Raw genomic sequence first — 57,671 nt, forward strand, 5'->3', positions numbered from 1 at the left:
CCTCAATGGAAGATGCGGCACCGGATTGGCTGCTGGGCCAGTCCACACTGGATAATTGCACCCCTAACGACCATGAGCAAGATGGCTCGATTTTGCAGCCCAGTGCCCGCACATTGGCTGCGCCCGGAGATGTGTGGAGCGATGGAGAAAAGTTAGCCATCACCGACACGGAAAATAACCGGGTGCTTCTGTGGAACTCAATGCCTACTAGTAGCTTTGCTCCGGCGGATATAGTTCTGGGGCAAGCAGATTTTGTCAGCAATGAAAGTCTGCCCCCAAGTCGACAAACCCTGAGTTTATTCAGACGTGGTATCTGGTCGAACGGTATTCAGCTATTTGTGGCGGACAGTGATAATAACCGAGTGTTGATCTGGAACCAGTGGCCACAGGAAAATTTCGCTCCGGCAGATGTTGTCTTGGGGCAGGGAGATTTTGATCGCAGTGCCTTCAACGACAGTAACCAAAATGGGGTTGCTGACGAGGGGGAGTTGCCAAGTGCTGCTACGCTGAAATGGCCCGACGGAATTACCGCTTATGAAGATAAGTTGATTATCAACGACTCGGGTAATAACCGCTTTCTTATTTTCCAATCTCGCTAGTTTTCTCTGCTAAATGTACCGGGCTGGTAACCCGGTACAGGCAAACTTAAGTTGATTTGTTTTCTATTGTTGCGGTCTGGCCTCAACGCAATATCTCTAAGTTTTTCATCAGTTCTTGTTAGATGTCTGCTTTCTCCCCCCGCTACATTAGCCGTGGATTTAAAATCGCTGTGCGCTCTGTCGCGTTGCGGCGATGTGAAGCATTACCGTTGTCAGAGGTGATTGTTTCTGGAAGGTGATGCTATAAAGGGGAACATCCTGATTCTGGAATGCTTCGCTGCTGCTGTAGCGATAAGCGCCATATTAATAATAAAGGAGAAGATGATGTCTGAAGTGCATACCCGCCCAGTCTCCCCCGGTTTTGCTGCCAATGCGCTTATTAGCGCCGAAGACTACGAGACAATGTACCGCCAGTCGGTAGAGAGCCCAGAGGCGTTTTGGGCACAACAGGCCAAGGACTTTTTGCAGTGGGACAAGCCGTTCACTCAGGTTCTTGAGGAGGATCTGCACAAAGGTCATACCGCCTGGTTCTCCGATGGCCAGTTGAACGTAACCGTAAACTGCATCGATCGGCACCTGGCAAACCGTGGCGAGCAGACTGCGATTCTGTGGGAGGGAGATGATCCCGCTGATAGTAAGGCAATCAGCTATCAGAGCCTTTATGAAAGTGTGTGCCGCTTGGCCAACCTGCTGAAATCCCGGGGAGTTAAAAAGGGAGATCGGGTGTGTATTTATATGCCGATGATCCCGGAGGCGGCCTACGCCATGCTCGCCTGTGCCCGTATCGGCGCTGTGCACTCGGTAGTATTTGGTGGTTTCTCCCCGGTGTCCCTGAAAGACCGTATTCTCGATTCCGATTGTCGTCTGGTGATCACTGCTGATGAAGCGGTTCGCGGCGGTAAGCGAGTACCGCTTAAAGCCAATGTGGATAAAGCGCTGGTGGACTGCCCTAATGTGCATACGGCCATTGTGGTTAAACAAACGGGCACACCGGTAGACTGGGATAGTAAGCGTGATATCTGGTATGGCGAATCCATAGGTGAGATGGAGCCGGACTGCGCGCCTGAAGTAATGGGAGCGGAGGACCCGCTGTTTATCCTTTATACCTCGGGCTCTACCGGTAAACCCAAAGGGGTCCTGCATACTACTGCCGGCTATCTGCTGATGGCCACCATGACCTTCAAATATACCTTTGATTATCGCGAGGGAGAGATTTTCTGGTGTACTGCCGATGTGGGCTGGATCACTGGGCACAGCTATATCGTCTATGGACCATTGTGTGCCGGGGCCACCAGTCTGATGTTTGAGGGCGTGCCCACTTTCCCGGATGCCTCACGCTTCTGGCAGGTTGTGGATAAGCATCAGGTCAATATTTTCTACACCGCGCCGACAGCGATTCGGGCGTTGATGGGAGCGGGTGACGAGTTTGTAAAAGCCACCGAGCGCAGCTCCCTGCGACTTTTAGGCACCGTGGGTGAGCCCATAAACCCGGAAGCCTGGGAGTGGTATTACAGCGTGGTGGGCGATGAGCGCTGCCCGATTGTGGACACCTGGTGGCAGACTGAAACCGGTGCGCAGATGATCACGCCACTGCCCGGTGCCATGGCTCTGAAACCCGGGTCGGCAACCCGGCCCTTCTTTGGCGTCCAGCCCGCGCTGCTGGATAGCGAAGGCCGGGAGATTGAAGGGGAGGGCGAGGGCTCTCTGGTGATTAAAAAGAGTTGGCCCTCCATGATTCGGGATGTGTACGGCAATCGCCAGCGAATGCTGGATACTTATTTTTCCGCATTCCCCGGCTATTACTTTACCGGCGATGGTGCCCGCCGCGATAGTGACGGTTATTACTGGATTACAGGGCGCATTGATGATGTGTTAAATGTCTCTGGACACCGCCTGGGAACAGCTGAGATTGAGAGCGCCCTGGTACTGCACAATGATACGGCGGAGGCAGCGGTGGTAGGTTATCCCCACGATATCAAAGGGCAGGGGATTTATGCCTTTGTAATGCTCAAATCTGGCCATAAGCCCAGTGATGAGCTGAAGGCTGAATTAATTGAGCTCTGCCGCAAGGAGATAGGGCCAATTGCCAAGCCTGACTTTATCCAATGGGCGCCTGCACTGCCAAAAACCCGTTCCGGCAAAATCATGCGGCGTATCCTGAGGAAGATTGCCTGCAATGAGCTGGATAATCTGGGAGATGTTTCCACTCTTGCCGATCCCACTGTGGTTGACGCATTGATTGATCACCGCGAAAATCGCTGACCATAGGTGTGGCGCGTGAAGGTTTTATTGGCCGGGCATAGCCCGGCCTTTTCATTGGGGCAAGAGGTTAAATTCCTCCCCGATTTTTGCGCCATTTTCAGCTAAATAGACAAGTAAATGCCTGCTGCTTTGCACAGTTAGTAACCCTCTAACTCCGGATATTGTTTTAAGGGTATTTACAGTTAAGGAGATTCCGTTTGGAACAGGGACAGTACCTCTGCGATCACTACCGCTTCGCCGCCGATCAGCGCCTCAAGGTTTTTAATTTTTTTGTTGTGTTAACCATGTTTGTTGAGGGCGGGATTTTCACTGCCATGGAGAAAGACTTCCACCCTCTAATCCTGGCGTTGCTGGGAGGGTTTGTGGTCATACTGGTCACTGTATTTTGGCTGATGGACATTCGCAGCCGCCAGCTTCTCAAGCTTGCAGTTCCGGCACTGAAAACCCTGGAAATGGGATTCCCGGAGGAAGCGAGAATTTTTTCCAACGATGCCATTCGCCGAGGTGACTTGGCCCGTTACACTTTCGCTTTCAGGGTTTTGTTGGTGGGGCAGCTGTTCTTTGGTCTGGGCGTCGCTTCTTACGGTATTTATCACTGGTATATCTCCCCCTAATCCCAACCTTGCAGTGGCGGGTATGATTGCATGAAGTGAACCACCTGCCACAACCTCCTCTTTGTCTCGTACGTTTTAAAGTCGGCGCTGCCGGCCTCTCTAGGCTATCTTGCAGAAGTATCCGCTTCTCTCCCGAGGTTTATACGATGCTTGATCATATTCGCCTTTATGTGCACAGCTATGAACGCAGTAAGGACTTCTATCAGCAGGCGCTGATGCCACTGGGATACCAGTTGGTGATGGAGTTTGACGATTGGGCGGGCTTTGGCTGGGCAGATAAAGCGGAATTCTGGATTCGTGGCGGGACCAGCACCACTCCACAATTGCATATTGCCTTTCGCGCTGAAGAGCGGCAAGTGGTCAGGGAATTCTATCGCTTGGCTTTGGAGGCTGGGGGCAGGGACAATGGCGCACCGGCTGTCTACGAACAATATCACCCGGATTATTACGCCGCCTACGTACTTGATCCCGATGGACATAACCTGGAAGTGGTGTGTCATTTACCGGGGGACTTACAGGAATAAGTCGATCGAGATTTGGGAGTAATTTATGAACGAGGTAACTCGAGCAAAATACCTGTCAATAGCGCTGGTCGTTGTAGGAGTGCTTTTTATTCTGGCGATTTATCCGATGATGATGTGGATTTGGCCGGAAGGATGGGGCTGGACTCCGCGGCAGCCAGAATACGAGCAAATGATTATCGGTATTTATGTTACCTTGGGGGTGTTTTTAATACGTGCTGCAAAAAATCCCGCCGCAAATGCCAGTTTAATTTGGTTCACTATATGGTCTAGCCTTGTACACGCCGTCATTATGTTGGTGCAGGCATTGGTGGATAAAACAGAGCGAATCAATTTGATGGGAGATATTCCCGCACTTTTTTTGATTGCCGCTGTGCTTTGGTACCTTATGCCCAGGCGAAAAAAATCTGATTGAGCATTTACTTTATTTTGACTTGCTAAAAAATCTGAATTGCTCTTTCTGACTCACCGTTATTGATCCCTGCTATAAGAGCGATAACAAGGTCTAATTTCCCGCTTATTGTTCTCCCCTATAAGCTCTACTCCTGTAATAGAGATGGCAGTAGAGATAAATAATCCCATGAAATACTTACCCTTATTTGCATTAACTATCGGTCTGATAGGCGGTGCCAATGCAGAGACATTGACTCGCGATAATGGCGCCCCTGTCGGAGACAACCAGAACGCACAAACCGCCGGAGAAAATGGCGGTAATTTGCTGCAAGATGTTCAACTGATTCAAAAATTGCAGCGTTTTGCCCGTGAACGTATTCCCGAGCGTGTAGTTCATGCTCGTGGAACTGGTGTTCACGGTGAATTTGTTGCGACGGCTGACCTCAGTGATTTAACCCGCGCAGCGGTGTTTGAGCGCGGCAGTAAAACGCCAGTGTTTGTGCGTTTTTCAACAGTAATCCACTCAAAAGGTTCCCCGGAAACCCTGCGCGATCCCCGTGGATTTGCCACCAAGTTTTATACGGAAGAAGGCAATTGGGATTTAGTGGGTAACAACCTGCCGGTATTTTTTATCCGCGACGCGATTAAATTCCCGGATATGGTTCACTCCCTAAAGCCCTCCCCGGTGACTAATCAACAGGACCCCAACCGTTTCTTTGATTTCTTTAGCCATGTGCCGGAATCCACCCATATGCTGAGCTGGGTCTATTCCGATTACGGTACACCGGCTAACTTGCGCCAGATGGATGGCTGGGGTGTTCACGCCTATAAATTTATCAATGACAAGGGTGAAGTGAACTATGTGAAATTCCACTGGAAAACCCGCCAGGGCATTAAGAACCTGACTACGGAAGAGGCAGCAGAAATTCAGAGCAAGGACTTCAGCCACGCAACTCGCGATATGTATGCCGCGATTGAAAAAGGCGAGTACCCCCAGTGGGATCTGTTTATTAAAATACTGAAGCCCTCCCAGCTTAACAGCTTTAATTACAACCCCCTGGACGCCACCAAAATGTGGTTGGACGTGAAGGAAACCAAAGTCGGCACCATGACACTCAACCGTGTGCCCACTAATTTCTTCCAGGAAACTGAGCAATCCGCATTTGCGCCAGCCAATATTGTTCCGGGTATTGAGCCTTCGGAAGACCGCCTGCTGCAGGGTCGCGTGTTCTCATACTCCGATACGCAAATGTATCGTCTGGGGGCCAACCACCAGCAATTGCCTATCAACCGTCCCCGTGTTGCCGTAAATAACTGGAACCAGGATGGGGCGGGTAATTACGGCCAACAGACTTCAGATGTGAACTATCAGCCGAGCCGTATCGATACGCGCACCGAGGACCCCAAAGGTCTTTATAGCAACAAGGCGTTGAATGGCAGCACCCAGCAAAAGGCCATTGAAAAGAAACTGCCTTTTGCCCAGGCGGGTGCTTTCTACCGCAGCCTGAGTCCTGAAGAGCGCCAGAATCTGATTGAAAACCTCGCTGGTGATCTGGGTAAAGTGAGTGATGAAAACACTAAGCACATTATGCTGAGCCACTTCTATCAAGCGGACAAGGACTACGGACAGCGCTTAACCAAAGCAGTTGGTGGAGATCTGGATCGCGTGAAAAAACTGGCCCGGTAATTTTTACCCAGGTGCGGGCGACCTCTGTCGCCCGCTAAATTTATACAGGTGAAATTATGAGATCATTTTTATTCGCACTACTCTTTCTCACCTTGGGGGTTCAGGCAGGGGAGCCGGAAAAAACGGAATCTGATTTTACCGAACTCTCCCAGTATTATTTTGCCGCAGCCAGAATTGGTGATACCGAGGTGCTGCGTGAATTTTCGCAAGCGGGTTTCCCCCTGGATGTACGCAACCCGAAAGGTTACACCGCACTGATGATTGCCACTTACAACGGCAACGGGGAAGCTGTGGATTACCTGTTGCAGAGAGGTGCAGATGCCTGTGCCCAGGATCGCCGTGGTAATACTGCCCTGATGGCAGCGATTTTTCGCGGTGAGTTTGCCCTTGCACGAACCCTGCTAAAGCAGGATTGCGATTCGCAGCAGGTGAATAAGGCCGGCCACTCCGCAGAGGATTTTGCCGAAGTTTTTGGTCGTGACCAAATGGTTCAACTATTGCAGCAACAGCGGGCAAATGGCGACTAAGACAGTTTTTTGTGCGGTTGGCATTGGATGGTGTCACCGCTCCTGTCCTGCGTGAAATCCTCTTGAGTTGGCCGCTTTAGCTTGCGGCACATTTCTCAGTTTGTCCCGGCCCCCGCGACCGCGTTAGCATAGCCAGCTGCAATCCAGTTGGTACCCACTATGACCTCGAATCATCATCCCTATGAAGCCCTCACGCCGGACGTGGTGATCGACTGTGTCGAGACTACCGGACTGATTTCCGATGCGCGTATTTTCCCTCTAAACAGTTATGAAAACCGCGTCTATCAGGTGGGTATTGAGGATGCCGAGCCGTTGATTGCCAAGTTCTATCGCCCGGGGCGCTGGAGTGATGAGCAGATAATGGAGGAGCACCAGTTCACTCTGGAGCTGGCAGAGGCCGAAATTCCTGTGGTGGCACCGATACAGTTTGATGGGCGCACCCTGATGGAGTCCGCTGGATTCCGTTTTGCGCTTTTCCCCCGACGGGGCGGTCGCCAGTTGGAGCTGGATAACTTTGATCACCTGGAACAGGTGGGGACCATGTTGGGTCGTATTCATGCGGCCGGCAGCGCCAAACCTTTCAGCTATCGCCCATCCCTCACTTTGCAGCGATTCGCAATCGATAGCCGGGAATTTATCCTGAATGGAGATTTCCTGCCACGTGAGAATCGCGAGGCCTACGCTTCTGTCACGGGCCACATTATCGAACAGATAGCCCCGCTGTTTGAGCGGGACTGGGATATGCTGCGCTTGCATGGTGATTGTCACAGTGGCAACTTCCTGTGGCGGGATGAGACTCCCTGGTTTGTGGACTTGGACGACTGCCTGATGGGGCCGGCGATCCAGGATATCTGGATGTTGATTTCCGGCAATCGCGCAGAGCAAACCGCTTACCTGGATGCAGTGTTGGAAGGCTATGAAACCTTCTATAGTTTTGATCCCCAGCAGTTGCAGCTGATGGAGCCTTTGCGCTGCCTGCGGCAGATGCATCACGCCGCCTGGTTGGCGCGACGCTGGCAGGACCCGGCTTTTCCCCAGGCGTTTCCCTGGTTTAATACTGCCCGTTATTGGGCAGAGCATATACTGGCATTGCGCGAGCAGCAGTCGGCGCTGCTAGAGCCCCCGTTGACCCTGGGGGCTGTGTAACATGGAGAAAGCAATAATGGATGCGACATGCACCGAGGCTGAGGCGGATCTGATCTGGGAGAAGATTCGTATAGAGGTGGCGCAGCAGGTAGAGCGGGAGCCGATCCTGGCCAGCTTTCTACACGCGACCATCCTGAACCACAATTCCCTGGAGGCGGCGCTCAGCTTTCACCTGGCCAACAAGCTGGACAATGCGGTGGCACCGGCGCTGTTAATTCGCGAGGTTATCGATGAGGCGCTACAAGCTGACCCTTCCATAGGGCATGCGGCGCGAGCGGATTTGAACGCAATTTACCTGCGGGATTCCGCCTGCCACTCGCTGCACGAGCCCTTCCTGTACTTTAAGGGCTTTCACGCCTTGCAGGTTCACCGTGTGGCCCACTGGCTGTGGCAGCAGCAGCGCCGCTCCCTGGCTATGTTCTTACAGCACCGTGTCTCTGTCGTATTCAGTGTGGATATTCACCCGGCTGCGCGTATGGGTGACGGTATATTGCTGGATCACGCGACCGGTATCGTTATAGGTGAAACGGCTGTAGTGGAAAACAATGTTTCCATCATGCAGTCCGTTACACTGGGCGGCACTGGCAAAGAGAGCGGGGACCGCCACCCGAAAATCCGCCACGGGGTTTTAATCGGTGCGGGCAGCAAGGTGCTGGGCAATATTGAAATTGGCGAGTGCGCCCAAATTGCTTCCGGAAGTGTGGTTCTTAAAACGGTACCGGCAAAGGTGTTAGTGGCCGGAGTGCCGGCAAAAGTTGTCGGGGCAGCCACCTGTGCTGAACCGGCATTATCCATGGATCAGTGTGCCCTGTCGCAAGTACAGAAGTAAGGCTTGTCGCCCCGTAGCGAACACCGGCTGCGGGGCTGGGATCACTGGGGAAATGATGCAACGGCACTGTTCTTGGCACTATCCTTTGACCCATGAAATATAGTCTCAGCGCTAAAAATCTTACCTGCCGAAATTTGGAGGCTTATGCGGATTACCGCGCGAGCCTGGTAACTCCAGATTGCACCAAGGAAATTACAGGTATTGTCCGCAGTGATAGCGGCCTGCCTTCCATTGGGCTCAATCAGGTGATTTCCAATATGGTAATGCCGCCGCGCATTATTCAGCGTTTTGCGCTGGATTATTTTGCCGAGCGGCACAGCCCCTTCACCCTTTGGCACAGTGCCACCAAACCCCTGGACAATGACGCTTTGGATGAGCTTGGGCTAAAGCGGCGCCAGTCCCTGGTAGCTATGGCCGCCGAGATACCCCGACTCAGCGCTGCCGAGGTTCCGGTAGTGGAACAGCTGACTATTAGTGCGGTGAAAAAGGAGGCCTTGCCTGATTACGGCGCGGTGCAGGCAGCGGCGGCAGGGGAGCTGGAAGGGGCACAGTTGGCGCACTTCTATCAGGGCCTGCAGGAAATCCCCGAGCAGCGACGCGGGCGACTGAAATTATTTCTCGCTAAGCTGGATGGTGTGCCGGTGGCCGCCGGTTGCCTGTTTGCGGCAGCGGATGCACTGGGGCTCTATGACCTGGTGACACTTCCGGATTACCGGGGTCGCGGGATTGGTCGGGCCCTGTTCAAGCATCTGCTAACCGCTGCCCAAGGTAGCCACCATAAAAATCTTGTAGCTTTAGTGCCGGCGGATCGTCAGCAGCTACTGCTCGATAGTGGCTTTTTTGCAGTTGGCGAGGTTGCCCGCTATCAATACACTCCGGCGCCGGCGGCCGCTAAGCCCGACTGAAAGGGAAGGCGATAACTTCCTCAATCGATTGGTAACCGGCTTTTAACATCAGCAGTCGGTCGACTCCCAGCGCGACCCCGGCGCACTCGGGCATGCCTTGCTCCAGGGCCGCAACCAGACGCTCTTCAAAGGGGTGTACAGGGCGCTGGTTAGCACGGCGGTATTCCAGATCCTTTTCAAAGCGGCGCTGCTGTTCCGCGCTGTCGGTCAGCTCCCAATAGCCATTGGCCAGTTCCAATCCACCCACATAGGCTTCGAAGCGCCTGGCTACGGGCGTCCCCTGTTCGTCCGCCACCACTTTTGCCAGTGCTGCTTGCTCTGCAGGGAAGTCGTAGAGCAGGGTGATGCCCTCACCCATGGTGGGTTCCAGGCGGTGGCTCATCAGCAGGTCCAGGCACTCACTGCGTTCACGGGGTACAAAAGACAATTCCATTTCCCGCTTAACGCAGGAAATCAGCTCGGCTTCGCTGGCACTGTGGGGGTCCAGTTGCAGCTCCCTTAAAAACAATTCCCGGTAACTGAGGGACTGAACCTGGTCCGTCGCCAAAATACTGCAGAGCAGCTTGGCGACCTCCTCCATCAGTTGGTGATCGTCCCAACCGCAGCGGTACCACTCCAACATGGTGAACTCGGGGTTGTGTCGACCGCCGGATTCGCCCTGGCGAAAAGCCTTACCCAAGTAATAGCAATCTCCGAGTCCTGCGGCGAGTAAACGCTTTAAACCAAATTCCGGGCTGGTGGCCAGGTAGGCGTTTTCGCCCCGGCACTCTGTGGTGATGGACTCGATATGGGGGTCGCTGGTGGCGCGCTGGGATAGCACCGGAACTTCGGCTTCCACAACGTTTCGTTCAGCAAAAAATGTGCGTATTTCAGCGAGTAGAGCAGCGCGTTGGCGCAGGGCTGCAATAGTGGCGGTGGGGTGCCAGGTATCTGTGCTCATGGGAGGTAGCTCTGGAGATGAGCGGCCGTAGGCCGCTCGAGGGGAGGAGGTACTTAGTCTTCCTTGGCACGGCCCAGGTATTCGGCGGTGCGGGTGTCTACCTTGATGGTTTCACCGATTTCCAGGAACAGAGGAACCTTCACAACGGCGCCGGTAGCCAAAGTGGCCGGCTTGGTGCCGCCCTGGGCGGTGTCTCCGCGCAGGCCCGGATCGGTATCGGTAATTTCCAGGATTACGTGGTTGGGTGGAGTAACTGCCAGCGGAGAGCCGTTGTACAGGGTTACAGTGCAGATATCCTGCTCTTTGAGCCATTTTGAAGCATCGCCCACAGCATCGCTGCTGGCTTGGTGCTGTTCAAAAGTCTCGGGCTCCATGAAATGGTAAAACTCGCCATCGTTGTACAAGTATTCCATTTCGCGATCCATCACGTCCGCAGCTTCCAGGCTTTCACCGGAGCGGAAGGTGCGCTCCCATACGCGACCGGTTTTCAGGTTGCGAAGCTTCACGCGGTTGAACGCCTGGCCCTTACCAGGTTTGACGAATTCGTTTTCCACGATTGAGCAGGGGTCGCCGTCCAGCATCACCTTGAGGCCGCCCTTGAATTCGTTAGTGGAGTAACTAGCCATAGCAAATAGAGCCCTTTAAGTCATTTATCTATATGATTTTTAACGAGTTTTTTGTTTCTAGCCGATTCCGGCCAAGGCTGGGCTAACGCCCTCCGCTTCCGCCACAAATGGTAGCCGCAGGTAACTCGTCTGGCTGGGGAAAAGAGACTTCACCGCCAGCCCTGCATGATGGAGCGGGATTATACAGGAGGGTGGGAGCTTGAACGAATACCAGAGAGAAATGGAGGGGAGGCGTTCCGGTTGTTATCGCCAAACTGTAATTATTGGGACAGCCGGCAGTGCAATGGGCTTTAGCCCATTGCACAAAAGCACTTAACTTAATGGGTCGTCCCCGCCGCCATAACCTTTTCTCTGCATGCGGCGCACAAAGTAAGCAAAAGTCGCTTGCGTGCGTTTTTCCTGGAGAATCCAGTCGTGGGCTTCGCGGCCCAGTTCGGGATCAATATCCTGGATGGTGCCGGCTGATTCAGCCAATATTTGCAGTTTGGCAGCGCGCTCGCACTGAACCGCCATTACACAGGCTTCCTCTACAGAGCGACAGGCCATAATCAGGCCGTGGTGTCCCAGTAGGATTGCACGCTTGTCCCCAATAGCGGCGGAAATCAGCTCGCCCTCGCTGTTACCCACGGGTACACCCGGCCAGTCTTTGAGGAAGGCAATATCCTCATACAACATGCAGGCGTCCATATGGGAAATCTTTAGCGGGCGCTCCAGCATGGAAAGTGCACATACGTGCATGGGGTGGGTATGCACGATGCAGTTCACATCGGGGCGCGCCCGGTAGATCCAGGAGTGAAAGCGGTTGGCCGGATTGGCCATGCCCTCTCCGGACAGTACTTCGAGGTCTTCGTTGACTTCCAATAAGTTGGATGAGGTAATTTCATCGAAGCCGAGGCCCAGGCGTTGAGTGTAATAAGTACCGGGTTTTTCCGCGCGGGCGGTAATTTGCCCAGCCAGGCCGGAGTCGTGGCCATCGTTAAATAAAATTCGGCAAGTCAGCGCAAGCTTTTCTCTCAGAGACCACTCGGGGGTGCTGAGGTGCTGTTTCATTGCTTCACTGGCTCGTTCAACCAGTTCGTTTTTTGCCAGTGATAGTGTTTCAGCCATTGTTATCTCCAATTCTCACAGCAAGTCATATTAATTCTGCGATATTTAATAAATTTTCCTTTTTTATTTTCTTATCGCAGAATAATTTTTAAAAACCTAACTCAAAATGATTCGATCTCTGTCGAATTTATGTTGGTGGCATTTCCCTATGCCCGTGCTTTCTCCAACAACACCTGTGAGTGGGTTGATAAGTGCTTGCTCATTAAGCTGTAACAGCTTCAACTTTTTTATGTTTAGTGGAGTGGTAGGCGGTTTCAATAGAATCGAAAAATTGTAAGCGGGCCTCTACAAGGTGGCGCCCGGCTTCGAGCATTATGTCCAGTTGGCTGGGATCCTTGGAGCCGATATCTACCATAATATCGCGAATGGTTTCTGCATGGCCGTCATCACATTCAATATGCAGCAGGAAAAATTGCATTTCTGCATCGGTTACGCCGCAAGAGCGGAATCCGGCAACAATATCTGTATATAAATCGGGTACCAGGGCTTCGGCTCCCAGGCATAGGGCGCCCAATCCTGCACTGGCCCTGAGGTCCCGGCAGTTTTTGAACATGGTATCGATCAGGTGTTGAGTGCCTGGTAAAACTTCTGCGTTTTCCAGGGTCAAACCAAAATGCTCGAGGGTTTCGCGATAGATTTCTGCGTGGGGTTTGGGGCTGTCTGGTTCCAGGCCCAGCTCTTCCATTAGATTTTCGGCAAGCTCCAGGACTTCGTGGTTACTCGGGAGGTTTGCCATCATTGCACAGAGATATCTAACAAAAAATCCACTGTAGATCCCTTGTTGAACCAAAAATATTTTTAATTCGTCCAGCGTAATGGAGCCTTCACGGCAACGCTTCAAGAAAGGATGTGCGCGAGTTTGCTCAATCAGTAGGTCTTTATTGGCTTCAAGCAATTCAAGCTGCATTTCCATTAGGTAATTCCTTTTTGTAATTCTAAACTTACTGTTTGAACACCTTTTAGGTGTTTTATTTATTTCTTGATAGTGTCCGCCTTTGGCGGGGTCGACAAAATGGTTTTTCTTTGCCGGCGTTTAAATTAACACCGAATTATCCCTGTTGTGAATAAGGGAATTATGAATTTTTTGATATTTGTTGATGGTTTTTGGAAGATGTTTTTTCTAGTGATAAAAATTTTATTAATAAATAATTTTTGCTTTGCTTTATCCTTGTTGGATTTATCAAAGAAAATGTTTTTTTGCTCCCTGAATTCACTGTGGAAATGTCGACTGTGTAGGTTTTCTTTATTGCAGCGGAGTGTTTTGTGGGGTAGGGGTTTTTATTGGTAGGTAGAGTGAATACTTGCTTCGCCGATAATGAGTCTATTCCTAAATTCAGGTAAAGAAGAGTTAAGGAGCCTCTGAATAACTCCATGATACCTCTGGCATGCAGAGCGGTTCACAATCAAGGCGCGGCTTCGCAGGAATGTCTAGACCTTTCAAGTAGTCGCAACGCGGAGTGTGAATCGCTCTGCAAGCCCCGAAGGGCGAGCCTTGAAGGCCACAGCTGCTGCGTTGCAGCTCTTGCAAAGGGCTACGGCCATTCGCGGCGAGCTGCGCCTAACATCTGCAGCCTTCAAGACCCGCAGAGGCATTACGGAGTTATTTAGAGGCTCCTTAAGGCTCTGGCTGCTTAAAGATACAGTCCAACTATCCGATATTTTTCCATAGAAGATTGGTGAAGATTTTTTGATTATGTTTATAGGGTTTCTGCAAAAATAAATTCAGTTTATGTAATTACCCTAGGGAATCGATTTGAGGGTTCAACTAACTCACTAGATAGGGTCTGAAACAGATGCCATTTCTCTAATGGGTTTGTGCGAATTCCCATGTCTACCTGGTCACGGCACCCTTTGTGGGGCATCACTGTCAGTGGTGGCGGGAGATTGCAGTGGGGGATCTGATACAATCTCTTATTTTGTAGTGTATCTCCATGATGGCGTCATCATCGGCCCCCGGTATAGAGCTTATCGACACACAGGAATCCCGCTGCTGGCAGGATGAGTTGTCTGATCTGGTCACTGATCCGGCAGAGTTGATTCAATTACTACAGCTAGACCCGCGTAAGCTCCCCAAGGCCTTGCAAGCAGCTTCTGGCTTTTCCCTACGCGTGCCGCGCCCCTTTGTCCGGCGCATGCGTTGCGGCGATCCCGAAGACCCATTGTTGTTACAGGTTTTACCCGGTGCGGATGAGTTGAAGAAAGTGCCGGGATTTAGTGCAGACCCCCTTGAAGAGGCAGAGGCTAACCCTCTGCCTGGAGTTGTTCACAAATACCACGGGCGCCTACTACTGATCACTGCGGGCCAGTGTGCGGTCAATTGTCGTTACTGTTTCCGACGTGAATTCCCCTACGGCGACAACCACCTAACTCGCAGACAGAGCCTGGCAGCTCTTGACTACATTCGCGCGCGCACTGAGCTGCGCGAAGTGATTCTGAGCGGCGGTGATCCTTTGGTTATGAGTGACCGTCAACTGGCCTGGCTCACCGATGAGCTGGCCGAGATTCCCCATGTGGATAAGCTGCGAATTCACAGCCGCCTCCCGATAGTTGCTCCCAGCCGGGTAAACCAGAAAATGTTGGATTGGTTTACCGGTTCCCGCTTGAAGCCCGTGCTGGTGTTGCACTGCAACCACGCCAATGAAATTGATAGTGAGGTGCGAGAGTCTCTGCAAAAGTTGCGAAGCGCAGGGGTCACCCTGCTCAACCAAGCGGTGCTATTAAAAGGCGTCAATGATAGTCGCGAGGCGCTGGGTGCGTTGAGCGAATCCCTCTTTGCAGCAGGAGTACTTCCGTACTATTTGCATCAGCTGGACCGAGTAAATGGTGCCGCACATTTTGAAGTCTCTGATGCGAAAGCGCTGGAGCTAATCGAACATCTCCGCCAGCAGTTACCCGGTTATCTGGTACCAAAACTGGTGCGTGAAATCCCCGGCGTCCCATCAAAATCCCCGATAGTTGCTGAACATAGCTAAACCTCAGCTGATAGCTGTATGGGTTATCTTTGTGTATTCGACAGGGATTTTCATAAAGAGAGATAGGTTGGACGAATAAATACCGCCAAATTGATCTAGGCTAACCCCGTAACGCCAGTGCCAGATATAGTTGTCCGGTCGACCTATTCAGCAGCTGCTATTTCGCTTTATAGCGCTGTATCCAGGGGCTTCTTAGGTTGGGAAAGTTTGATTAGCGGCTGTGGTTTCGCAAATGGGAAAGGTGGAAGCTTTTGTAGGGGGTGTTGTGTGATTTAGATCACAGGTACCAGTTTGATCTACCCTTGTATGCCATCCTTGACGCCCCCTAAAATTACCGCCAGCGGTAGCTGTGTGCCGCCATTAAAAAAATAGAGCAAATAATGAGTAGCAACGACACAATACGACTTCTCCTGATTCACGATACCCCGTCGGAAGCCCAGCGCCTTGTGAGTATGCTGCACAACGCAGGCCGTCCCAACCGAGCACAGCATGTGGCCAGCGAGGCTGTGTTTAACCGCCTGCTCCAGGATAAAACCTGGGATTTAGTGATCGCGGCTGAAAGCAGTACTCAGGTGCCCCCCTCAGTGGCGTTGCGCACCATCAGCAAGCTGCAAAAAGATGTTCCGGTAATTATGCTGACCGAGCGCACCGGTGCCCAACCCGTGGTGGAAGGTTTGAAGCTCGGAGCCCGCGATGTTGTAGTGGTGGATGAAGACCAACACCTTCTCTTTGTGATACAGCGGGAGCTAGGGGCGCTCGCCAATCGCCGTCAGGCTCGCCTACACGACCGCCGCTATCACGCGACCCTTAACCGTGCCAAGGAGCTACTCGATAGCTCCAAAGATGCCATCGCTTATATATCTGATGGCTTGATCGTCTACGCCAATGACTCCCTTGCAGAGCGCTTTGGTTACGACTCTGGCGAGGACATCGAATACCAGCCACTGATTGATATGCTGGCTGAAAATGAGCAGGAAGCGGGGCGTGAATTCCTCAAAAGCTGCGCTATCGACAGCAATGAGCTGGAGGCGAAAGAGTGGAAATTTACCGCTAAGACCGCCTCTGGCGAATCTCTGCCCACTCGCGCAGAAGTACTCAGTACCACCTACGACGATGAGCGCTGTCTGCAGGTGCGTATTGCCTCGCGCCGGGGTGATACGGAGCAATTGGAAGCGCAGCTCAGCGATATCAAGAACCGCGATCCGCTGACCGGGCTTTTCAATCGTCAGCACTTCTTGCAGGTATTGGATTCCAGCATCAAATCTGCAGCGGACTCCCACAATACCGGCGGTCTGATGCTGATTGAAGTGGATCGCTTTGAAGATGAAGTGTTAAAAGTTGTTGGGGTGGCCGGTGCCGATGCTCTGCAAAAAGGCATGGCGGAATTACTCAAATCCTGCCAACGCAGTGGCGATACCCTGGCCCGGTACAGTGAAGATGCCTTCTGCCTGCTCAGCCCGAATACAACTCCGGACAGCATTGAGCAACGCGCGCAGGATATATTGAAGAAGATTTCCGATACCATCTTCGATGCAGATGGCAAAACCCTGCAAATTACTGCCTCTATCGGTATTTCCCTGATGAGTGAGGCCTCCAGCGGTGCGCAACAGGTGCTGGACCAAGCGCTATCTGCTCACAAGCAGGCCTTGGGTGAAGAGAAGAAAGGTGGGAATTTTGCGCTCTACGAGCCGGATACTGAAGGTGGTGCCGACGCCGATACCTACCACCGTGCACGGGTGGTACAAGCGCTGGAAGCTGGCAGTCTGAAGTTGCTCTACCAGCCAATCCTCAGTTTGCAGGGAACTGGCGAGCAGCTGTACGAAGTATTGGTGCGTATGCTCGATGATAAGGAAGAGCTGGCGCCGCTGGCCTTCCTGCAGGAACTCGGCGATGCGGGACTGTCGGCGAAAATGGATCGCTGGGTAATTATTACCGCGATCAAGGCCGCCGCAGCCGCCAGGGCTGAGGGTAAGAATATTTCTTTGATGCTGCATATCACCACTGCTTCACTGGTGGACAGCAGCTTACCCGGTTGGCTGGGGGTTGCCTTCAAAGCTGCCAAGGTTGCGCCGGGAACGGTGATCTTCCAGTTGCGTCAGGAGGATATCAACAGCAACCTGCACGCGGCCCGGGACTTTACCACTCAGGTCCAGCAATTGGGTTGTCGCGTTTCGGTCTGTCATTTCGGCACCGGGCTCAATCCGTTCAAGGCTCTTGAGCATGTGAAAGTGGATATCGCCAAGATCGATCCCTCCTTCGTGCGCGAGGTCCAGGATGAAGGCGAGAGCAGTGACTCCCTGGCAGGATTGGTACAGCGCTTGGGTGAGGCGGATACCAAGGTGATAGTGCCCCATATTGAGCAGGCCAGTATGCTGCCGACTTTGTGGCAGACCGGTACTGATTATATTCAGGGGTACTATGTGCAGGCGCCGGCGGAGGATATGAACTTCGATTTCAGTCTCGAATAATTTCTCTCTGTAAGCTTTTAAAAAAACCGCACCGCCTTAACAGGGGTGCGGTTTTTTATTGCCTGCAAATCAGACGTTGTAGCGGCTGCGTAGGGCGGCGATGGTATTGCGCGCCAGGGCGCCGTACTGCGGTGCCGGTGCCGGTACCAACTCATCAGCTGTGCTTTCACTCCAGGCACGCTGGATATGGTTCTGCCCCGCTTCCTGCTTATAAATCCTTGCCAGGCTGGCGTTGTAATTCTGACTGGTGACTGTATCCACGTGATACCAGTGGGCCTTGGCGCGGGAGTGGGAAACATCCATCAATAGGTAACCGCGCTGGGTGATCTCCACCCACTTGAGGTGTGGTATTAACCCGTCCATAGCAATCGCTGCAACATCCGTCAGGTGGGATTTGTCCAGGAAGCTGGAGGTTACTCCGGGGGTGACAAATTCTCCGCCGAGGGCGCCGCGCCCGGTCAGGCGCCCGTATTTCAAAATACTGAAAGGATTGCTGGCCAGGTCCCAGGCCCAGGAGCTGTGGATATCTCCAGTGAGGACGACAAAATTGTCGATATTATTGTCGGCAATGTGGTCGAACAGGCGCTCGCGGGATGCGGTGTAACCATCCCACTGGTCCATATTCACAGACAAATCCCGAGCCAGGGTGAGTTGCGCCATCATTACTTGTTGCCCTAATACCCGCCAGCGTACGCCATCCGACTGGGACTGGGTCAGGCTACTGTGCAGCCATTGTTCCTGCTGGGTACCGAGGATGCTGCGCTCCGGGTCGTCGGCGGTCTGCTGATCGAACCAGTTGGCCTGCTCGGAGCGCGCGGCGATGCGGGTATCCAGCATCATCAGGTCCATCAGATTGCCGAAGCGGAAGCTGCGGTAGATGGCCCTGTCACCAAATAGATCAAAGATGCCGTTATCGCGGATGGGCATCCACTCGAAGTAGGCCTGGTTGGCTACCGAGCGGCGTACAAACCAGTCGCCCTCGCCATCTTGGACATTGTGGTTCTCAGCACCGCCAGCCCATGCGTTGTTAGTGGTTTCATGGTCGTCCCAGACACAGATAAACGGGTGTTGGCGGTGTACTTCCTGTAAATCCGGGTCGGAGCGGTATTGGGCGTAGCGCAGGCGGTAATCCTGGATATCCACCATTTCCTTGGCGGGGATTGGCTCTCGCCCCAGGCCCGTGCCGGTACCGTAGCCACCGGGTCCGTACTCGTAAATGTAATCCCCCAGGTGCAGCACCACATCCAGGTCTGCACGCAGGGCAATTTCCCGGTAAACATTGAAATAACCCATGGGATAGTTGGAGCAGCTGGTCACCGCAAAGCGCAGCTTATCCACATGGCCGATGGGCAGTGTGCGGGTGCGGCCTATGGGCGAGTCGATACCGTTAGAGTAGAAGCGGTAATAGTAACTGGTGCCGGGTTGCAGACCACTGGCATCCACTTTGATGGTGTAGTCCACATCGGGCCCGGTAATACCGCTGCCGCTATTGACCACCATGGCCATTTCCGGGTCCAGGGCGATCTGCCAGGTGTAGGGCACCATGGACTGGAATTCCGGATCGGCGGATGGGGTGATACGGGTCCAGAGAATTACGCGATCTGCCAGGGGGTCACCGCTGGCCACGCCGTGCTGGAAGGGCTCCTGGCCGGAACCGTAGGCTTTCAGTAGGGGCAGGGCCGCCAGGCTTGCGCCGGAAAATTGTAAAAACCGCCTCCGGGACAGAGACATGGGGTTCTCCTTATAGTGCTTGTTATAAAAGAACCGCAGTCTGAATCTTGAAAGTGAACGATGTATTAATTCACGGTCAGTATTTTTCTTCCCTTGCTGCTATTAGTCATGAAATTCGTCCTAAGGCGAGGAAACTGAGACATTAATCTGGTTTATTGGCAAAATGCGGCATGACCGTCGGTACCCGTGGCTCGAGCGGGGGATCGGTGTGCCCGCTTACGGTGGGTGCAGAGTCCCCTATCGTTTCTCATCTGCGCTCTGTCAGGTATCCTGTGGCGCAAATTGAAAAGCTGAACTCAGGGAGTAGACCCATGTTGCCCCGTTTACTGTGTACCAGTCTGATCGTTGGCGGCCTTGCCGTTGCCGGTGGCTGTTCCAAGTCGGAGCCTTCCAAGGCCGAATTAGACAGTGCGAGCGCGCCGATGAAGGCGTCCGCTGTGATCGAGAAGAAGCCGGGTGTTGAAAAAGCGCCCCAGTCCGGAGTGGATTACCACTCTTTTGCCAACAGCAATGATTACCAGGTTCAGCACCTGGATCTGGACCTGACTGTCGACTTCTCCCGCAAGGTTCTTGAAGGTGAAGCCAAGTTGGACTTCAAGCGTCTCAACGATAAGAACCTGCCGATGGTACTGGATACCCGCGAACTGGAAGTGGTTTCTGTATCCGCTAATGGCGCGCCAGTAAAATTCTCCATGGGCGAGAAAGACAGTCACCTGGGCACTCCGCTGAATATTGAGCTGCCGAAAGATGCCGACAGCATTACTATCCGCTACCGTACAGCGCCGGGCGCCTCTGGCGTTCAGTGGCTGGAGCCTCAGCAGACTGCGGGTAAAAAGCATCCGTTCCTGTTTACCCAGGCCCAGGCGATTCACGCGCGCAGCTTTATTCCACTGCAGGACTCCCCGAAAGTTCGCATCACTTACAACGCCACTGTACGCACTCCGAAAGAACTGCGCGCAGTCATGAGTGCGAACAATGACCCGCAGTCGGCCAAAGATGGCGTCTACGAATTTGAAATGCCCCAGCGCATTCCCTCCTACCTGATTGCCCTGGCGGTTGGTGACCTGAAGTTCAAGCCCATGGGCGAGCGCACTGGTGTCTACGCTGAGCCCTCCATGCTGGAATCTGCAGCGGCGGAATTTGCCGATACCGAATCCATGCTGGAAGTGACTGAAAAGGCGTATGGTCCCTACCACTGGGATCGTTACGATCTGCTGATTCTGCCGCCTAGCTTCCCCTTCGGTGGTATGGAAAACCCGCGCCTTAGCTTTATCACTCCGACGGTGATCGCCGGCGATAAAAGCTTGGTAGCCCTGATTGCCCACGAGCTGGCCCACTCCTGGTCCGGCAATCTGGTAACCAATGCCAGTTGGCGAGACCTTTGGCTGAATGAAGGTTTCACCACCTACCTGACTAACCGCATTATGCAGTTCGTCTACGGTGATGAGCGCTACCAGATGGAAATGGCCCTGGGCTATGACGACCTGCAAGCGGATCTGGCTGATAAAGAACCCCGCGATGAGATTATGGCGATCGACCTGCGCGGACGTGACCCCGATGAAGTCTTCTCCAATATTCCCTACGAGAAAGGCTCCCTGTTCCTGTATGAGCTGGAGCAGAAAGTAGGTCGCGAAGAGTTTGACCGCTTTCTGATGGAGTACTTCAACCACTTCTCCTTCCAGAGCATCACCACCGAGGACTTCGTTAAGTATCTAGACAAGACCCTGTTGGTTGAGCACGCCGACAAGCTGGACCGCGATCGCATCCTTCAGTGGATCTTCGATCCGGGTATTCCCGAAGGTGCGCCGCATCCGCAATCCGATGCCTTCACTAAATTGGATCCAGTGCGTCAACAGTGGTTGGACGGCAAACTGGCGGCGAAGGATATCGATACCAAAGGTTGGACTTTCCACCAGTGGAAGTACTTCCTCGATGGTATGCCGGAGAAACTGACGGAAGCGCAGTTGAAGGAATTGGACGGCGCCTTTGGCCTGACCGAATCGCGCAATAACGAAGTGGCTTTCAGCTGGCTGATGATCGCAGTGCGCAACGACTACGAGCCGGCCTTCGAGCGCCTTGAGAATTTCCTCACCAGTATCGGCCGCAACAAGTTCCTGCGCCCGCTATATCGCAATATGGTTGAGACTGGTAAAAAAGACGTGGCTGCACGCATTTTTGAGCGCGCCAAGGTGGGTTATCACCCGCTGACGGTAAAAGTAAATAGCCTGGTTATTTACGGTAAAAAAGAGAGTTAATCGCTCTCTTTTCCCAGTTGTCGCAATTCCCATAGGTCAATATGCGAGTTGCGGCAACTCTCCCCTTTCTTTTTCCCTTCCACTTTGGCTAATGCTAAAGTTTGCTCCACAAAATATTTTTTATGGGCATTCTTTCAGTTTGTTTTTATAGCTAAGTCAACTGGTACGATAGCGTGATTAATACGCCAGATTTCTGGCATAAAAATCATTAAACGGCTGTTCAAATGGATTGCCTTTGCGTACTCTGCTGCCCAGAGATTTTACTCAGGAAGGGAGGCACCTATGTATAAACGGGCTTTACTAATAGTCGTCCTGGGGCTTTTTCTTGCCAGTTGTGGGCAGAAACCCGGGCCCAGTGCTTGCACGGATCACAACAAGCGGCCCAGTTTCCCTTTTCCTCACGCGATGCTTTAAGAGCTAAGCCGGGTTATACCCCGAGCTTGGCAATTTGTTGGTCATTGAGACCAAATAAGTAGAGGGCGGCGTCCAGGCCAAACAGATTGATGGCCTGGGGGGCCTGTAGCCTCACCTTGGGCTTGGGGTGAATGGCGATACCCAGTTCCCCTAAATTCAACATGGGAATATCGTTGGCGCCGTCACCCATAGCGACCACACTTTCCAGCGCCAAACCTAAGCTTCCGGCAATTTCCTGCAGTAACTTGCGTTTGCGATCGCCATCAATAATGGGCTCCACCACTTCGCCGGTGAGGGCCCCTTCGGAAAATGTCAGTTCATTGGCATGGATATAATCCAGGGGCAGGCGCTCTCGCTGCAGGAATTTCGCGAAGTAGGTAAAGCCGCCGGAAAGCAGTGCCGTTTTACAGCCCAGCGCGCGCAAGGCCGCCAGCAAATCATAGGCCCCTTCTTTTAACGGCAATTCCCGGGCAATTTCTGCCAAACGCTGCTCGGAAAAACCTTTTAGCAGGGCCATTCGCCGTTTAAAACTCTCGCAGAAGTCTATGTCCCCGGCCATGGCAGATTGGGTGATAGCGGCAACCTGATCACCGATACCAGTAATTTTTGCCAGCTCGTCAATGACTTCAGCATCAATCAGGGTTGAATCCATATCAAAGCCCGCCAGCTTTGGCACCCTCTGGGTAACAGAAGCCTGGATTGTTAGGTCTACTCCCAACTCATCGGCCACTCCAAGGCAGGCCAGGCGCGCGCTGTCAAAATCGAGGTCGCCATCAATTTGGAAGCGGATAACGGTGCGATCGTGTCTTTGTGCCAAAGTATCAGCGGTGAATAGGCTCCACTGTTGTTCATCAAAAAATCGCAGAAGGTATTGGAGTTGGGATAGGGAGGCAGAGGGGCTCAGCAGGGTGATACACCAAATGGCTTCAAGTGCACTCGGTTCTTCGGGGGGCGGGGTAAAGTCCGTAGCCTCACCGGGAAAAGGGGCTACACCGGAATACTCCAGGCCGAGCTTGGCGACTTGATCTCGATAGCTCAGGTAGCGCAGGGTGCCACTTCCTGAAGCCTGGGAAATCTGTTTCAGGGAGAGGTGGAATTCCTGTGAATTTATTTGATCACCCATAAGCTCTGTCCCGATTGAATTAAATGTCCGGCGCATTATAGCTCTTATGAGATTCTTCGCTAAAATTGCCGGGCTTTAATTTCATTGATTGCCGGTCAGCAGGGTTTTTAATGGGCTCAGTTCGAATGGGGAGTAAAATTCCTTTTCGAATTGTGCGAGTTGAATTGAACTATTTCGCCATCTGCTTTACCAATCGCTCAGGAATTAATTGGGTATGCACAATTTTGGTGCCTACCGTTAAAATGCTCGCTGCTCCAAAACAGCTGGGGCAATAGTAAAAAAACAATACGCAAGATGTCTGCCGCCGTTTATGTCAGTTTCCATTGTATCTATTCTTCGCAAAATACCGGCTCAATTAGCACAGTTGTCCAAACGCGCCCGCCAGCGTTTATTGGCACTGGTTATCTGGCTAACACTGGCAATATTCTGTGCGGCGGCACTGGGGCATTTTTATGGTCAGCAGCGCACCGGCCAGATAGAGCGAGACAGAGTTACCGCGAAGGCGGCAGCAACTATTCTCGCGGGGCAGAGCCTGGAGAGTATTGTGGCCGGGGATCGTATCAGCTTACAGCTGATCGCTCGCCAACTGCTGGAGCTTCCAATGGTTTCTGGCATTTTAATTGAGGATGTGGAATCGAATTCCCTGGCCGAAGTGGGGGACCTGAAAGAGGGGGAGACGATCACCGAGCCAGTGGTCCTGCACGATAGTATTGCCGGCAATATTACCGTAGCGTTTGAGCCCGGTAATTCCGTTACCTTCCCTTGGGCCAGCTTGTTGCTGACCCTCGTTTTTGCCCTGCCATTTAGTGCAGCTGCGGCCCTGCTTACCGGTAGCTTGTCCCGGGAGCGCAAATTGCCCGCACAAGTTACTGAGTCTGCTCAAGCTGTAGCTGAAGTTACCGAGCCCAGCGTTGGGCTTTATCTTCGCCCCCTCAACTGGGCGCAGTTGGGCAACCAGTTAAGTCGCAGCGCCCTGGAGGGTTTGCAGCGGGAGCTAGATGGACGTATGCGTTTGCTGCAGCGCATATACGGTGCCACCCCCCTGAGTTGCGCTGGGCCACAGATCGGCCTGGATTTCTCTGGAACTGATGCGGCCTTCCGCGCAGTCTGCTGTGGTTTATTGCTGCGGGAGATGCAGAGCGTTAGCCGTGCGACCGGTTTGAAGCTGGCTCTGGCGGTAGTCCCATCCCAGCCACAGAGTCCGGATTTCTGTGCCGATCAGCTACTCAACCAGTCCCGTGGCTTGTTTTTGCACCCGGAACTTCTTGAGGACAGTTCCCTGGTGGGGCGAATTGAGCACCACGGTGCCGGTTGGGCATTGGAGGTGACCGGCCTAACCCCTTCCTATCAAAAACTTCTCAACAATCAGTTGCAACAGCTGCTCGGCGCTGAGTCTACTCCCCACAGGACCCCCGTAGGCTAAGTGACTGGAAGTGCCTTAGGGTTCTTTTTTGGCGCGTGCTTTACGTTTACGTTAACGTAAACTCTTGCTAGGCTTGATGGCATCTTGAGGAAGTCGTTATGAAAGCAGAAGCAAGCCAAATGGAGCCCCATAGTTACAGCATTTCCGAGCTGGCGCGGGAGTTCGATATCACTACTCGCGCCATCCGCTTCTATGAGGACAAGGGCCTGCTCAATCCGGAGCGTCGCGGCCAGACTCGCGTCTATAGTCCCGAAGAGCGTGTGCGCCTAAAGCTGATTCTGCGCGGAAAGCGGCTGGGATTCTCCCTGGATGAGAGCCGCGAAATTATCGATATGTACGACCCGGCCCACGGCAATGTGGAGCAGTTGCACCGTCTATTGGAGCGCATCGCGCAAAAGCGTCTGCAGTTACAACAGCAACTGCGGGATATCGAAAGCCTGATGGAAGAGTTGGATGAAGCTGAATCCAGGGCCCGTGAGTCCCTGGCGCAAAGCGATGACAGCAGCGTTTCCTAAACAGATTTCGGCACTGTGCCAAGAGTGGCGCAGTTGCCTCATGTGGTATTGAACAGCCGCCAAGGCGGTTATTTGAATTAAAGACATTTTTAAATATCAGTGGAGCCGTTATGAACACCTCCTACCCAACCCTGAATTTCGGTCTCGGTGAAGACATCGATATGCTCCGTGACATGGTTTACAAGTTCTGCCAGGCGGAGCTGGCCCCGCGCGCGGCGCAGATTGATGAAGACAATCTGTTTCCTGCGGATATGTGGAAAAAGTTTGGCGAGCTGGGTCTGCTGGGCATGACCGTGGAAGAGGAGTTCGGCGGTTCCAATATGGGTTACCTGGCACACGCTGTGGCCATGGAAGAGATTTCCCGCGCCTCTGCTTCTGTAGGCTTGTCCTACGGTGCCCACTCCAACCTGTGCGTAAACCAGATCCGTAAAAATGGTACCCGCGAGCAGAAGCTCAAGTACCTGCCCAAGCTGTGTTCCGGTGAACATGTAGGCGCCTTGGCCATGAGTGAACCCAACTCCGGTTCCGACGTGGTAAGTCTGCAACTGCGCGCCGAGAAGCGCGGTGATCGCTTTGTTTTGAACGGCAATAAAATGTGGATCACCAACGGTCCCGATGCCGATACCTATGTGATCTACGCTCGCACTGAGCCGGGCATCAGCTCCGGTGGTATCACTGCATTTATCGTTGAGCGCGGTTTCGCCGGCTTCTCCCAGGCGCAAAAGCTCGACAAGCTGGGCATGCGCGGTTCCAACACCTGTGAGCTGGTGTTCGAAGACTGTGAAGTGCCGGAAGAAAATATCCTCGGTGAACTGAACGGCGGTGTACGCGTATTGATGAGCGGTCTCGACTACGAGCGCACGATTCTCTCTGGAGGCCCTGTAGGAATTATGCAGGCCTGCCTGGATGTGGTGGTTCCCTATATTCACGAGCGCAAGCAGTTCGGCAAGGCCATCGGTGAATTCCAGCTGATGCAGGGCAAGATCGCCGATATGTACGCTGACCTGAATGCCAGCCGCTCTTACCTGTACGCTGTGGCCCGGGCTTGTGATCGCGGTGAGGACTCGCGCAAGGACGCCGCCGCTGTAATCCTGTTTACTGCGGAGCGCGCAACACAGATGGCCCTGCAGGCTATCCAGACACTGGGCGGCAATGGCTACATCAACGAGTACGCCACTGGTCGTCTGCTGCGCGATGCCAAGCTCTACGAAATCGGCGCGGGCACTTCTGAAGTGCGCCGTATGCTGATTGGTCGCGAGCTGTTTAAAGAGACCCGCTAAGGCTGGGCATTTCTTCTCGCCGCCGGCGCCTGCCGGCGGCAGCTGTCTCCAGCCGGGCACTGCGGCAATAAGCTGCGCCCTGTGGAGGTCTTTTCTCCGGGAAAGTGAATCGGACTTTATGAATCAGTTGCAGAGCAAAATAAACACGCGCGATACCGCCTTTGGCGAAAACCGCGAGCAGATGCAGGCGCTGGTGGCAGACCTGCGCGAGAAAGTGGAAGCCATCGCCCAGGGCGGCGGCGAGCGCGCAAGGGAAAAACACCTGGCGCGAGGAAAATTATTGCCACGGGACCGTATCGATGCGCTGCTCGATCCGGGTAGCCCTTTTATGGAATTTTCCCAGCTGGCCGCTCACGAGGTGTACGGTGAGGATGTTCCGGCCGCGGGTATTATTACCGGTATTGGCACCGTTTCCGGTCAGCCCTGTGTGATAGTGGCTAACGATGCCACTGTAAAAGGTGGAACCTATTATCCCCTCACAGTAAAAAAACACCTGCGCGCGCAGACCATCGCCGAGCTGAACAATCTGCCGTGCATTTACCTGGTGGATTCCGGTGGTGCTAATTTGCCGCGCCAGGACGACGTTTTCCCAGACCGTGAGCACTTCGGTCGCATCTTCTTTAACCAAGCCAATCTCTCTGCACAGAATATTCCGCAGATCGCGGTGGTTATGGGTAGCTGCACCGCCGGTGGAGCCTATGTGCCGGCTATGGCAGACGAATCCATTATGGTGAAAGAGCAGGCCACCATCTTCCTGGCGGGCCCGCCCCTGGTGAAAGCGGCCACCGGTGAAGAAGTTTCTGCTGAGGAACTCGGCGGTGCCGAGGTGCACTGTCGCACTTCCGGGGTTTCCGATCACTACGCCAATAATGATGTACACGCCCTGCAGTTAGCGCGCCGCTCTGTAGCTCGCCTGAACCGTATCAAAAATCCTGGCCTGGATATCCAAAAGCCTGTGGAGCCGATTTATCCACCGGAAGACATTTACGGCGTGGTGCCCAAAGATTCGCGCCAGCCGTTTGACGTGCGCGAGATTATCGCGCGGGTTGTGGACGGATCTGAGTTCGATGAATTTAAAGCGTTGTACGGCACCACCCTGGTAACCGGTTTTGCCCGTATCCAGGGCTATCCGGTGGGAATTGTTGCCAATAACGGCATCCTGTTTGCGGAGAGTGCGCAGAAGGGCGCGCACTTTATTGAGTTGTGTGCGCAGCGCAAGATCCCGCTGGTGTTCCTGCAAAATATCACCGGCTTTATGGTGGGCAAGCAGTACGAGGCGGGCGGTATCGCCAAACACGGCGCCAAGATGGTGACCGCTGTCGCTACCGCCAAGGTGCCCAAAATTACCATCCTTATCGGCGGCTCTTTCGGCGCCGGTAACTACGGTATGTGTGGCCGCGCCTACGATCCCAACTTCCTGTTTATGTGGCCCAATGCGCGCATTTCGGTTATGGGGGGGGAACAAGCTGCTGGCGTATTGGCCCAGGTGAAGCGCGACCAGATGGCCGCCCGGGGTGAATCCTGGAGCGAAGAGGAAGAGCGCCAGTTTAAGCAGCCGATTGTGGATAACTACGAACACCAGGGGCACCCATACTACGCCTCCGCGCGCTTGTGGGATGACGGCGTTATCGATCCGGCGGATACCCGCCGCGTGCTCGGTCTGTGTCTGGCGGCGGCCAGCCACAAGGAACCGGAAGAGACCAAGTTCGGCGTGTTCCGCATGTAAGGAACCGTGGTTGCGGCGCCAGCGAAATGTTCCGGTGCCGCTTGTGATAGACGCCCCAATCGAGGAATTACAATGAGCGATAAATTGCTGTGCGAAGTGGATAGCGAGGGCGTGGCCACGGTCACCCTGAACCGGCCGGAAATCCACAACGCTTTTGATGATGAACTGATCCACGAGCTGGCCACCACCTTTGACACCCTGGCGCAAAACCCCGCTGTACGTGTGTTGGTACTGGCCTCCAATGGCAAGAGCTTTTCTGCCGGAGCCGACCTCAACTGGATGAAGCGCATGGCGACTTATTCAGAAGAGGAAAACCGCCGCGACGCAGCTGCGCTCGCCGCCATGCTGTACAAGCTCGACACTTTTCCTGCGCCCACCATTGCGCGAGTACAGGGCGCCGCTTTTGGCGGAGCCGTGGGCCTGGTGAGCTGTTGCGATATGGCCGTGGCCTCTGAGCGCGCCAGCTTCTGTTTGTCCGAAGTCAAAATCGGGTTGCTGCCCGCCACCATCAGTCCCTATGTCATCAATGCTATCGGCACTCGCCATGCGCGTCGTTACTTTGTCACAGCGGAACGTTTCCCCGCTGAACGCGCGGAACAGATCGGTTTGGTATCCGAAGTCTGTGCCGAGGCTGATCTGGACCTGCATGTGCAGAAATTAGTGAATGCCATTGCCGACAATGGCCCCAAGGCAGTCGCCATGGCCAAGCAACTGGCTATGTCCATGTCCAACCGGGTTATCAATGATGAATTGCAGGGCCAGACCAGCGCGCTGATCGCTGCCGTGCGTGTGTCGCCGGAAGGACAGGAAGGGTTGAGTGCGTTTTTGGAAAAGCGTGCACCCAGTTGGATGAATGGTAGCGAAGGGTAATTTTTATGATTCGCAAACTGTTAATAGCTAATCGCGGCGAAATTGCCTGTCGCATTATCAAGACCGCGCGCCGCCTGGGGGTGGCTACTGTCGCCGTTTATTCCGATGTGGATGCCGACGCTCTGCATGTGCAGATGGCGGACGAAGCGGTGCACCTGGGTCCCGCCCCGGCCAGGGATTCGTATCTGGATATCGACAAAGTATTGGGTGCTGCCAAGCAGACTGGTGCCGATGCCATCCATCCGGGTTATGGCTTCCTGTCGGAAAACGCGGAGTTTTGCCGCGCCTGCGATAGCAACGGCATTATTTTTGTCGGCCCACCCACCGGCGCGATTGAGGCGATGGGCTCCAAGTCCGCAGCCAAGCGTATTATGGAAGAGGCCAATGTGCCCCTGGTGCCCGGTTACCATGGCACCAATCAAAATGAAGAGCTGTTGGAAGGCCATGCCAATCGCATCGGTTACCCGGTATTGCTGAAAGCTGCTGCCGGCGGCGGTGGTAAGGGCATGCGCCGTGTCGACAGTGCCGATGAATTCCACGAAGCTCTGGCCGCTGCCAAGCGTGAGGCCATGAATGCCTTTGGCGACGACATTATGTTGCTAGAGCGCTATGTGGTGAGTCCCCGCCATGTGGAAATCCAGGTGTTCTGTGATCAGCAGGGCAATGGTGTCTACCTGTTTGAACGGGATTGCTCGGTGCAGCGCCGCCACCAAAAAGTAGTGGAAGAAGCTCCCGCACCGGGCATGACTCCGGAGCTGCGCGCCCGCATGGGTGAAGCAGCCCTGCGCGCGGCCCACGCGATTGGTTACGTGGGTGCCGGCACGGTGGAATTCCTGCTGGATGCCAGCGGTGCCTTCTACTTTATGGAAATGAATACCCGCCTGCAGGTGGAGCACCCGGTTACGGAAATGATCACCGACCAGGATCTGGTGGCCTGGCAGCTGTCAGTTGCCGCTGGCGATACCCTGCCCATGAGCCAGGATGAGCTGCAGATCAACGGCCACGCCATGGAAGTGCGCATCTACGCCGAAGACCCGGACAATGATTTCCTGCCGGCAACCGGCGTGTTGGTGCGCCACCAGCCCCCGGCGGAAGGCGAGGGTGTGCGGGTGGATACCGGTGTGCAGACTGGCGATGAAATCAGCGTGCATTACGACCCGATGATCGCCAAATTGATCTGCCACGGCCGCACCCGCAAAGAAGCCCTGGCCAAATTGGATCGCGCCCTGCGTGATTATCAGATTGCCGGTGTGCGCCACAATATCGAATTCCTGCGCCGAGTGATCAATCACCAGGCATTTGCCAGCGGTTGTATTTCGACGCACTTTATCGAGGACTACGAGGCGGAAGTACTGCATCAGGAGCAGGCACTGACGCCGCTGAAATGCGCTGCTATTGCCGGTTATTTACAGCAGCGTGAAGAACGCGATCTACGCAATAGCGCACCGCAGCGGGATCCTTTCTCTCCTTGGCATAATGGCGATAACTGGCGCAATGCTCTGGCTGGCAGTCGCACCCAGACGGTGGACTACCGTGGCCAGCACGCTCAAATTCGCTTTGTTGCGGAAGGCGATAGCCTGCGCTGGACTTGCGATGCTTTGCCTGAGGAACAAAACAGCGGTGAGATTCGCCTTCTGCCGGGACGCGACTTGATGCTGGTGGATGGCCGTCGCATGAGTTTCTCTGCCGTGGATACCCGCGATGGCGGTGCCGTATTTATCGATGGCACTCAGGTGGAATTCAAGCTGTTGCCACCGGATATGGGCGAGAGCAATGACCAGGCCCACGGCCTCGATGCCCCCATGAACGGCACCATAATTTCGCTGCTGGTTGAGGCCGGCTCTACGGTGGAAAAAGACCAGCCGCTACTGGTAATGGAAGCCATGAAAATGGAACACACCCTGCGGGCTCCAGCCGCTGGCACCGTGCAGCAGTTCTTCTGTGCCGAAGGTGAACTAGTGGATGGCGGTAGTCTGCTGGTGGATTTTGCCGGGGAGGAGCAATAATGACTTTGCCCAAACAGGTCAAAATCGTCGAAGTGGGCCCCCGCGATGGGCTGCAAAATGAAAAGCAGCCTATCTCTGTGGAGACCCGTATCGCTCTGGTGGACAAGCTCAGTGCCAGTGGGCTGTCGGTTATTGAAGCCGGCAGTTTTGTCAGCCCCAAGTGGGTACCGCAAATGGCCGCCAGCGAGGAAGTGCTGGCGGGTATCCAGCGCAAAGACGGTGTTATCTACAGCGCGCTCACGCCAAACTTAAAAGGTTATGAGCGCGCAGTGGAAGCCAAAGCAGATGAGGTCGCCGTATTCGGCGCGGCCTCGGAAGCCTTCACCCAGAAAAATATTAATTGCAGTATCGCTGAGAGTCTTGAGCGCTTCCGTCCACTGGTGGAAAAAGCCAAGCAAGACGGCATACCCGTTCGCGGATACGTATCCTGTGTACTTGGTTGCCCCTATGAAGGCGATATTGATCCGGCCAAAGTGGCAGAAGTTAGTGCCGCTCTACTGGAAATGGGTTGCTACGAAATTTCCCTCGGCGACACCATAGGTGTCGGCACCCCGGAATCCGCCAAGCGTATGCTGGAGCAGGTAATGACCCGCGTGCCTGTGGAAAAACTTGCGGTGCATTTCCACGATACCTACGGCCAGGCGTTGGCCAATATCTACGCGGCCTTACAAATGGGGGTCGCAGTAGTAGATTCCGCCGTAGCCGGCCTGGGCGGCTGCCCCTATGCCCGTGGCGCTTCCGGTAATGTTGCCAGTGAGGATGTACTTTATATGCTCAATGGCATGGGTATTGAAACCGGCGTGGATTTACAGTTGCTGGCAGAGGCTGGGAACTTTATTTCTGAACAGCTGGGAAGGGAGACCAACTCCCGTGTGGCTAAGGCTTTGATGCCCTGCTGAGGAATTTCTGGGGCGGTTAGAGCACCGCCCTGAAACTACAAACTTGAAGATCAGATATCTACCCGATAAATCAGAGGGTGGTTATTTCCGTTACCCTCTCTGCAACCCTCTACTCCAAAACCTACGGTATTAGATTTAGCAAAATATGCAGCCATAAGTGATGAAAATTGCTCTTTAGTGTCATTATTGTCTGTTCCATCATTGTGATCGAACTCTATGACTACATGGTTACTTGACCCAGATGAGCAGTCTTCCCCTAATTCGTCGCCGCTAGCATCTGGTGAGAATTTAATTACTGCATAATATTTATAGGTAGTAATGCCTTCGATAGTTTTATTAGGCTCAATGGTACTTGATGCAAAACTGGTGCTGGATAGTAGCGCGAGTAGTAGTCCGGAGAATAAATTTTTCATTTTCATAAAAACTAATATTTTTTGGTTCTCTGTAAATAGGATGGAAACTATTAAGTGGTTTTTCTATTCTGTGATGTTGCTTGTGCAAGTAACGTTATTTCTAATAATAGAATGGTCATCGGCAGCGGCTTATTTGTCAGAGTAAATCATTATATAATTTATGTTGGCTAGTCCAGCTTCATTACAATTTGTACCACTTTCCATAACTTGTACAATTTTCCCTGCCATCAACGCAGCAAGAGCAGTGCTATGCTGGGCTTCATTTACTATGGTAATTCTATCTTGTGCATTTGTGTTCTCACACATAGAGTTAGTTATATCGGTATCAAGATATAAAACATTATAGTTCTCTCCAATGCCTTCGGCCTGGATCTTTGTTATTTTTGCTGTCCAAGCAGCAGAGAAAACATTTGCGGAGAATGCAAGTAATATAGTTGCAGTCAAAAATTTTTTCATCTGGATCTCTTGATTAGTTTTAATCAGAATGATTATATTTTGATTTGATGGTTTATATTTTAGTATAAAATAATTTTATGTTTTTGCATATAGTTTTCTCCTTTTTGAGATTTTTCTTGGTGGAACGTATGTCCAGATTTTGAGGGAGGTTGTGTCTTTTATTGCCCTCAATGCTGAACTGCTCTAGATGTTTTAATATCTTAAGGTTTGGTTTTCGTGGCACTATTGGTGGAGATATCTTATTGTTTAGCAAATAATTGATATTTTTATTTTTTTCATTATTTTCTGTAAACATCTTTGTAGGGCTGATTTCTCAAGTGCGGCTGATGAATTATAATTTCCATTGATGGTGCGTTTCATCGATATTTTATTTTTAAAGTTCTGTTGTTTTAATTGGCTTTTAAGTGGTGGAAGATGTAGATGTCTTTGAGGAAGTTAAGATTATTGTTGGTGTTATATTTATAATTTAATAGTTAAAGCCGTATTCGGATCTAACTGGCGGTCAGACGCTTTTTGATTTATTTGCTTTTTTGCTGGTCTAAGGCATTGAATTAAGGTTGGTAGATTAGTTGCTATTTACTGGCTCTGATTCCATTACCCTAAATGGCCGCATCATATCGTAATCCTCATGGGAGAGCAGATGGCAATGCCATACATAGAGGCCTTCGCGGTCAAAGCGCGCAATTACACGGGTCACTTGGCCGGGAAGCGCGATGACAGTATCTTTGGGGCCGCTTTCTTCTGGCTGTGGCGGAAGAGGTTTTCCCTGTAGAGATTCTATCTCCAGTCGTGCTCCCTGAAATACTTCACCTGTGTGCATAAATCTCTGTGGTTTGGGGATAAGTTTTCCTTTAAAAGGCTGGCGGTCCAGTACCTGGAATTCCACCAGATGAATATGGATTGGATGAGCCGATACTGTAGGATTGTATATTTCCCAGATCTCAACGGCGTTGTGTTGGATTATTTCTGTAGTAGGGTCTTCAAAAAATAGGGAGCCCTCCTTTACTGGACCTAACATGAGCAGATTGCGGCCATAGGGATCATCCAACCGATAGGTGGCAAGTTGTCGTGTGCGACTGGCTTGGTTAAGCCTATTAAGTGGGGTGCGCAAGGGAGTATTTAGGCTGAGTTTTAAATCTCCAGTGGTATTTTTAATCTCTGATTTCTGTTTATTAGAAGGGGGGGGGATCGGTGTTGAAGCAATATGAAATTGTAGGATCTGGCCTGTAGTATTTGGATCGGTAGCTGGTGTGATGCCGCCGCGTCCATCGCTTAATACGCGTTTACCTCCCGGGTTGTAGACAAGTGGAATCGAACTCTTTGGGTCATTGGCCTCTACAAAGCCTTTAAAAGGGACATCCGGTCCAAAGTTTCGCAGTGTTAGTTCACGTCCTTCATAACCGCTGAAATCTACTAAAACATCTGCTCGCTCTGCGGGTGCCAATATCAACTCGTTCAATTTTACAGGGTAATCGAGAAATCCGCCGTCACCGCCGACTTGTACGAAGGGTGTATTTTCGTCGATCCTGAGTATCAGTGTGCGAGTATCAGATGCGTTGAGTAATCGCAATCGATAGACGTGTGGAGTGACACTGACTTTGGGCCAGGTCATACCGTTTACCAGAATAAAATTGCCAAAAAATTCGTCGAGATGGGACGGATTGGGCCAATTGGCCTTAACCACCTCATGGGAAACCGGTGATGGAGGCTGGTCCCTCCAGCCAGGAAAATACAGCTGCCCATCGGAGCTAAACAAGCTGTCTGTAATAGCGGCTACAAAAGTGCGCTCTTCTGCAGGGAGCAGCTTCTCCTGTATCAGGCGGTCTTCATTGTCATCGCCAACCAGGTAAAAACCGAATAGACCTGCGTAAACATTAAGGCGCGTCATGCCCAGGGTGTGGTCGTGATACCAGATAGTGGCGGCATCCTGGGAGTTGTCGTATTCGTAAATCCTTTTCTCAAATAATGGTCCCGTCTCACGGTAATTGCGGGTGTACCAAGCGAGGGGGTTGCCGTCACTTTTCCACTCTGTATGCCCGCCGTGAAGGTGGATAACCATAGGTACAGCTTTTGGATCTTTTACGTCGGCGAGGTGAATGGATCGATCCACAGGAAATAGATTCGGACCCGGTAGGTCATTTGCCCAGTGTACAAATACCGGTTGGCCTTCTCGTGCGCGAATAGTAGGGCCAGGAGAGTGGATGCGACCTGCATATTCAAAACCCCAGGCCTTAGTCATTATGCGTTTGCCATCCTTATCCTGTAGCCCCATCCAAACTTCAGTGGGACGGGCGGGTAGTTTAATCGGGGCTGAGCCCTGAGGGCGGATTTCTACGGGTATTGGCAGTTCATTGACGAACTTATCCACAGTTGCTGGATCCAGCAGCCGCAGGGGTGTTGCTTTAGCCACATCTTCAGCAGCAGTCAGGGCAAGGGGAATTAACAACAGCAGGGAAAAGATTACCCGAAACATTGGCTGTTTTTAGCAGTAAGTATTTAACAGTCAAGTATAGGTAAACAAGCGGTTTCGGTGGAGTTAACTTGGGGATAGGGAAGGGTGTACAGGGCCCTTCCCAGATGCGAACCTTCATTAGATAAAGCGATTGATCGCCGTTTTGGCATTGTCTTGATAGGTAGGATTGTCCAGGTCCGGGAAAAGCTTCCGCTGTTCACCAAGAGGTCCAGTCAACCCGCGTTCACTGCCGTAAAAAATACCTGTGCGGAAGGATCTTGTATCCAGTAGGGCATCGATATAGCGCTTGGCGCCTATTTCTACTTTGTGGACTTTGCCTAGTAGCAGCATAATCTGCATCATGCCCTTCATCATATATTGCTTGAATAACGACAGTGTATTGAAGCCCTCTGTGCCTACAGTAGCCCCTGGACTCATGGTTACGAAGCGGATATGGGGGAATTCCCGCGCCATGGAGGACATCCACAGGGCGCCCATATACTTTATCGGACCATAGGGTATCGTAGCGTCTTTGGTGCTTGCATAGAGTTCACCTTCACAGATCTGCATAAACTCCTCCACAGAGGCGCTTTTCAGCTCTGGTCTCTTCATGCCCATCTCTTTTACACCGCGAGCGGCCTCAGAGCCGGCGTAGATAGCAGTCTGGGTTAATTTATTGGCTTTCAGTAACTCGTTAGTCAGTAGTGCATGCCCGAGCAGGTTGACGGCGAAAATTTGTGTGACTCCCTCGGGGGTCTTGTCGTAAAACTCTTTCCCCCCGGTACCGCCAGCATTCATAACCAAAGCATCAACTGGGGAGTCCAGGTTGTTAACTGCCTCTTTCACAGATTGTTGATCCGCGACATCGATTAGAAAAACTTCGAAGATATTCCTGCCTGTTTCCGACACCAGCTCGGCCTGGGCTTCCTTGGCTTTGTGCAGATTGCGGCAGCCGAGATAGATCTTGTTGATCTGCTGGTATTCCGCCAGTTGCTTGGCGCACTCCCTGCCTAAGCCTGCATTCGCTCCGGTAATCAAAACACTCTTAATCATCTTTCTGTCTCTGTGGATATTGGGAACTGGTGCCCGGATATGGATATACCCGGCTGTTGGAGGGAAAGATAAGTGGTTAAGCGCCTCGTCTTTTGATATTTCTTGTTGTCTTAGTGGGATACCAAGACCGCAAGAAATATCAAAAATAGGGCCTTACTGGCCAATATGATTAGGTCATCACTCCAAATACGGCAAACTAAGGTGACACTATGAATCAGGCGAGTTCTATAGAAAAAAAATTTTCCAATTGTTAGTGGTAGTGCTGGCGGTGATCTGTTTTGTACCCGGGGGTATCAGTGCATTTGGAGGGCTGAATGGCAGTGCTGTCCTGAGTGGTGGCGCTATGATTTTTGGCCCGGATAGCCCCTTGAGAGGATTTGGGGATAATCAATATCGATTTGCCTTTGGTGTTTTCTTTGCCCAGGGGTTGGTTTTACTGTATTTCCTGAGCAATATCGAAAAACATAAAGCATTGTTTTACTTCGTGGCTTTATCCCTCTTTATTGGCGGTCTGGGCCGCTTAAGCAATATTCTGGAATTTGGATTGGTGGATGATCAGGTCTTACCCCCTACGATTATTGAGCTTGCGATAGTTCCACTTCTGGTTTTTTGGCATAGGCGAGTAGCCTCTCAACGTTAGTCATTAGAAGCTCTTAGTTAAGCAACTAAAATTTATTTACACTTAAGAGGTTATTACTTTGTTACCAGTATTTTTACATATAGAGTCTTCACCAAACTTACAGGAATTGCAGGCTCTTCAGCAGTATATAGGTCTGGCTCCGCAATTAATGCAACAGTATGGGGGGTGCCTATTGCCTCTTATGATGTGGAAGAGGCCCTGGACGGGGGTCGGTCACCAAAGGCATTTGTTGTGGTATCTTTTCCGGATCGGGAGGCGATCTATGCATTCTTTAATGATCCAGCCTACCAGGCGATTATTCCTTTGAGGGACAAAGCATTTGCCCATTTACGCTTTTTTATCACTAGTGAGCGAATTTAATTTAAAGGCATACTAAACCGGGAAGGTATTGTTCGAAAATTTTACCGTCCCAACGTAGACTGGGAGTAAAGGAGCCTCTCATGCAGCGATTTTTTAAAAGTATCAACTTCGTAGAGCAGCATCTATATGACAAAATTTCTATTCACGAAATCGCTGCTGCCTCTCATTACTCCACCTACCACTTCAGCCGTATTTTTTAGGCATTAGTGGGGGACTCACCGAAAGAGTATTTGCGTAAGCGCCGATTGACCGTCGCCGCAAAGAGGTTGTTGAGTGAAGATATTGGTATTCTTGAGCTTGCCATGGAGTGCCAATTTGACTCCCAAGAAGCGTTTACTCGCGCGTTTAAAGCTTTATTTAACGTAACCCCGGCACAGTATCGAAAGCAGCAGGATCCTTTTCGGTTGTTGTATAAGGATCAATTTAGCCCTCATATGCTGCACTTTTTGCAAAATGAGTTGTCCATGGAGCCACAAATTATTTCGCGGCCAGCGATGCAATTGGTGGGGGTAGCGCAGGAATACGACCATGAAAATCTCAGCTTGCCAAAGCTCTGGTCTGCATTTCGGCCCTACAGGGATAAAATCCCCAATCGTATCAGCGATGAATCTTTTGGTATCTATGAATGTTATGAGGAAGCGGGTGATGAAATTCAGTTTAAGTATGTCTGCTGTGCGCCGGTTGCCGACCTGACTCAGGTACCCGAGGGTATGGTGGCGCGGGAACTACCGGAGCAGCTATATGCAAAATTTGTTCACCGCGGATCTATTACCACCCTGGAACAGACATTGAAGTATATTTGGGGAAGCTGGTTGCCAAAGTCCAATTACGACTATATTGAGAGGCCAGACTTTGAGCTGTACCCACCCAGATATCAGGTTACCAGCCCGACAGCAGAAATGTTTCTCCATATCCCGGTCAAAGAAAGGCCGTAATCGCTTGGCAATAGCGTAGTTTTTTCGCTACTCAATCTTTTCGGTTGCCTGGCCGGCGTTGTATCGGTAATGCCCGGTAATTTTAAAGGAAAACAAGATATCTTCCAGCACGGGTCCAGCCCCGATATTGTGTGCGACCAAGTACCGGTTGGTTTTTTGAGAGCGTTTCGCAGTCACAATACCGATATGCGGTAAATTACCGGGCAGCATCCAGGTAACGATGTCCCCCGGTAGATAATCCTCTGCCTTGTCACTTATTGAGAGTGATAGCCCTTTGCGAGTAAAAAAAGCCTGTAGATTGGGTACTCGCCGGTGATCAATATTTTTATCTGGCCTGGAAAGTCCCCAAATGCGTTTAGACGGGTAGGCTTGAAAATGACCCGATATATCCTCGTGAACTTCTTTTTGCAAATCGATCCCCAGCTTCCTATATGATCGAATCACTACGTCGGTACAAACACCGGTATCAGCCGGCACATCTCCATTTGGATAGGGAATAGACACATAAGCAGGATCGTAGCGTACTTTATGATAGGTTTGCTCCAGAGCAGCTTCGGCCAAAGTCATGTTTTGTGCATAACTGGCGGTAGAAAGCAGGGTACCCAAAAATAGAAATATCCGTTTCATTAGGGCTCCAGTTTTTTTGAGTCTAGGTTGAAATCCTATCTTATAGGTTATTTACCCTGCAACACATCAATGACTATTTTACCTTTGGCTCTTCCCTTATTTAGGTAGTCAAGTGCGGCTTGAGTTTCATGTATGGGGTAGACTCTATCAATGACCGGTTTTAAAAATCCTTTCTCAAGTAATGAAGCAAGTTCTGCGAGTGTAGTGCCACTTGGCCATGAATAAACTAGTTGGAGGCGCTGCCTCATCCTTTCAATTAAGGTATCTAACTCTTTAGCTTTGACGGAGATTGATACTAATAGACCATGTTTGTTAAGAACTTTGGCAGAACTTTCTAATATTTCTCCGCCTAAAGAGTCGAGTACAAGGTCATACTCCTCGAGTAATTCCTCAAATTTTTCGGTTTTATAATTGATAACAGTATCGGCACCGAGCCGTTTGACTAATGTAAAGTTGGCATCACTGGTGGTTGTGGCTACGAAGGCGCCAATATATTTGGCTATTTGTATAGCGATAGTACCGACTCCGCCGGAGCCGGCGTGGATAAGAACTCTTTGCCCTTTCTGTAATTTTCCCACTTCAATGAGAGATTGCCAGGCTGTTAAACCCACGAGAGGGAAAGCGGCACACTCATTGTTGGAAAGATTGCAGGGGCGGATAGCTGCGTCCATTGCTTTGATTGAAGTGTATTCGGCAATCGTACCCGCTTGATTTGTATCGGGGCGTGCAAATATCAGATCGCCAATTTTAAAATTTCTGACAGCGCTGCCAATTTCTACTACTTTCCCAGCAACATCGTACCCGACAATATGCGGCATTTTTACAGGCATTACATTTTGTAAAGCCCCCGATATTGCCCAGTTATCGAGGGGGTTGATACTGGCCGATTGTACCTTTACTAAAATACTATTTTTATCCGGTGAAGGTTTAGGCATCTCTGCAATTTCGATGGGGCTGCCATAAGACCTGATAATAGCGGCTTGCATATTTCACAGCTCTAAAATTAGAGGATTGATAGCTTTAGTGTGTTGAAAGACTTGTTAGTTTAGTAACTGTACAAAAATAACGATTGAAAAAAGGGGCCCGAAGGCCCCTTGTAGCAGTAAATATAGCCACAATGGCTAGCGCAAGTTACTGATACAGCGGTTATATTCGCGAATATAAATCTTACCACCTACCGCAGGGTTAGCATTTGCCATATCTGCAGCGGCATTCATACAGCCTTCTACCTGGTCTCTAGTCAGACCCCAAGTTTGGGGGCGAGGTTGTGAGCCGCGGATATACATATCCCGGGGATTCTCATAACTACGAATAGAGGTGGGGGGCTGTACTCTGTAGAAATAACGGCCCTGCTCATTAAAGGCATAGAAAGTATTACCACTTTGATAATAAGTCTTGCCGAGAATTTGCACGGGTTCAGCGTTGGATGGGAGGCGCGTCATGCGGTCATCTGCATAACTGAAACCTGCGAGAGAACACAAGAGCACCATTGAAACAAGATATCGCATAACGTCTTCTCCTTCTCCTAGTTTGGCCACAAGTCTACTCAAACTGGGGGAGTGTCCCAACGTGCGGTAATGGAAGTTTCGGTTGTTGTAAAGGTATCTTTTAAGATCCGATCGAGATAACGGTTATGAATTCAATAATTATTTTTTACATGAATAGGTAAAAAACAAAAAATTTCCTAGATAGCGGTTTTCTTATAGTAATCAGGACCTTTATTTTGTTGAGGTATTTGTAAGAAAGCTAAATCGTGGAGATAAGAATCTGGGTTAGATTGAAATACAAGAAAAATAGATTGTTACCTACCATTTTAAATTGCTCTGATTAAGGGGAAGTTAAAGGGTGGTTTAAAAAATTACATTGTTGTTTAAAACTGTCAACGAGCCATAAAGTTACTCAGGCGTGCCACAGGAGATCAAGAGACTTGTGAGCTGATCTCCAGCATAATGGTCAATTTCAATTTATGGCCGCTTACAACCCCCTCTTCTTAGGCTTGATCAGAGCTTTTGAAATATAGATTTACTAATTTACAAGCCGAGATTCTGCTCTTTAGAAATGGGTCGTAGGTCCTTATGCCGTGGTTGATGAATGTTCAGCACTCGTACCAAGTAACGAGGCTCTTGTCGCACTAATAGCTGCATAATCTGATACCATCGGCGCAAACCCCTTCGCTAGATGATTTTTTATGAAACTACTGCGTTCACTTCTATTTATTGTGCTTGCCCTAATGGTGATATCTGCGCTGGCTGCGCCGGGTTTTATCGGCCCCAAAGTAGAGGAAATTTGGAAGCAGCAGTTGGGCCGCTTGCAGGGGGGGAATTCCACGGGTTACGAACGCGGATGGTTTGGTGCTGAAACCAATACTGAAGTGGCATTGCCGGATGGCACTACCCAGCTCAATACAGAGATCCATCATGGGCCGGTGTTGCTTACCTCTAAGGGGCCGCGCCTGGGTGTGGTTTATACCGAGACCCGGCTGGAGCTGGATCAACTACAGCCTGAATTGCGCGCTCAATTGGAGTCCATTTATGGCGCTTTACAGGCGAGTCCGGTAGTTCTGGAGACCCTGGTTACCGCCGACAACCGGGTGCTGAATACCCTCCGCTTAGACCCTTTCAAAAATACTGGCCCACTCGGGGAGCTGGAGTTTGACGGTGGGGAGATTGCCGTATCTACGGATTACACCGGAGCTGTGCTGAACGGTGTCGTGGAGCTGGGAAGCTTGCGCCATATTCGCGAAGGTATCGAAGTACTGTTTACCGAGCCCCTTGAAGGCGAGTTTGAATATATGCCCGGCGAGGGCGGTAATGCGGAGCTGCGCTTGTCGTTGCTGAGGGCAGAATCAGATTCCGGGCCGGTTCAATTGCGCGATGTTACCCTGGACCTGACCTTGGAAGAATTGGCGGCACAGACCCTGACAGTTATCAGTGACCTGAAGCTCCCCACCGTGGACTCGGCAACACCGATTACCTCTGTGCGCCAGCAGATGACTTTGCCGAGAATTAAGACTGCGGATCTGGGGCACTACCTGCGCGTATTGTTGCCGGCCCCTGAGCGGAATTGGGCCCGTGAAATGAGCCGCCCGCTGCGCCTGGAGCAACAGCTGGCGATTCAATCTCGCAATGGCCCGGTGTTAGTAGATGCTGATATCGATTGGCGGGGTATGCGCAAATCCTCCCGCCGAGGTGCCAGTGAGATCGATCAGTGGCTCAAACCGCTGGTAGGTAGTATGACCGTTAGCGCTGCAGAGCAGGCGCTCTTGCAGTCCCCCCTGGTAGGTCAGGCAATGCTTCTGCGAGATTATGGCCTGCTGATCGAAGACAAGGGTGAGCTGCAAATGTACCTCAAGGTCAATCGTGGCCAGTTGGAGGTGAATGGAGAGCAGTTGCCGGCAGACCTGTTCGTGATGGCACTTACCGGCAGGTTCTGATTGCTTGGGGGCCTGCTATTGTGAAAAGAGCAGGCCTCAAATCCCTGTATCAGGGTCTTTTAACCCGTATTGCGCATGCCCGCTGCAATCCCCGCGATAGTGACCATCAACGCACTTTCCAATACCGCATCACTTTCCCGTTCGCGCAAACGTGCCATCAGCTCGGCCTGCAATAGGTGCAAAGGGTCAGTGTAGGGATCGCGCACGCGGATGGACCAGCGCATTACGGGATTGTTATCCAACAAGCTCTCCCGCCCGGTAAGCTGTTTTAGGGCCTCTACGGTGTGAGCCAGTCGCTCTCTCAAACTGACACCCAGTTGGATTAGGTCTGCATCCTGGGTGAGTCGTTCTTCGTACCAGGAGGCAACGCGGGGATCGGCCTTGGCCAGTACCATTTCTAGCATATCCACAACGCCTTGGAAAAAGGGCCATTGGCGGCTCATATCCCGCAAGATATCAGTTTCATCTGCGTGCTTCAGGGCATTCTCCAAGGCGGCGCCAGTGCCCAGCCAGGCCGGTAGCATCAGTCGTATCTGGGTCCAGGCAAACACCCACGGAATCGCCCGCAGTGATTCGACACCGCCACCGGGTTTACGCCTTGCCGGGCGGCTGCCCAGGGCCAGGCGGCTCAGCTCGGTTTCCGGGGTGACAGTGCGCAAGTAAGCCACCAGGGCTGGATCATCCTGCACGACTTCCCGATAGTTGCCGACGGAGACTTCCGTGAGCCGGTCCATCTCTGCGCGCCACTCCGAACGCGGCTCTGCCGGGGGCATCAGTGTCGCCTCCAGAGTTGCGGCGACATACTGCTCCAGGTTGTAGGCGGCTACAGAGGGACGGCCGTATTTGAAGCGAATCATTTCTCCCTGTTCGGTAACGCGAATACGCCCGGCTATTGATCCCGGTGGTTGCGACAGCAGGGCCATACGAGTAGGCGAGCCGCCCCGGGATATGGAGCCGCCCCGGCCGTGAAACAGAGTTAGGGGGATACCGTGGTTGCGGAATATTCCGGTGAGAGCTTCCTGTGTGCGGTACTGTGCCCAGGCAGCGCCCAGGAAGCCAGCATCCTTGGCGGAGTCCGAGTAGCCGATCATCACTTCCTGGCCATCTAGGACACGCTGCTTGTAGAGGGGGATGTTCAGCAGGGTACTCATTGTGGTAGCTGCACCATCGAGATCGTCGAGGGTTTCAAACAGGGGAACCACTCGCATTGGCACCTGTACCCCGGCAATTTTTTGCAGCAGCATTACTGCGAGAACATCGGAAGGTGTGGTTGCCATTGAGATAACGTAGGCACCTAATCCCTCGGGACCCTGTTCGGCAATGACCTTGCAGGTCTGTAAGACCTCGCTTACCTCTTCGTCACAAAAGTCACTGCGGTAAAAGCTTTCGTCCACCAGTGGGCGGCGGCTGTCCAGCTCGGACACCAGGAACTCCTGTTTCTCCTCTTCACTCCAACTGCTGTAATTGCCCATACCCAGATAGCGGGTAATGGCATCCAGGGTGTCAGCGTGGCGGGTGGATTCCTGTCGTATATCCAAGCGCAATAAAGTGATGCCGAAGCAGTTGAGTCGCCTCAGGGTATCTTTAAGTTGGCCATCGGCGATGGCTGAGAGGCCCACAGCGCGCAGGGAGCGGTCGATCAGTCGCAGCTCGTCGGCCAGCTGCTCGCTGCTGGTAAACGCGAGGCCGGAAGGCTCTGCGCGTCGACCAATGCGGGCCTCCATTTTTTCCCGGGTTATTTTGAGACGGTCGCGAACCTGGCGCAGCACCAGGCGATAGGGCTCGTGGCTGGGGCCAGTGCGCTGTAAAAGTTCTTCGCTGGCGCGATGCATGGACAAATCTGCGAGCAGGTTTTCCACATCGCGCAGATAGAGGTCGGCGGCCATCCAGCGGGCTAGGTGCAGGACTTCCCGGGTGACGCTCGCGGTGACATTGGGGTTGCCGTCCCGGTCTCCCCCCATCCAAGAGGCAAAGTGGATGGGAACCCAATCCACCGGTAATGGGGGCAGCTTGGCCAGGGCCAATTCACTGTCTATTTCCCGCATACTTCTGGGAAGTGCCTGCCACAGGGATTGTTCAATGGTGGCAAAGCCCCACCTGGCTTCATCAACTGGGGTGGGCCTGGAGCGGCGGATCTCGTCTGTGCTCCAGGCAGAAAGGATCTGCTCTTGTAGGTGGCGACGTAAATCCTGGGATTCTTCTGGGGTCAGGTCGGGCCTGTCCAGTGTGTTGAGCAGGTCTGCGACTCGATCGTATTTGCGAATTAGGGTACGGCGTGTCACTTCGGTGGGATGAGCGGTTAGGACCAGTTCTACGGATAGCTCTTTAAGTGTTCCGTGGATTTCCTCGGGAGACTTACCCGCTTTGCTTAACTCCGCCAGTACCTGTCGCAGGCCGCGGTCAGTATCGGGATCTCCGGGAAAGCGCTGGTGCTGGCGGTGCAGTCTCTCGCGATGGCGCTGTTCGGCAATATTGGCCAGGTTTAGAAATTGGCTGAATGCCCGGGCAACTTCCAATAGGGTCGCATCATCCAGGGGGTCGAGTAGCTCTCGCAAGTGGTCGGCCTGCATAGCCCCTTTGCTGCGGCTTTCAACGGCCGCCTGACGAATATTTTCAACGGTATCAAATAGTGGCTCGCCAACTTGGTTTCGTAATACTGCGCCGAGTTCTTCACCCAGCAGGCGTACATCTTCCCGCAAGGGGGCATTCTGGTCCTGGTTCACGAATCTATTTCTCCCTGTTAACAACGCGGTGAAAGTCAATCGGATAGGCATATTCGCACACTTTGTGATGAAGCATGCAATGTTGCAGCTGCAACTTCTGGCGAATAAGGGCTTGAGAAAGTAAATGAGGAAAAGTCGGTACAGCCTTTTGGCTAGTCAATCTGCTTTTGTCTTTTACGAGGTGTGAAAGTCGGTAATTTCAGTCAGGGAATCTTGGATTCATTTCTTACTGAGAAGTAGATGGGTCCAAGATACTGGGCCCATCTAATAGAATATTTGCCATTAATAAGCTGGGCGCCGGTCAACAAGTGTCAGCCAGCCGCGAATAACCCGATAGATTACCCATACCCAGTTAATTGCCAGAATCAGGTAGCCCAGCCCCAGTACCCAAATGGTTAGGGAGCCAACAATGGTCCACAGCAGCCAAAACCAGAAGGTGCGAATCTGCCAGCGGAAATGGGACTCGGCCAGGGTGCCGCGAACATCGCTGCGCTTAAAGTAGTTGATTAATACCCCGATAAAAAATGGTACTGCGGTAAATAAGCTGATCGCCTGGATCAGGTAAACCATGATGGCCAGGTCGCGCCCACTTTGTTCTCGGGCTTCCTGACTGCGTTCGGGATACTGCTCTGACATAACTTGTTCTCTCTACTATTCACTCCAATATAGTGTGGTGCAAATAGTGCATTTCAACTTAGCTGCGCTGGGATGTGTTATTTGTGCGGTGGATTGCAGACGCCTCTTCCGCCCCACTACTTCCCAGTAAGAGTACTGTAACTCGAAATCGGGCCACAGTAGGGTGGTTCATTTTAATGCCCACTCAGTGTGAACATTGCGCTCGCGCCAGGCCTTTAGCTGGCGCACAGATTCGCGCATAAGCTGTAACAGCTCTGTGCGCTGTTGGCGACAATGTTCTCTTTCACTATCGATAGAGAGGTTTGCGGCCAGGGTACGTAAGCGAGAAGCTATTGTTTCGAGGCCGACCTCAATAGCTGAGCGAGCCAGTCTTTGTGCCTGCTGTTCTGCATCAAGCCAGTGGCGTCCAGTAATAGCGCTGGTTAATGACGTTATTTGTTTTGGCAGGGTAGCGGTGCGCTCGCTGAGTAATTCGGCAAACGTATGGTGGTCCAATGTATCCCGCAGGCGAAATAGGGTATTGGTATTCAGCAGTCGAGTGGGCTTTGCTCCCTGGGGGCCTGCAATGCCCTGGCTTCGGCGAACAGCCCAGCTCAATAATTGCATCAGCTGTCGGTCGCCGATCGGGTGGGTCAATACCCCGGTAAAGCCTCTGGCCTGGTAGCGCTCCTTATCGCCAGAGCTGGCATTTTGTAAAAGGGCAAAAATAGGTAGTTCTGCACCTCTTTCCCTACGGATTTCCCGCACTGCTTCAACACCATCCATCAATGGAAGATGGGTGTCTGCCAAAATAAGATCGAAGTTTTTTTGCAGTGCAGCGCTGCTCCCATCGATCCCATTGCACTCCCGCTGTACGTTATGGCCCATGGTTTCCAGGGTGGGTTGAAGGGAGTCATGCTTACTGTTTTCAACGAGTAAAACAGAGAGCTGTTTGCCGGGCGCACGATGGCTTTCAGTGGGGAGTTTTAATTCTACTGTCTCAACATTACCGCACTGATGTAAGTTCTCCAGGGATTTAAGGGCGCTATTTAATTGTCTTTTCCCGATTTCTACCAGGGCGCGCGTATTGTTGTCTTCGCTGCGAGCTAATAAATTCAAAGTGCCGAGAAGTGTATCCAGGGGATGCTGTAAATGGTGCCGGGTTATGGTGAGGAGATCAGATTTTTCCTGGCGCAATTGTTCAAGCTCACTAAGGGCATCAGCAAGTTGTTTTTCCAGTGCGACAAATTCGCTGTTACGACTGTGTACCTGTTGGAAAAGATTGCTATTTTCCTTGCTCAAATTTTTAAGCCGAGCATTGGTATCGAGGGTTAATTGGCGTAATTTAACTTGCCTATTTATTGCAAACGCACAAATTAGCAGTACAAGTACAGCGGGTATTCCCACCCAAAAGAGCGGGACCTGACTTTTTAGTGTGGTAATAACATCGGCCTGTGCAGTACTCGATAAAAATACCGAACCCGAGACCAATAGGCCGAGGCATATGGCACGCAAGAATACGTGACGAGAGGGAATTCCCCCAGACAAAGTGGTTTCTATCATCCTTGTAACCAACGTTATTTAAATTGGACTAAATCCTGCAGTCCAAAAAGGTTTTAATACGACTTGTTGTAATGGATACCCAGGCACATCGGAGATTTTTGATACTGCAATAAGCCCGCTTTTGGTACAAGAAAAATTTTCCTTCTGCTGTGGGGGGAGCAGAGGCGCTTCAGTGAACGTACCAATAGAGAAGTAGCCTGCCAGCCCCGTCTGTTCAGCCCTTGGATCGGGTAGCCGGGTTGTTGGCAGGGAGTTAATCCACAGATTGCATCTGATTACATAGAGGGATCTAGCAGCAATTTACTAGGTTGGATGGGTAGTTTAGCGACAACTCCAGAACAAATTGCGCGGGAGCTGCCGTGAGGAAATAGTATTCAGGCAGCCTGGGGAATGCGCTCTTGCAGCAATTGCAACATACGCTCTGAGGGAAGGAAAAGGCGAATGCCATCGCAGTGTGCGAGCAATTCCCGATAAAAATAATCGAAATGGGTGCAGCCCAAAATCAGGATCTGTACGCCGCTTTTCACCAATGCCGCGACCAAGTCATCAAGGGCATGTTGGCGAACAATCATTTCTGCGGCGAGGCCGTCCTCGATATCTTCCACAATTTGCAAGTTGCCAATACCGATGACTTTGGCGGTTGTATTGCGCTCGAGTATTTCCCGCTCGATATTGGCGCAGCTCTGGCAGTTGGCGGCCAACAGTCCAAAGTTGCGATAGCGCTGGGTAAGCTCAGCGTAGACCTCGAGAGGGGATACCACCTCAATGGGGGAGGCAGCTTTTACCACCGTCATATCCACAGCACCGGAAAGAGAGTTGCAGTAGATCATGGCCGCTTCTGCACCGGCCTGGTACAGCTGCTCAATGGCTTCGATCAATTGTTGGGTAAGGGCGTCGCGCTCCAGCGCCTGCAATTGAGTCTGGGCCTGGGGAGAGGAAGATAGGGACAGGCCCACGCCACGAAGTTGGCGCGCGGCGAGGAAGTCCAACCCGAAGCGGGTATCTGTGGGGGTGCCGGCGACCACGCCAACGGTCATGGAACTGTTTTCAATGGCGTTATCGGTCAACACAGTCATGTTCCTCTCTCGTAATGCCTAATCGAGTATCGGTGACCCCTCAGGCAGCGCGTTTGCTCCACAGGGGGACAAGCGTATTAATCCATACTCGGCGCACCCAGTCGAGATAAATTCCGTAGGGGCGGCCAAGAGCTCCCGCGATGAGCATAAAAGTAATACTGGCGGTGGCAATTTCGTCCCAGCTGGCCCCACCGAGGCGCATATTGGCCATATATAGCGGGAACTGGAAGCTGAGGAATACAAAGGTGTCTACCAGGTAGGCATTGATAAAGCCGCCACCCCCAAAACGGTTCACAATCCAGTTGCGATACATACTGAATGGGCGGGCGATAAGGGTATTGAATACCAGGGCCATCAGGCGAACTTTCAGGTGTTCGTTCCAACTCATACCCGCCAGAACCAGCTCGATGGGGATCGCTACAGCCCAAGAGAAGCTATTCATGGCGAAGATGTCCAGCATAAAGTCCCAGCGGCGCGCACCAGAAGCCTTTTCATCTGGGGCATCTGGACTGGATGGGGATAGTGCGGGCGCGGACATTGGGCAAACAACCTCGTAGACAGTGGCCGCCTAAACGACTTTGGCGACAAGCCGGCGATTATATCTCCAATTTGCATAAAAGCTAGCCTTACATCTCGACTGTTAGTTTCTGTCGATACATTTGTCCTATTTTTTAATGTTTTATTAATCTAATTATCTTGTTATGAAAACCCGGCAGCTGGTCATAAATGGCTGGCTCCGGTTAATATGCAACTCTTTGCATAAGATGAGTTGGAGTTTTCATGTCTCTGCGCTTTGCCGTTCTCACCTTGCTGGATATTGAGCCCGGCAGTGGATATGACCTTAAGCGGCGCTTTGAGCGCAGCGTCTCCCACTTCTGGAGTGCCAGCCATCAGCAGATGTATCGCGAGCTGCACAAGTTACATGAGGAGGGCCTGCTGGACTGTGAGGAGCAGGCCCAAGAAGGCAAGCCGGACAAGAAGGTCTATAGCCTCACGGATCTAGGCCGCGCCGAGCTGCGTGACTGGGTCATTCAGCCCAGTGCGCCGCAGAAGATTCGCGAGCCTTTTCTGGTGCGTATGTTCGCCGGTCACAACCTGAGCAAGGATGAAATGCGAGATGCTCTGGAGGGCCAACTGCGCCAACATCGCAGCTCTCTGGAAAGTTACCAGGAGCAAAATGAGCGCGTATTAAAGAGTGATACAGCGCTCCAGGAGCGCTACTGGTTGGCACATCAAACCCTGCTTTTGGGTATTGAGGCGGAAAAGACCTGGATCAGTTGGGCGGAAGGTCTGTTGAGTGAGCTTGAAGAGTCCGCAAAAAAATAACTGCTACTCACTTGGAATGACGCGCCCGAATCTGGCCAGCGATGCTGTTTGGTGTTCAGTAACCTCGCTCTTTTAGCAAGTGGGGTGACCTTAGCCATGACTTTTACCGTAACACCTATCCGCGAAGATTTTTTAGAAAAGGTTCGTCAAGCAGGTCTAGATGATCTAGGGCAGCCGGTACGGCAGCTGAGCGCCCAGGGCGGTGAGCCATGTCGTGATGTGCGGCGGCGCGCACGGCCCGGGGAGAAAATCCTCCTGGCCAGCTACTGCCCTTTCTCTTTTGCCGGTCCTTATCGGGAGTACGGGCCTGTATTTGTACTGGCGCAGCCACAGCCGGAACAAAACTTCAGAGTACAGAACAGCTTCCCCCCGCTAAATAATAATGCGGAAGATTATTTCAAGAATGGTGTGCCACTAGTGCTTCGCGCCTATAGCGCTGAAGAGCATATCGTGTCTGCGAAATTGGTGGGCCCTGAACAAATAAAAACAGAAGTGAGTGAATATTTTATGCAGGATCAGATTGATTTCGCTCTGCTGCGCTTCGCTGCTTATGGTTGCTATGCGCTGCGGCTGGATCGCGCATAGTTTTAATAGATATTTGTGAAGGCCAGGTCGCCGGTTAATAAAATCCTGGTGTTAGTGGTAGTGAGAACCACCGGTCTTTTTGGTGGTTGTTTCGGAGTTCAGTATTTATTCCCGAACTCCGAAAATATTTCAAAATTAAATGGAGATTTTTTCCAATACCAAGCTGCCAATAGAATAGCCTGCGCCAAAGGAACAGATAATTCCCCGGTCGCCGACCTGCAAGTCATCGCTGTGCAAATTAAACGCGATAACTGAACCGGCACTTGCCGTGTTGGCGTAGCGGTCCAGAACGATGGGCGCGCGTTCAACGCTTGCATTGTCACCCATTAGCTTCTTGGCGATCAGGTTGTTCATATTGATATTGGCCTGATGGAGCCAGTAGCGGCGCACGCTGTGAGGATCGGTGTCCGTCTCTTGCAGATGGGCTTCAATATGAGATGCCGCCATGGGGCAAACTTCTTTAAATACCTTTCGGCCATTCTGGCGGAACAACTTACCGGGACCAAAAGGGTCCACATCGGCGGCGCGAGCGGTGTAGCCAAAGTTCGAACGGATATTGTTGGAGAAAACGGTTTTCGCTTTGGTGCCGAGAATTTCCCAGGCACTTTCGACAGTACAGGTTTCTCTGCGCTCGATAATGCTGGCTACGGCTACATCGCCAAAGATAAAGTGGCTGTCTCGGTCGGTGTAATCCACTTGTGGTGAGGCCAGCTCGGCATTGATGACCAGTACAGTTTTGGCTGAGCCAGAGCAGATCGCATCCACCGCACGCTGAAGTGAGAAGGTGGCTGAGGAGCAGGCCACTTCCATATCAAAGGCAAAACCATCGATATCCAGTGCACCTTGGATTTCAATAGCAATAGCGGGGTAGGCGCGCTGCATATAGGAGGCACCGACAATGACCAAATCAATGTCAGACGCCTGCTTACCGGCTTTCTCCAGGGCTAGCCTGGCGGCCTTTAAGCCCATTTCGGCTTGTACACTCAGCTCGTCATCCGCGCGCTCGGGAATAAGGGGGCGCATACGCTTCGGATCAAGGATGCCATCGCGGGTCACCACATAGCGGCTCTTGATGCCTGAGGCCTTCTCGATAAATTCTGCAGAAGAGAAAGGTTTTGCTGCGCGCTCACCGGCCTCAATCTCTTGAGCATGCTCAAGATTGTACTGCTCGGCATGGGTGTTATAGGCATCTACCAACTCTTCATTGCTAATAGATTCCGGTGGGGTCCACAGGCCTGTGCCGCTGATGACAATGCCCCGTGGCAACTTGTATTCACTCATCGCTGAATTCCTGGCCCGCGACAACAGAAATGCGGGCAATTTAGTCGCTGTTAGAACCTTAGCAGTGCTGGCAGATGAGGGACTGAGGCGCCAGAACGGCAAGGTAAGCTATTGTGACGTTGGGGTGACTATGGGTCTATTTGTAGTCGCGCCGAACAGTCATGGCGTTCTGGCCAAAACGAAGGCGCTGACCTGTTTTGCCCCGGCTGTGAGTAGCTGGCGAGTGATGATTTCAAGGGTCGCTCCCGTGGTTACAACATCGTCTACCAGGCCGATATGGGCACCCGATATTTCTCCGCGCACGGCAAAGCTGTCAGACAGGTTTTTCAGCCGTTGGTTGCGGCTGAGTTGAGACTGGGTTTTGGTGGAAGTTGTTTTGCGCAGTAGTTGCAGATCTACTGGCAGGCACCAGTTTTGCCCCAGACCACTGGCAATAAGTTGAGCCTGGTTGTAACCGCGTTGCCAATAGCGACGCCAGTGCAGAGGAACCGGGGTAAGTATGTCAGGCATATCCTCTGGAAGCCCCAATTGGCGGGCTGCTAGCTGTATAAGGCTGTGTCCGGCGGCCAGGTCCCGGTGGTATTTGAAATGTTGGATTAAGTGGTTGATTGGGTAAGCGTATTGCCAGGCAGCACTGATCTTCTTTAAGGCGGGTGGCCTCTGTAAACAGGCCGCGCAAATATTATCTTTTGCCGCCGCCAAGGGTAGGGCGCAGTAGCGGCAGCCGCGGCCTAGCGCCGGTAGTTCCTGAGTGCAGGCAGAACAGATTCCAACCTCTCCCGATACTCCGCCGCACAGCAGACAGCGGGCCAGACTTTGGGCAAGTTTTCTACTGAAAAGCTTGTAAACCATATCGTCTCTTCCGAGTTGACAGCGGTTTGGCCGTGGCTAAACTGGCCAGTCTGGTGGATTGAACGGCAGAGGCTGAATTAGAGCCCGCTGATCGATTCCACTAGAGCCTGCTAACAGGCTGTGAGTATCCGATTTTAATAAGCAACAGAGAGAGTACGCCCTGTGACTGCCGCCCAGCAAATGCCCGCCGCAGAGATCCGCCACGACTGGACCCGCCAGCAGGTACTGGACCTCTTCGCCATGCCGTTTAGCGACTTGATGTTTACCGCGCAGCAAGTGCACAGAGCTTATTTTGACGCCAATCGGGTACAGGTCAGTACCCTTTGCTCTATCAAGACCGGTGCTTGCCCTGAGGACTGTGCCTACTGTCCCCAAAGTGCCCGCTATGACACCGGGCTGGAGCGGGAAAAACTGATGAAGGTTGAAAAGGTGTTGCAGGAGGCAAGGGCAGCTAAGGCCGGCGGTGCTACCCGCTTCTGTATGGGGGCCGCCTGGCGCTCCCCCAAGAAAAAAGACATGCCTTACGTGACCCAGATGGTACGTGAAGTAAAGGCGTTGGGTATGGAAACCTGTATGACCCTGGGCATGTTAAATGATGATCAGGCCCAGGAGTTGGCGGATGCAGGCCTCGATTACTACAACCACAATTTGGATACTTCGCCGGAATATTACGGTGAGATTATTACCACTCGCACTTACCAGGATCGCCTGGAAACCTTGGGGCGAGTGCGCTCAGCGGGAATGAAGGTCTGTGCTGGTGGCATTGTGGGAATGGGTGAAGGCGATAAAGATCGCGCCGGGTTATTGATGCAATTGGCGAACCTGCCGGAGCACCCCGAATCAGTGCCCATCAATATGCTGGTAAAAGTCGCAGGTACCCCGCTGGAAGAACAAAAGGACTTGGACCCCTTCGAATTTATTCGCTGCATTGCTGTGGCCCGTATCATGATGCCGAAATCCCATGTGCGCCTATCCGCCGGTCGCGAGCAGATGAGCGATGAGATGCAGGCAATGGCCTTCCTCGCCGGCGCCAACTCTATTTTCTACGGTGAAAAACTGCTGACGACTGCGAATCCGGAAGCTAACGAAGATATGCAGTTGTTCAGTCGCCTGGGTATTAAGCCAGAAGAGTATCAGCAGTACGCCGATGAGGCTGAGGTGGAAGCGGAATTGAACGCGCAGATTACCGAACAGCAAAATGATGCCTTCTTCTACGACGCGGCCAAATGACCCTGAATGAAGTCCTGCAACAGCGCCTCGCCGAGCGCCGCCAGCAGAATCTGTACCGGGAGCTAAAAACCCTCGATCGTGCACCCGGGCCGCGAGCCCGGGTCGATGGGCGGGAGCTACTGGTATTTAGCAGTAACGACTACTTGGGGCTTGCCAGCCGCGAGGAAGTCATCGCAGCACAGAAGGCGGGAGCAGATTGTGGTGCAGGCGCCACAGCCTCTCACCTGGTTAATGGTCACCTGGATATTCATCACCGCTTGCAGCAGTGCATCGCCGAGGTAACCGGGCGAGAAGCGGCGCTGATATTCTCGAGTGGCTACATGGCGAATATTGGCACTATTTGTGCCCTGTTGGGGCGGGCCGACAATATTGTTTCGGACAGGCTTAATCACGCCTCACTGATTGACGGTGCCCGCTTGAGTGGCGCCAACAGTCTGCGCTTTGCCCATAACGATCTCGCTGGCCTTGAACGCCAATTGCAGCGCGCTACTAGCCGGGGTGGCGCTACTTTAGTAGCGGTGGATGGCGTTTACAGCATGGATGGTGATTTGGCCCCTCTGGCTGAGGTTGCCACTCTGTGTAAGCAATACAACGCATGGTTAATGGTTGATGAGGCCCACGGCTTTGGCGTAATGGGTAGTGAAGCATACCCACTGGCGGGCAGCTGTGCCCTGGCGGGGCTGACCCAGGAACAAGCCCCGGTTGTGATGGGTACCTTGGGTAAAGCGGTTGGCAATGCCGGTGCCTTTATTGCGGGCTCCCGGGCACTGATAGATTTCCTCACCCAGTTTGCGCGGCCCTATATCTATACTACCGGAATGACGCCAGCAGTGGCTGCCGGTGCCTTGGCTGCTATCGAATTGATTCGCGATGAGCCTCAGTTACAAGGGCGCTTGCGGGTAAATATCGCTTATTTCCGCCGCAGGGCACTACAGCTCGGCTTACCTCTACACGCGTCGGCCAGTGCGATACAGCCGCTGGTGTTGGGCTGTGAAAACACCGTGATGGCGGTTGCCAGAGAATTGCAGGAGCGCGGATTCCTGGTGGGTGCCATTCGCCCGCCTACAGTGCCGCTGGGCACTGCACGCTTGCGCATTACCCTGAGCGCGGCTCACCGAGCCGAGGATATCGATGAGCTACTAGGCGCGCTGCAGCAGATTTTGCAGGACGCAGGGGTACTGGATAAGTGACACAGGTTGAACACTTGGTTTTCCTGCATGGGTGGGGCGGGAGTGCAGACCTTTGGCAGCCGCTTATAGAATCCCTGGCGCGTCGTACAGAAGTGCAACTCCACTGTATTGAGTTACCTGGATTTGCTACACAAGGTGCTGAAGACTGGCCCCCACTAGAAGCTTTGCTGCAGAAGCTTTACCAGCAACTTCCCCCTCGCTGTATTCTGGTTGGCCACTCCCTCGGCGGTATGCTTGCCGTTCGCCTGGCTTCTATAGCGAAGCAGGACAAAGTTCTGGGGTTAGTGGCCATAGCTGCCAATGCCTGCTTTGTGGAACGAGATGGCTGGCCGGGCATGGCCGAGAGCACTTTCAAGGCATTTTTCGATGCTTTTACATCATCTCCGGAGAGTACCTGGGAGCGATTTTGCTCACTACAGGCACGAGGTGATAGCGCCATGCGCTCTTTGCTTAAAGACCTTAAGGCACAAAAACCTCAAATAAATACTGATGCCTGGCAGGGAGCATTGTGCTGTCTGGCAGAGCTGGATAATCGCCAACACCTGGCAAATCTGTCCGTGCCGGCACTGCACCTGTTTGGCAGCAGGGATGCCTTGGTTCCCATTGAAGCTGCTCGGTCCATTGAGGCGTGTGGGGGCACCGTCAAAGTCATACCCGAGACGGGCCATTTACCCCATTGCGCCAAGGCTGATGTCGTCGCTGAATATCTACTCGAGTTTCTGGGGCCTGTTGGAAATCCCCCGGTTGAGCCGTTTGATAAGGCTGCGGTAGCTCGCTCTTTTACCAGGGCAGCACAGGGCTACGATGATTGCGCCCATTTGCAGCGGGCAGTCTGCCGGCAACTGTTGGCCCAAGCCGATGACAGCTGGGCACCCCCCACAATCCTCGATTTGGGCAGTGGCACCGGATTCGGTACTGAACTGTTGCGGCGGCATTTTCCTAAGGCGCAAATTATTGCCCTGGATCTGGCGGAGGGGATGCTGAAGTTTGCCCGGACGCAAAGACCCGAAGCTGATGGTTACATTGCGGCCGATGCCGAACAGTTACCCCTGGCGGCGGGTAGTATTGATTTGGTGTTTTCAAGTATGGCGCTGCAATGGTGCTACCGCCTGCCGCAATTGTTTGCTGAGTTGCAGCGAATACTGGCCCCTGAAGGGCGGTGCCTGGTTGCCACCCTTGGCCCTAAAACCCTGGTGGAATTGAAACAGAGTTGGGCTCAAGTGGATGAGGGTGTACATGTCAATCAGTTCCTGCCCGCCGAGCAATGGCGTGAAGCGGCACTGCACAGTGACCTCAGCGGATTGGTTACGGATGAATTGCGCCTACTGCACTTTGATAGCCTGCGGCAGTTGATGCGGGAGCTTAAGGGAGTGGGTGCACACAATATTAACCGGGCGGCGGATAAAGGTATGACAGGTCGTCGCAAACTGCAGCACTTGTCCGTAGCCTATGAAAATAAGCGGGAAGAGCGAGGATTGCCGGTAACTTACGAGGTGATCTATATGAATCTCACCGCTTGCAGGGCAAAAAAATCCGGCTGACCTGCGCCTATCGCAACGCAGGGAGCCGGGTGCAAGATTGAAGAGATCAGGGGTAGATGTCGATAGGGATTGGCGTCTTCACCAGAGCCCAGATTTCGTCCATTTCGCGATTGGAGGCCACGGCGATACAGCCATCGGTCCAGTTGGTGCGGCGCAGGTGTTTTTCCATATAGGACCACTGGGGCTTGATACCGTGGATCATAATGTCACCGCCGGGACTGACCCCCATTTTGGCTGCCCGTGCACGGTCCTGCTTGTTGGGATAGGACACGTGGATTGAACGGTAAAAACGGCTGTTGGGATTCTTCCAGTCCAGTGTGTAGCGGCCTTCAGGGGTGCGCTCGTCCCCCTGGCGAACCTTGTGTCCCCTGGGGTTATCGCCAAAAGACACGGTATAGCTTTTCACGACACGGCCGTCCCGTATCAGCTGCATGAGTTTCTTGGACTTATAAACTACGACGTGGTCAACGGGATCAACTTTCGCTGAAGCAAAGATTGGCACCAGCAGGAGCAGGGCAAAGGTCAGGTATCGCATGGTCTTTAAGCAGTTCGGGTAGTTGTCGGTTATTTCGCAATGACACCGCATCCCTGCTGTCTGTCCCCTTTAAAAGGGGGTTATTGTGTGAGCGCAACCCCGTGCCTTCTTATCGATGTACGGCCTGATTTGTTCAAAATTTGCGCTACCGGGTTAATTTATCACCATCTGAGTGGCGTGAAAAGTCACGTTATGAAAAAAGTTAACTTTTATTGGAGGAGGGGGTTAGGCCTTGGCAAAAACCTATTTTATCGCCGGTACTGACACCGAGGTCGGCAAGACATATGTGAGCGCCGCACTGCTATCGGCAGCGGCGGAGGCAGGCTTGCAAACGGCGGCAGTGAAGCCTGTGGCATCTGGATGTGAGCACACGGATGATGGCCTGCGCAATGAAGATGCCCTTTTGCTCCAGGAAGCGATGACTCTGAAGCTGCCTTACCAGCAAGTAAACCCCTTTGCCCTGGAGCCCGCTATTGCTCCGCATATAGCGGCCGCAGAGGTGGGTAAGCAGTTAAATGTTGCGCGGATGGCTGGCGTCTGTCGGGGAGTGATGTCTGCAGGGGCCGACCTGGTTTTGATCGAAGGTGCTGGTGGCTGGCGCACCCCGTTGGGCCCAAGAAGCTTTCTGTCCCAGTTGCCCCGGGAACTAAACCTACCGGTCATACTCGTGGTGGGCATGCAACTTGGCTGTATCAACCATGCATTACTCACAGTAGAGGCAATCCGCCGTGATGGGCTTCCGTTAGTGGGTTGGGTAGCCAACTTTGTACGTGGTGAGGGTATGGCTCGCGCAGAGGAGAATCTGCATACCCTTAAGGCTCTACTGCCGGCTCCTCTTCTAGGCTCTCTTCCATTCGATAGCGCCGCGAACTATCGCAATGCTGCCCAGTACCTGGATATCGATGGGTTAATTGCCCAAGCCGATCACTGATGGGGCGGTAGGATAA

The 57,671-nt window shown here is 52.4% G+C and carries 51 protein-coding genes (1 of these 51 running past the window's edge); 30 read left to right on the forward strand and 21 right to left on the reverse strand.

The window, feature by feature from the left end; all coding sequences use genetic code 11:
- The 10 genes from ACJJI8_RS07830 to ACJJI8_RS07875 form a co-directional block, all read left to right on the forward strand.
- On the forward strand, positions 1-599 hold the final stretch of the coding sequence (locus ACJJI8_RS07830; protein ID WP_444934722.1) for an Ig-like domain-containing protein. The gene continues 1,219 nt to the left of window position 1, outside the view; 599 of the gene's 1,818 nt are visible here — the last part of the coding sequence; its start codon lies off the left edge, out of view; it ends in the stop codon at positions 597-599.
- 324 nt (positions 600-923) lie between these two features.
- Positions 924-2,861 carry an acetate--CoA ligase gene (gene acs, locus ACJJI8_RS07835; RefSeq protein WP_444934723.1) on the forward strand — a complete coding sequence of 646 codons (1,938 nt, stop codon included), beginning with the start codon at positions 924-926 and terminating at the stop codon, positions 2,859-2,861.
- A gap of 197 nt (positions 2,862-3,058) precedes the next feature.
- On the forward strand, positions 3,059-3,475 hold the full coding sequence (locus ACJJI8_RS07840) for a hypothetical protein (protein WP_444906581.1): 417 nt from the start codon (positions 3,059-3,061) through the stop codon (positions 3,473-3,475).
- A 146-nt stretch (positions 3,476-3,621) separates the two neighbouring features.
- Positions 3,622-3,999, forward strand: a complete 378-nt coding sequence (locus ACJJI8_RS07845) for a VOC family protein (protein ID WP_444934724.1) — start codon at positions 3,622-3,624, stop codon at positions 3,997-3,999.
- A 25-nt stretch (positions 4,000-4,024) separates the two neighbouring features.
- Positions 4,025-4,411, forward strand: coding sequence for a DUF6632 domain-containing protein (locus ACJJI8_RS07850; protein WP_444934725.1), 387 nt, complete (start codon positions 4,025-4,027; stop codon positions 4,409-4,411).
- 165 nt (positions 4,412-4,576) lie between these two features.
- Positions 4,577-6,076, forward strand: a complete 1,500-nt coding sequence (locus ACJJI8_RS07855) for a catalase (protein WP_444934726.1) — start codon at positions 4,577-4,579, stop codon at positions 6,074-6,076.
- A 56-nt stretch (positions 6,077-6,132) separates the two neighbouring features.
- Positions 6,133-6,603: an ankyrin repeat domain-containing protein gene (locus tag ACJJI8_RS07860; RefSeq protein WP_444934727.1), complete on the forward strand. Its 471-nt coding sequence runs from the start codon at positions 6,133-6,135 to the stop codon at positions 6,601-6,603.
- 159 nt (positions 6,604-6,762) lie between these two features.
- Entirely contained in the window at positions 6,763-7,749 is a 987-nt protein-coding gene (locus ACJJI8_RS07865; RefSeq protein ID WP_444934728.1) for an SrkA family protein kinase, read from the forward strand.
- A gap of 1 nt (position 7,750) precedes the next feature.
- The gene (gene cysE / locus ACJJI8_RS07870) at positions 7,751-8,578 is read left to right on the forward strand and encodes a serine O-acetyltransferase (protein ID WP_413664156.1); all 828 of its coding nucleotides are present in this window, start codon (positions 7,751-7,753) and stop codon (positions 8,576-8,578) included.
- 92 nt (positions 8,579-8,670) lie between these two features.
- Positions 8,671-9,483 carry a GNAT family N-acetyltransferase gene (locus ACJJI8_RS07875; protein WP_444934729.1) on the forward strand — a complete coding sequence of 271 codons (813 nt, stop codon included), beginning with the start codon at positions 8,671-8,673 and terminating at the stop codon, positions 9,481-9,483.
- Here the strand turns inward: ACJJI8_RS07875 and epmA are convergent.
- From epmA to ACJJI8_RS07895, 4 genes are all read right to left on the reverse strand, one after another.
- Positions 9,470-10,423: an EF-P lysine aminoacylase EpmA gene (epmA, locus tag ACJJI8_RS07880; protein ID WP_444934730.1), complete on the reverse strand. Its 954-nt coding sequence runs from the start codon at positions 10,421-10,423 to the stop codon at positions 9,470-9,472. The genes ACJJI8_RS07875 and epmA overlap by 14 nt on opposite strands.
- 53 nt (positions 10,424-10,476) lie before the next feature.
- A complete protein-coding gene (gene efp / locus ACJJI8_RS07885; RefSeq protein WP_108731510.1) occupies positions 10,477-11,049 on the reverse strand; it encodes an elongation factor P in 573 nt (190 codons plus the stop codon).
- Between the two features lie 312 nt (positions 11,050-11,361).
- Positions 11,362-12,156, reverse strand: a complete 795-nt coding sequence (locus tag ACJJI8_RS07890) for an aldolase (RefSeq protein ID WP_444911975.1) — start codon at positions 12,154-12,156, stop codon at positions 11,362-11,364.
- Between the two features lie 202 nt (positions 12,157-12,358).
- Positions 12,359-13,069: an iron-containing redox enzyme family protein gene (locus ACJJI8_RS07895; RefSeq protein WP_413664160.1), complete on the reverse strand. Its 711-nt coding sequence runs from the start codon at positions 13,067-13,069 to the stop codon at positions 12,359-12,361.
- A 1,018-nt stretch (positions 13,070-14,087) separates the two neighbouring features.
- Here ACJJI8_RS07895 and epmB point away from each other — a divergent pair.
- Positions 14,088-15,128 carry an EF-P beta-lysylation protein EpmB gene (gene epmB / locus ACJJI8_RS07900; protein ID WP_444934731.1) on the forward strand — a complete coding sequence of 347 codons (1,041 nt, stop codon included), beginning with the start codon at positions 14,088-14,090 and terminating at the stop codon, positions 15,126-15,128.
- Between the two features lie 380 nt (positions 15,129-15,508).
- Positions 15,509-17,596 (forward strand): GGDEF/EAL domain-containing response regulator, encoded by a 2,088-nt coding sequence (locus ACJJI8_RS07905; RefSeq protein ID WP_444934732.1) that lies wholly within the window; start codon positions 15,509-15,511, stop codon positions 17,594-17,596.
- A 69-nt stretch (positions 17,597-17,665) separates the two neighbouring features.
- On the opposite strand, the gene ACJJI8_RS07910 is transcribed toward ACJJI8_RS07905, so the two are convergent.
- Positions 17,666-19,327, reverse strand: a complete 1,662-nt coding sequence (locus tag ACJJI8_RS07910) for an alkaline phosphatase D family protein (protein WP_444934733.1) — start codon at positions 19,325-19,327, stop codon at positions 17,666-17,668.
- A 311-nt stretch (positions 19,328-19,638) separates the two neighbouring features.
- Between ACJJI8_RS07910 and ACJJI8_RS07915 the strand changes: the two genes are divergently transcribed.
- Positions 19,639-21,582, forward strand: coding sequence for a M1 family metallopeptidase (locus ACJJI8_RS07915; RefSeq protein WP_444934734.1), 1,944 nt, complete (start codon positions 19,639-19,641; stop codon positions 21,580-21,582).
- Between the two features lie 427 nt (positions 21,583-22,009).
- Here the strand turns inward: ACJJI8_RS07915 and serB are convergent, their stop codons facing one another.
- On the reverse strand, positions 22,010-23,119 hold the full coding sequence (serB, locus tag ACJJI8_RS07920; RefSeq protein ID WP_444934735.1) for a phosphoserine phosphatase SerB: 1,110 nt from the start codon (positions 23,117-23,119) through the stop codon (positions 22,010-22,012).
- 310 nt (positions 23,120-23,429) lie between these two features.
- Here serB and ACJJI8_RS07925 point away from each other — a divergent pair, with 310 nt between their 5' ends.
- The 7 genes from ACJJI8_RS07925 to ACJJI8_RS07955 all read left to right on the forward strand — a co-directional run bounded on the left by ACJJI8_RS07925 (position 23,430) and on the right by ACJJI8_RS07955 (position 31,838).
- Positions 23,430-24,542: a hypothetical protein gene (locus tag ACJJI8_RS07925; RefSeq protein WP_444895379.1), complete on the forward strand. Its 1,113-nt coding sequence runs from the start codon at positions 23,430-23,432 to the stop codon at positions 24,540-24,542.
- A 98-nt stretch (positions 24,543-24,640) separates the two neighbouring features.
- Positions 24,641-25,057, forward strand: a complete 417-nt coding sequence (locus ACJJI8_RS07930; RefSeq protein ID WP_444911985.1) for a MerR family transcriptional regulator — start codon at positions 24,641-24,643, stop codon at positions 25,055-25,057.
- Positions 25,058-25,167: 110 nt separating this feature from the next.
- A complete protein-coding gene (locus ACJJI8_RS07935) occupies positions 25,168-26,337 on the forward strand; it encodes an isovaleryl-CoA dehydrogenase (RefSeq protein ID WP_444895377.1) in 1,170 nt (389 codons plus the stop codon).
- 118 nt (positions 26,338-26,455) lie between these two features.
- On the forward strand, positions 26,456-28,063 hold the full coding sequence (locus tag ACJJI8_RS07940) for a carboxyl transferase domain-containing protein (protein WP_444914918.1): 1,608 nt from the start codon (positions 26,456-26,458) through the stop codon (positions 28,061-28,063).
- Between the two features lie 72 nt (positions 28,064-28,135).
- Positions 28,136-28,933: an enoyl-CoA hydratase/isomerase family protein gene (locus ACJJI8_RS07945; RefSeq protein WP_282934596.1), complete on the forward strand. Its 798-nt coding sequence runs from the start codon at positions 28,136-28,138 to the stop codon at positions 28,931-28,933.
- Positions 28,934-28,938: 5 nt separating this feature from the next.
- Positions 28,939-30,939, forward strand: a complete 2,001-nt coding sequence (locus tag ACJJI8_RS07950; protein WP_444934736.1) for an acetyl/propionyl/methylcrotonyl-CoA carboxylase subunit alpha — start codon at positions 28,939-28,941, stop codon at positions 30,937-30,939.
- Positions 30,939-31,838 (forward strand): hydroxymethylglutaryl-CoA lyase, encoded by a 900-nt coding sequence (locus ACJJI8_RS07955; protein ID WP_444934737.1) that lies wholly within the window; start codon positions 30,939-30,941, stop codon positions 31,836-31,838. Before ACJJI8_RS07950 ends, ACJJI8_RS07955 begins: the two co-directional genes overlap by 1 nt.
- A gap of 50 nt (positions 31,839-31,888) precedes the next feature.
- On the opposite strand, the gene ACJJI8_RS07960 is transcribed toward ACJJI8_RS07955, so the two are convergent.
- The 4 genes from ACJJI8_RS07960 to ACJJI8_RS07975 all read right to left on the reverse strand — a co-directional run bounded on the left by ACJJI8_RS07960 (position 31,889) and on the right by ACJJI8_RS07975 (position 36,212).
- Complete coding sequence (locus tag ACJJI8_RS07960; RefSeq protein WP_444934738.1) at positions 31,889-32,257, reverse strand: hypothetical protein; 369 nt, start codon at positions 32,255-32,257, stop codon at positions 31,889-31,891.
- Positions 32,258-32,380: 123 nt separating this feature from the next.
- The gene (locus ACJJI8_RS07965; RefSeq protein ID WP_444934739.1) at positions 32,381-32,707 is read right to left on the reverse strand and encodes a hypothetical protein; all 327 of its coding nucleotides are present in this window, start codon (positions 32,705-32,707) and stop codon (positions 32,381-32,383) included.
- Positions 32,708-33,272: 565 nt separating this feature from the next.
- Complete coding sequence (locus ACJJI8_RS07970; protein WP_444934740.1) at positions 33,273-35,180, reverse strand: multicopper oxidase family protein; 1,908 nt, start codon at positions 35,178-35,180, stop codon at positions 33,273-33,275.
- A gap of 117 nt (positions 35,181-35,297) precedes the next feature.
- Positions 35,298-36,212, reverse strand: coding sequence for an SDR family NAD(P)-dependent oxidoreductase (locus ACJJI8_RS07975; protein WP_444934741.1), 915 nt, complete (start codon positions 36,210-36,212; stop codon positions 35,298-35,300).
- Between the two features lie 253 nt (positions 36,213-36,465).
- On the opposite strand from ACJJI8_RS07975, the gene ACJJI8_RS07980 reads away from it, so the two are divergent.
- The 3 genes from ACJJI8_RS07980 to ACJJI8_RS07990 all read left to right on the forward strand — a co-directional run bounded on the left by ACJJI8_RS07980 (position 36,466) and on the right by ACJJI8_RS07990 (position 38,147).
- The gene (locus ACJJI8_RS07980; protein ID WP_444935155.1) at positions 36,466-36,852 is read left to right on the forward strand and encodes a DUF4345 domain-containing protein; all 387 of its coding nucleotides are present in this window, start codon (positions 36,466-36,468) and stop codon (positions 36,850-36,852) included.
- A gap of 165 nt (positions 36,853-37,017) precedes the next feature.
- A complete protein-coding gene (locus ACJJI8_RS07985; RefSeq protein WP_282951820.1) occupies positions 37,018-37,212 on the forward strand; it encodes a DUF1330 domain-containing protein in 195 nt (64 codons plus the stop codon).
- A 206-nt stretch (positions 37,213-37,418) separates the two neighbouring features.
- The gene (locus tag ACJJI8_RS07990) at positions 37,419-38,147 is read left to right on the forward strand and encodes an AraC family transcriptional regulator (protein WP_444934742.1); all 729 of its coding nucleotides are present in this window, start codon (positions 37,419-37,421) and stop codon (positions 38,145-38,147) included.
- A 27-nt stretch (positions 38,148-38,174) separates the two neighbouring features.
- On the opposite strand, the gene ACJJI8_RS07995 is transcribed toward ACJJI8_RS07990, so the two are convergent.
- From ACJJI8_RS07995 to ACJJI8_RS08005, 3 genes are all read right to left on the reverse strand, one after another.
- Positions 38,175-38,774, reverse strand: a complete 600-nt coding sequence (locus ACJJI8_RS07995; protein ID WP_444934743.1) for a DUF1287 domain-containing protein — start codon at positions 38,772-38,774, stop codon at positions 38,175-38,177.
- 47 nt (positions 38,775-38,821) lie between these two features.
- Positions 38,822-39,760: an NADP-dependent oxidoreductase gene (locus tag ACJJI8_RS08000; protein WP_444934744.1), complete on the reverse strand. Its 939-nt coding sequence runs from the start codon at positions 39,758-39,760 to the stop codon at positions 38,822-38,824.
- A 135-nt stretch (positions 39,761-39,895) separates the two neighbouring features.
- Positions 39,896-40,282 (reverse strand): hypothetical protein, encoded by a 387-nt coding sequence (locus tag ACJJI8_RS08005; protein WP_282934530.1) that lies wholly within the window; start codon positions 40,280-40,282, stop codon positions 39,896-39,898.
- Positions 40,283-40,962: 680 nt separating this feature from the next.
- On the opposite strand from ACJJI8_RS08005, the gene ACJJI8_RS08010 reads away from it, so the two are divergent.
- Positions 40,963-42,207 carry a DUF945 family protein gene (locus ACJJI8_RS08010; protein WP_444934745.1) on the forward strand — a complete coding sequence of 415 codons (1,245 nt, stop codon included), beginning with the start codon at positions 40,963-40,965 and terminating at the stop codon, positions 42,205-42,207.
- 59 nt (positions 42,208-42,266) lie between these two features.
- Here the strand turns inward: ACJJI8_RS08010 and ppc are convergent, their stop codons facing one another.
- The 5 genes from ppc to alaE all read right to left on the reverse strand — a co-directional run bounded on the left by ppc (position 42,267) and on the right by alaE (position 48,722).
- The gene (gene ppc, locus ACJJI8_RS08015) at positions 42,267-44,930 is read right to left on the reverse strand and encodes a phosphoenolpyruvate carboxylase (protein ID WP_444934746.1); all 2,664 of its coding nucleotides are present in this window, start codon (positions 44,928-44,930) and stop codon (positions 42,267-42,269) included.
- A 282-nt stretch (positions 44,931-45,212) separates the two neighbouring features.
- On the reverse strand, positions 45,213-45,566 hold the full coding sequence (locus ACJJI8_RS08020; RefSeq protein ID WP_444906559.1) for a DUF4870 family protein: 354 nt from the start codon (positions 45,564-45,566) through the stop codon (positions 45,213-45,215).
- A 168-nt stretch (positions 45,567-45,734) separates the two neighbouring features.
- Complete coding sequence (locus tag ACJJI8_RS08025; RefSeq protein ID WP_444934747.1) at positions 45,735-47,108, reverse strand: response regulator; 1,374 nt, start codon at positions 47,106-47,108, stop codon at positions 45,735-45,737.
- A 374-nt stretch (positions 47,109-47,482) separates the two neighbouring features.
- Positions 47,483-48,184 (reverse strand): aspartate/glutamate racemase family protein, encoded by a 702-nt coding sequence (locus ACJJI8_RS08030; RefSeq protein WP_444906557.1) that lies wholly within the window; start codon positions 48,182-48,184, stop codon positions 47,483-47,485.
- A 40-nt stretch (positions 48,185-48,224) separates the two neighbouring features.
- Positions 48,225-48,722, reverse strand: coding sequence for an L-alanine exporter AlaE (gene alaE / locus ACJJI8_RS08035; RefSeq protein WP_413664185.1), 498 nt, complete (start codon positions 48,720-48,722; stop codon positions 48,225-48,227).
- 242 nt (positions 48,723-48,964) lie between these two features.
- On the opposite strand from alaE, the gene ACJJI8_RS08040 reads away from it, so the two are divergent.
- Both ACJJI8_RS08040 and ACJJI8_RS08045 read left to right on the forward strand, forming a co-directional pair.
- Positions 48,965-49,510 carry a PadR family transcriptional regulator gene (locus tag ACJJI8_RS08040; RefSeq protein WP_444906556.1) on the forward strand — a complete coding sequence of 182 codons (546 nt, stop codon included), beginning with the start codon at positions 48,965-48,967 and terminating at the stop codon, positions 49,508-49,510.
- A 96-nt stretch (positions 49,511-49,606) separates the two neighbouring features.
- The gene (locus ACJJI8_RS08045; RefSeq protein WP_444912000.1) at positions 49,607-50,095 is read left to right on the forward strand and encodes a DUF1203 domain-containing protein; all 489 of its coding nucleotides are present in this window, start codon (positions 49,607-49,609) and stop codon (positions 50,093-50,095) included.
- 135 nt (positions 50,096-50,230) lie between these two features.
- Here the strand turns inward: ACJJI8_RS08045 and ACJJI8_RS08050 are convergent, their stop codons facing one another.
- Positions 50,231-51,376, reverse strand: coding sequence for a beta-ketoacyl-ACP synthase III (locus tag ACJJI8_RS08050; protein ID WP_282934520.1), 1,146 nt, complete (start codon positions 51,374-51,376; stop codon positions 50,231-50,233).
- 159 nt (positions 51,377-51,535) lie between these two features.
- Positions 51,536-52,228 (reverse strand): ComFC family protein, encoded by a 693-nt coding sequence (locus ACJJI8_RS08055; protein WP_444906553.1) that lies wholly within the window; start codon positions 52,226-52,228, stop codon positions 51,536-51,538.
- A gap of 180 nt (positions 52,229-52,408) precedes the next feature.
- Here ACJJI8_RS08055 and bioB point away from each other — a divergent pair, with 180 nt between their 5' ends.
- From bioB to bioC, 3 genes are read left to right on the forward strand one after another with little or no spacing between them, the layout of a single operon-like run.
- Positions 52,409-53,458: a biotin synthase BioB gene (gene bioB, locus ACJJI8_RS08060; protein WP_413665834.1), complete on the forward strand. Its 1,050-nt coding sequence runs from the start codon at positions 52,409-52,411 to the stop codon at positions 53,456-53,458.
- Entirely contained in the window at positions 53,455-54,648 is a 1,194-nt protein-coding gene (gene bioF / locus ACJJI8_RS08065; RefSeq protein WP_444934748.1) for an 8-amino-7-oxononanoate synthase, read from the forward strand. Before bioB ends, bioF begins: the two co-directional genes overlap by 4 nt.
- Positions 54,645-56,189 (forward strand): malonyl-ACP O-methyltransferase BioC, encoded by a 1,545-nt coding sequence (gene bioC / locus ACJJI8_RS08070; protein ID WP_444934749.1) that lies wholly within the window; start codon positions 54,645-54,647, stop codon positions 56,187-56,189. The genes bioF and bioC overlap by 4 nt, the downstream gene beginning before the upstream one ends.
- 46 nt (positions 56,190-56,235) lie before the next feature.
- On the opposite strand, the gene ACJJI8_RS08075 is transcribed toward bioC, so the two are convergent.
- Positions 56,236-56,775: a L,D-transpeptidase family protein gene (locus ACJJI8_RS08075; RefSeq protein WP_444934750.1), complete on the reverse strand. Its 540-nt coding sequence runs from the start codon at positions 56,773-56,775 to the stop codon at positions 56,236-56,238.
- A gap of 181 nt (positions 56,776-56,956) precedes the next feature.
- On the opposite strand from ACJJI8_RS08075, the gene bioD reads away from it, so the two are divergent.
- Positions 56,957-57,655, forward strand: a complete 699-nt coding sequence (gene bioD / locus ACJJI8_RS08080) for a dethiobiotin synthase (RefSeq protein WP_413664193.1) — start codon at positions 56,957-56,959, stop codon at positions 57,653-57,655.
- Positions 57,656-57,671: the final 16 nt, after the last annotated feature.

Source organism: Microbulbifer maximicatervae (SeqCode) (assembly GCF_052467695.1).

Bases quoted from the DNA above. Each gene is read 5' to 3' on its own strand.
- acs (WP_444934723.1), top strand. From the start codon at position 924: ATGTCTGAAGTGCATACCCGCCCAGTCTCCCCCGGTTTTGCTGCCAAT.
- ACJJI8_RS07845 (WP_444934724.1), top strand. From the start codon at position 3,622: ATGCTTGATCATATTCGCCTTTATGTGCACAGCTATGAACGCAGTAAG.
- ACJJI8_RS07850 (WP_444934725.1), top strand. From the start codon at position 4,025: ATGAACGAGGTAACTCGAGCAAAATACCTGTCAATAGCGCTGGTCGTT.
- ACJJI8_RS07855 (WP_444934726.1), top strand. From the start codon at position 4,577: ATGAAATACTTACCCTTATTTGCATTAACTATCGGTCTGATAGGCGGT.
- ACJJI8_RS07860 (WP_444934727.1), top strand. From the start codon at position 6,133: ATGAGATCATTTTTATTCGCACTACTCTTTCTCACCTTGGGGGTTCAG.
- ACJJI8_RS07865 (WP_444934728.1), top strand. From the start codon at position 6,763: ATGACCTCGAATCATCATCCCTATGAAGCCCTCACGCCGGACGTGGTG.
- cysE (WP_413664156.1), top strand. From the start codon at position 7,751: ATGGAGAAAGCAATAATGGATGCGACATGCACCGAGGCTGAGGCGGAT.
- ACJJI8_RS07875 (WP_444934729.1), top strand. From the start codon at position 8,671: ATGAAATATAGTCTCAGCGCTAAAAATCTTACCTGCCGAAATTTGGAG.
- epmA (WP_444934730.1), bottom strand. From the start codon at position 10,423: ATGAGCACAGATACCTGGCACCCCACCGCCACTATTGCAGCCCTGCGC.
- efp (WP_108731510.1), bottom strand. From the start codon at position 11,049: ATGGCTAGTTACTCCACTAACGAATTCAAGGGCGGCCTCAAGGTGATG.
- ACJJI8_RS07890 (WP_444911975.1), bottom strand. From the start codon at position 12,156: ATGGCTGAAACACTATCACTGGCAAAAAACGAACTGGTTGAACGAGCC.
- ACJJI8_RS07895 (WP_413664160.1), bottom strand. From the start codon at position 13,069: ATGGAAATGCAGCTTGAATTGCTTGAAGCCAATAAAGACCTACTGATT.
- epmB (WP_444934731.1), top strand. From the start codon at position 14,088: ATGATGGCGTCATCATCGGCCCCCGGTATAGAGCTTATCGACACACAG.
- ACJJI8_RS07905 (WP_444934732.1), top strand. From the start codon at position 15,509: ATGAGTAGCAACGACACAATACGACTTCTCCTGATTCACGATACCCCG.
- ACJJI8_RS07910 (WP_444934733.1), bottom strand. From the start codon at position 19,327: ATGTCTCTGTCCCGGAGGCGGTTTTTACAATTTTCCGGCGCAAGCCTG.
- ACJJI8_RS07915 (WP_444934734.1), top strand. From the start codon at position 19,639: ATGTTGCCCCGTTTACTGTGTACCAGTCTGATCGTTGGCGGCCTTGCC.
- serB (WP_444934735.1), bottom strand. From the start codon at position 23,119: ATGGGTGATCAAATAAATTCACAGGAATTCCACCTCTCCCTGAAACAG.
- ACJJI8_RS07925 (WP_444895379.1), top strand. From the start codon at position 23,430: ATGTCAGTTTCCATTGTATCTATTCTTCGCAAAATACCGGCTCAATTA.
- ACJJI8_RS07930 (WP_444911985.1), top strand. From the start codon at position 24,641: ATGAAAGCAGAAGCAAGCCAAATGGAGCCCCATAGTTACAGCATTTCC.
- ACJJI8_RS07935 (WP_444895377.1), top strand. From the start codon at position 25,168: ATGAACACCTCCTACCCAACCCTGAATTTCGGTCTCGGTGAAGACATC.
- ACJJI8_RS07940 (WP_444914918.1), top strand. From the start codon at position 26,456: ATGAATCAGTTGCAGAGCAAAATAAACACGCGCGATACCGCCTTTGGC.
- ACJJI8_RS07945 (WP_282934596.1), top strand. From the start codon at position 28,136: ATGAGCGATAAATTGCTGTGCGAAGTGGATAGCGAGGGCGTGGCCACG.
- ACJJI8_RS07950 (WP_444934736.1), top strand. From the start codon at position 28,939: ATGATTCGCAAACTGTTAATAGCTAATCGCGGCGAAATTGCCTGTCGC.
- ACJJI8_RS07955 (WP_444934737.1), top strand. From the start codon at position 30,939: ATGACTTTGCCCAAACAGGTCAAAATCGTCGAAGTGGGCCCCCGCGAT.
- ACJJI8_RS07960 (WP_444934738.1), bottom strand. From the start codon at position 32,257: ATGAAAATGAAAAATTTATTCTCCGGACTACTACTCGCGCTACTATCC.
- ACJJI8_RS07965 (WP_444934739.1), bottom strand. From the start codon at position 32,707: ATGAAAAAATTTTTGACTGCAACTATATTACTTGCATTCTCCGCAAAT.
- ACJJI8_RS07970 (WP_444934740.1), bottom strand. From the start codon at position 35,180: ATGTTTCGGGTAATCTTTTCCCTGCTGTTGTTAATTCCCCTTGCCCTG.
- ACJJI8_RS07975 (WP_444934741.1), bottom strand. From the start codon at position 36,212: ATGATTAAGAGTGTTTTGATTACCGGAGCGAATGCAGGCTTAGGCAGG.
- ACJJI8_RS07995 (WP_444934743.1), bottom strand. From the start codon at position 38,774: ATGAAACGGATATTTCTATTTTTGGGTACCCTGCTTTCTACCGCCAGT.
- ACJJI8_RS08000 (WP_444934744.1), bottom strand. From the start codon at position 39,760: ATGCAAGCCGCTATTATCAGGTCTTATGGCAGCCCCATCGAAATTGCA.
- ACJJI8_RS08005 (WP_282934530.1), bottom strand. From the start codon at position 40,282: ATGCGATATCTTGTTTCAATGGTGCTCTTGTGTTCTCTCGCAGGTTTC.
- ACJJI8_RS08010 (WP_444934745.1), top strand. From the start codon at position 40,963: ATGAAACTACTGCGTTCACTTCTATTTATTGTGCTTGCCCTAATGGTG.
- ACJJI8_RS08020 (WP_444906559.1), bottom strand. From the start codon at position 45,566: ATGTCAGAGCAGTATCCCGAACGCAGTCAGGAAGCCCGAGAACAAAGT.
- ACJJI8_RS08025 (WP_444934747.1), bottom strand. From the start codon at position 47,108: ATGATAGAAACCACTTTGTCTGGGGGAATTCCCTCTCGTCACGTATTC.
- ACJJI8_RS08030 (WP_444906557.1), bottom strand. From the start codon at position 48,184: ATGACTGTGTTGACCGATAACGCCATTGAAAACAGTTCCATGACCGTT.
- alaE (WP_413664185.1), bottom strand. From the start codon at position 48,722: ATGTCCGCGCCCGCACTATCCCCATCCAGTCCAGATGCCCCAGATGAA.
- ACJJI8_RS08040 (WP_444906556.1), top strand. From the start codon at position 48,965: ATGTCTCTGCGCTTTGCCGTTCTCACCTTGCTGGATATTGAGCCCGGC.
- ACJJI8_RS08045 (WP_444912000.1), top strand. From the start codon at position 49,607: ATGACTTTTACCGTAACACCTATCCGCGAAGATTTTTTAGAAAAGGTT.
- ACJJI8_RS08050 (WP_282934520.1), bottom strand. From the start codon at position 51,376: ATGAGTGAATACAAGTTGCCACGGGGCATTGTCATCAGCGGCACAGGC.
- ACJJI8_RS08055 (WP_444906553.1), bottom strand. From the start codon at position 52,228: ATGGTTTACAAGCTTTTCAGTAGAAAACTTGCCCAAAGTCTGGCCCGC.
- bioB (WP_413665834.1), top strand. From the start codon at position 52,409: ATGCCCGCCGCAGAGATCCGCCACGACTGGACCCGCCAGCAGGTACTG.
- bioF (WP_444934748.1), top strand. From the start codon at position 53,455: ATGACCCTGAATGAAGTCCTGCAACAGCGCCTCGCCGAGCGCCGCCAG.
- ACJJI8_RS08075 (WP_444934750.1), bottom strand. From the start codon at position 56,775: ATGCGGTGTCATTGCGAAATAACCGACAACTACCCGAACTGCTTAAAG.